The organism is Microbulbifer sp. (assembly GCF_036563125.1).
Taxonomy (GTDB): Bacteria; Pseudomonadota; Gammaproteobacteria; order Pseudomonadales; family Cellvibrionaceae; genus Microbulbifer.
In genome coordinates this window covers 1-49087 of sequence record NZ_DATCMV010000035.1, presented here as the reverse complement: position 1 = coordinate 49087, position 49087 = coordinate 1, and the positions used below count along the sequence as shown (strand labels likewise).

38 protein-coding genes and 3 tRNA genes are annotated in these 49087 nt (G+C 58.9%); 23 read left to right on the top strand and 18 right to left on the bottom strand.

All coding sequences use genetic code 11. The features are described 5' to 3' along the window. Positions 1–49: 49 nt before the first annotated feature. Entirely contained in the window at positions 50–718 is a 669-nt protein-coding gene (locus VIL80_RS02810) for an outer membrane beta-barrel protein (protein WP_332034638.1), read from the bottom strand. Between the two features lie 250 nt (positions 719–968). Here VIL80_RS02810 and sbcB point away from each other — a divergent pair, with 250 nt between their 5' ends. Beyond that, positions 969–2405: an exodeoxyribonuclease I gene (sbcB, locus tag VIL80_RS02805; RefSeq protein WP_332034637.1), complete on the top strand. Its 1437-nt coding sequence runs from the start codon at positions 969–971 to the stop codon at positions 2403–2405. A 111-nt stretch (positions 2406–2516) separates the two neighbouring features. Beyond that, complete coding sequence (locus VIL80_RS02800) at positions 2517–3533, top strand: aspartate carbamoyltransferase (RefSeq protein WP_332034636.1); 1017 nt, start codon at positions 2517–2519, stop codon at positions 3531–3533. A gap of 63 nt (positions 3534–3596) precedes the next feature. On the opposite strand, the gene VIL80_RS02795 is transcribed toward VIL80_RS02800, so the two are convergent. The 3 genes from VIL80_RS02795 to VIL80_RS02785 all read right to left on the bottom strand — a co-directional run bounded on the left by VIL80_RS02795 (position 3597) and on the right by VIL80_RS02785 (position 7380). Then, positions 3597–4871, bottom strand: coding sequence for an aspartate aminotransferase type Ic (locus VIL80_RS02795; protein ID WP_332034635.1), 1275 nt, complete (start codon positions 4869–4871; stop codon positions 3597–3599). A gap of 219 nt (positions 4872–5090) precedes the next feature. Continuing rightward, a complete protein-coding gene (locus VIL80_RS02790; protein ID WP_332034634.1) occupies positions 5091–5963 on the bottom strand; it encodes a DUF6279 family lipoprotein in 873 nt (290 codons plus the stop codon). Between the two features lie 58 nt (positions 5964–6021). Continuing rightward, positions 6022–7380, bottom strand: coding sequence for a substrate-binding domain-containing protein (locus VIL80_RS02785; protein WP_332034633.1), 1359 nt, complete (start codon positions 7378–7380; stop codon positions 6022–6024). Between the two features lie 449 nt (positions 7381–7829). On the opposite strand from VIL80_RS02785, the gene nagK reads away from it, so the two are divergent. The 4 genes from nagK (at position 7830) to VIL80_RS02765 (ending at position 12482) form a co-directional block, all read left to right on the top strand. Then, a complete protein-coding gene (gene nagK / locus VIL80_RS02780) occupies positions 7830–8780 on the top strand; it encodes an N-acetylglucosamine kinase (protein WP_332034632.1) in 951 nt (316 codons plus the stop codon). A gap of 122 nt (positions 8781–8902) precedes the next feature. Continuing rightward, positions 8903–9901 (top strand): glucosamine-6-phosphate deaminase NagB-II, encoded by a 999-nt coding sequence (nagB-II, locus tag VIL80_RS02775; protein WP_332034631.1) that lies wholly within the window; start codon positions 8903–8905, stop codon positions 9899–9901. A gap of 8 nt (positions 9902–9909) precedes the next feature. Further along, complete coding sequence (gene nagA / locus VIL80_RS02770) at positions 9910–11058, top strand: N-acetylglucosamine-6-phosphate deacetylase (RefSeq protein WP_332034630.1); 1149 nt, start codon at positions 9910–9912, stop codon at positions 11056–11058. Between the two features lie 92 nt (positions 11059–11150). Further along, positions 11151–12482 carry a sugar MFS transporter gene (locus VIL80_RS02765; RefSeq protein ID WP_332034629.1) on the top strand — a complete coding sequence of 444 codons (1332 nt, stop codon included), beginning with the start codon at positions 11151–11153 and terminating at the stop codon, positions 12480–12482. Between the two features lie 199 nt (positions 12483–12681). Here the strand turns inward: VIL80_RS02765 and VIL80_RS02760 are convergent, their stop codons facing one another. After that, positions 12682–13728, bottom strand: coding sequence for a LacI family DNA-binding transcriptional regulator (locus VIL80_RS02760; protein ID WP_332034628.1), 1047 nt, complete (start codon positions 13726–13728; stop codon positions 12682–12684). Positions 13729–14168: 440 nt separating this feature from the next. Here VIL80_RS02760 and pgi point away from each other — a divergent pair, with 440 nt between their 5' ends. From pgi to VIL80_RS02700, 12 genes are all read left to right on the top strand, one after another. Further along, a complete protein-coding gene (gene pgi / locus VIL80_RS02755) occupies positions 14169–15896 on the top strand; it encodes a glucose-6-phosphate isomerase (protein WP_332034627.1) in 1728 nt (575 codons plus the stop codon). A 56-nt stretch (positions 15897–15952) separates the two neighbouring features. Further along, entirely contained in the window at positions 15953–17785 is a 1833-nt protein-coding gene (gene edd / locus VIL80_RS02750) for a phosphogluconate dehydratase (protein ID WP_332034626.1), read from the top strand. 60 nt (positions 17786–17845) lie between these two features. Beyond that, positions 17846–19303 carry a glucose-6-phosphate dehydrogenase gene (gene zwf / locus VIL80_RS02745; protein ID WP_332034625.1) on the top strand — a complete coding sequence of 486 codons (1458 nt, stop codon included), beginning with the start codon at positions 17846–17848 and terminating at the stop codon, positions 19301–19303. A 46-nt stretch (positions 19304–19349) separates the two neighbouring features. Further along, on the top strand, positions 19350–20060 hold the full coding sequence (pgl, locus tag VIL80_RS02740) for a 6-phosphogluconolactonase (protein WP_332034624.1): 711 nt from the start codon (positions 19350–19352) through the stop codon (positions 20058–20060). A gap of 75 nt (positions 20061–20135) precedes the next feature. Further along, positions 20136–20765 (top strand): bifunctional 4-hydroxy-2-oxoglutarate aldolase/2-dehydro-3-deoxy-phosphogluconate aldolase, encoded by a 630-nt coding sequence (locus VIL80_RS02735; protein WP_332034623.1) that lies wholly within the window; start codon positions 20136–20138, stop codon positions 20763–20765. A 115-nt stretch (positions 20766–20880) separates the two neighbouring features. Continuing rightward, positions 20881–21894 (top strand): type I glyceraldehyde-3-phosphate dehydrogenase, encoded by a 1014-nt coding sequence (gene gap, locus VIL80_RS02730; protein WP_332034622.1) that lies wholly within the window; start codon positions 20881–20883, stop codon positions 21892–21894. Positions 21895–22043: 149 nt separating this feature from the next. Continuing rightward, positions 22044–23480, top strand: a complete 1437-nt coding sequence (gene pyk, locus VIL80_RS02725) for a pyruvate kinase (RefSeq protein WP_332034621.1) — start codon at positions 22044–22046, stop codon at positions 23478–23480. A 383-nt stretch (positions 23481–23863) separates the two neighbouring features. After that, complete coding sequence (locus VIL80_RS02720) at positions 23864–26407, top strand: TonB-dependent receptor (RefSeq protein WP_332034620.1); 2544 nt, start codon at positions 23864–23866, stop codon at positions 26405–26407. 117 nt (positions 26408–26524) lie between these two features. Beyond that, entirely contained in the window at positions 26525–27241 is a 717-nt protein-coding gene (locus tag VIL80_RS02715) for a SapC family protein (protein ID WP_332034619.1), read from the top strand. 22 nt (positions 27242–27263) lie between these two features. After that, complete coding sequence (locus tag VIL80_RS02710) at positions 27264–28829, top strand: tryptophan halogenase family protein (protein ID WP_332034618.1); 1566 nt, start codon at positions 27264–27266, stop codon at positions 28827–28829. 21 nt (positions 28830–28850) lie between these two features. Next, on the top strand, positions 28851–30362 hold the full coding sequence (locus tag VIL80_RS02705; protein ID WP_332034617.1) for a tryptophan halogenase family protein: 1512 nt from the start codon (positions 28851–28853) through the stop codon (positions 30360–30362). A gap of 9 nt (positions 30363–30371) precedes the next feature. Beyond that, positions 30372–31415: a sulfite exporter TauE/SafE family protein gene (locus VIL80_RS02700; protein WP_332034616.1), complete on the top strand. Its 1044-nt coding sequence runs from the start codon at positions 30372–30374 to the stop codon at positions 31413–31415. Positions 31416–31515: 100 nt separating this feature from the next. Here the strand turns inward: VIL80_RS02700 and VIL80_RS02695 are convergent. The 11 genes from VIL80_RS02695 to VIL80_RS02645 form a co-directional block, all read right to left on the bottom strand. Further along, positions 31516–31590: transfer RNA gene (locus VIL80_RS02695), tRNA-Gln, on the bottom strand. Positions 31591–31627: 37 nt separating this feature from the next. Next, positions 31628–31704, bottom strand: a tRNA-Met gene (locus tag VIL80_RS02690). Positions 31705–31821: 117 nt separating this feature from the next. Continuing rightward, a complete protein-coding gene (locus VIL80_RS02685; RefSeq protein WP_332034615.1) occupies positions 31822–32703 on the bottom strand; it encodes a DMT family transporter in 882 nt (293 codons plus the stop codon). Between the two features lie 168 nt (positions 32704–32871). After that, positions 32872–33963 (bottom strand): redox-regulated ATPase YchF, encoded by a 1092-nt coding sequence (gene ychF, locus VIL80_RS02680; protein ID WP_332034614.1) that lies wholly within the window; start codon positions 33961–33963, stop codon positions 32872–32874. Between the two features lie 63 nt (positions 33964–34026). Next, entirely contained in the window at positions 34027–34626 is a 600-nt protein-coding gene (gene pth, locus VIL80_RS02675; RefSeq protein WP_332034613.1) for an aminoacyl-tRNA hydrolase, read from the bottom strand. A 31-nt stretch (positions 34627–34657) separates the two neighbouring features. Continuing rightward, positions 34658–35281, bottom strand: a complete 624-nt coding sequence (locus tag VIL80_RS02670; protein ID WP_332034612.1) for a 50S ribosomal protein L25/general stress protein Ctc — start codon at positions 35279–35281, stop codon at positions 34658–34660. 192 nt (positions 35282–35473) lie between these two features. After that, positions 35474–36406, bottom strand: a complete 933-nt coding sequence (locus VIL80_RS02665) for a ribose-phosphate pyrophosphokinase (protein WP_332034639.1) — start codon at positions 36404–36406, stop codon at positions 35474–35476. Between the two features lie 309 nt (positions 36407–36715). Next, positions 36716–36790, bottom strand: a tRNA-Gln gene (locus tag VIL80_RS02660). 12 nt (positions 36791–36802) lie between these two features. Continuing rightward, entirely contained in the window at positions 36803–37714 is a 912-nt protein-coding gene (ispE, locus tag VIL80_RS02655) for a 4-(cytidine 5'-diphospho)-2-C-methyl-D-erythritol kinase (protein ID WP_332034611.1), read from the bottom strand. Positions 37715–37824: 110 nt separating this feature from the next. Then, the gene (gene lolB / locus VIL80_RS02650; protein WP_332034610.1) at positions 37825–38478 is read right to left on the bottom strand and encodes a lipoprotein insertase outer membrane protein LolB; all 654 of its coding nucleotides are present in this window, start codon (positions 38476–38478) and stop codon (positions 37825–37827) included. Next, on the bottom strand, positions 38462–40288 hold the full coding sequence (locus tag VIL80_RS02645) for a tetratricopeptide repeat protein (protein ID WP_332034609.1): 1827 nt from the start codon (positions 40286–40288) through the stop codon (positions 38462–38464). The genes lolB and VIL80_RS02645 overlap by 17 nt, the downstream gene beginning before the upstream one ends. A 631-nt stretch (positions 40289–40919) precedes the next feature. Here VIL80_RS02645 and hemA point away from each other — a divergent pair. From hemA to VIL80_RS02625, 4 genes are read left to right on the top strand one after another with little or no spacing between them, the layout of a single operon-like run. After that, complete coding sequence (gene hemA, locus VIL80_RS02640; RefSeq protein ID WP_332034608.1) at positions 40920–42224, top strand: glutamyl-tRNA reductase; 1305 nt, start codon at positions 40920–40922, stop codon at positions 42222–42224. Beyond that, complete coding sequence (prfA, locus tag VIL80_RS02635; RefSeq protein ID WP_332034607.1) at positions 42224–43309, top strand: peptide chain release factor 1; 1086 nt, start codon at positions 42224–42226, stop codon at positions 43307–43309. The genes hemA and prfA overlap by 1 nt, the downstream gene beginning before the upstream one ends. A 4-nt stretch (positions 43310–43313) precedes the next feature. Next, entirely contained in the window at positions 43314–44141 is an 828-nt protein-coding gene (prmC, locus tag VIL80_RS02630; protein ID WP_332034606.1) for a peptide chain release factor N(5)-glutamine methyltransferase, read from the top strand. 31 nt (positions 44142–44172) lie between these two features. Continuing rightward, positions 44173–45078: a cation diffusion facilitator family transporter gene (locus VIL80_RS02625; protein WP_332034605.1), complete on the top strand. Its 906-nt coding sequence runs from the start codon at positions 44173–44175 to the stop codon at positions 45076–45078. A gap of 35 nt (positions 45079–45113) precedes the next feature. Here VIL80_RS02625 and VIL80_RS02620 read toward each other — a convergent pair whose 3' ends face one another. Together VIL80_RS02620 and VIL80_RS02615 are read right to left on the bottom strand one after the other, a co-directional pair. Further along, positions 45114–46628 (bottom strand): succinylglutamate desuccinylase/aspartoacylase family protein, encoded by a 1515-nt coding sequence (locus VIL80_RS02620; RefSeq protein WP_332034604.1) that lies wholly within the window; start codon positions 46626–46628, stop codon positions 45114–45116. 154 nt (positions 46629–46782) lie between these two features. Beyond that, complete coding sequence (locus tag VIL80_RS02615) at positions 46783–48147, bottom strand: MATE family efflux transporter (protein WP_332034603.1); 1365 nt, start codon at positions 48145–48147, stop codon at positions 46783–46785. Between the two features lie 118 nt (positions 48148–48265). Between VIL80_RS02615 and VIL80_RS02610 the strand changes: the two genes are divergently transcribed. Continuing rightward, a complete protein-coding gene (locus VIL80_RS02610; protein WP_332034602.1) occupies positions 48266–48892 on the top strand; it encodes an HvfX family Cu-binding RiPP maturation protein in 627 nt (208 codons plus the stop codon). The last annotated feature ends 195 nt before the right edge of the window (positions 48893–49087 follow it).

The following is a 49087-nucleotide window of genomic DNA, read 5'->3' as shown; positions in this document are numbered from 1 at the left end:
TTTGCAACCGGCAGCACCCACCCTGACAGGTGGGGCCGCCGAATACAGGTCAGAAGCGCAGTCCGACAGAGAGGCTGCCGAGAGCCGGGGAGGTGTCCTCCATACGGTAGACGGTATAGTCGGCACTGAAGACCCAGTTGCTCGCACCGAAACCCAGGGTTACGCCATAGTAGGGGTCGTTGCCTTCGGTGCGGTAGCTGTATTCGCTGGTGTAGTCTTCAGAAATATACACTTCATAGGAACCTGAACTACTACTCATTTCATACTGGGTATATGTACCACTTTCGGAAATGTCAGTTTCCTCTTCCCACTTGTGATAGCCGAAGCGCAGCCCCGCGGAAAAACCCTGATAGACGTTGGTAGTCAACACCGCGCCAATGGCTTGTGTGCTCCAGGATCGGTTTAGATCAACCGATGCCGCCCGCTCTACTAAATAGTCATCCCAGCCTTGTTCCCCATAATTGGAAGAGTAGTCGTAGGACTTCGATAACTCCCCCAGATGTATATAACTGCTTTCCAGTGCCAGGAAGGGGCTGCTCTGGTATCCAAAGGTTATACCGTAGCCACTGGGCTGGTCAGTGTTATACCCATCCAGTTCCTGGATATCCGGGTCGACGCTACCGAAACTGAATTTCAGGTAGAGCGGGGACGAATACGGATCGTGGGCCGATGCAAACGGCGAAAGTGCCAGCAACATCGCGCATACAAGCTTTCTCAACGCGGGTACTCCATTGTTTTATGGGTGTTTTCCTCGGTTGCCCCGACCATGACCCAGCGATTAGCCAGTAGCGAAGCGGCGCGAAATGTATCCCAATTCACACGGGGAAACAAAAATGAGGTTGGGTGCGGCAGCGGCGGCGGTCTTGCCGGGCAGCCTACCGATCGGAAGTCCCCAACAGGATGGTGCTCACCGCCAGACAGAAGCAGCTGCAATTGGTTACCATGGGACAAAAATTACTGGAGGCACCATGGCGACCACGCTGTACTGGCACGACTATGAAACCTGGGGTACGGATCCAGGGGCAGATAAACCTTCTCAGTTTGCCGGTATTCGCACCGACGAGGCGCTCAATGTCATCGGCGATCCGCTGATGATCTACAGCAAGCCAGCCAGTGACTGCCTGCCGCAGCCGATGGCAGCGCTGGTGACCGGGCTCGCACCGCAGAAGGCGTTTGCCGAAGGGGTGCCGGAAATCGATTTTATCCGCCGTATTCTCGACGAACTTGGTGCGCCGGGTACCTGTGGCGTGGGGTACAACAGCCTGCGGTTCGACGACGAGGTCACCCGCCACACCCTGTACCGCAACCTGCTCGACCCCTACGAGCGCGAGTGGCGTTCCGGCAATAGCCGCTGGGACATCATCGATATGGTGCGGCTGACCTATGCCCTGCGCCCCGAGGGCATCGAGTGGCCGCTGCGGGAAACCGCCAGCGGCGAGCGTGTCCCGTCATTCCGCCTGGAAGAGCTGACGGCGGCCAATGGCATCAGTCATGTAGGTGCGCACGATGCGCTCTCCGACGTGCGTGCCACCATCGATATGGCGCGCCTGATCCGCGAGAAGCAGCCCAAGCTATACGACTACGTCTACAACCTGCGCCGCAAACAGGAAGTGGCGAAGCTGCTGAACCCGCGGGATCGCAAACCCCTGCTGCATGTATCCGGCAAGGTGCCTGCAACCCAGGGGCACCTCACCTATGTACTGCCGCTGGCGATGCACCCGGTGAATCGCAATGCGGTGATCTGTGCCAATCTGGCCATGGACCCACAGCCGATCCTGGACCTCGACGCGGATACCCTGCGCGAGCGTCTCTACACCGCCCGCGACAAGCTGGGCGAGGGCGAACTGCCCTCGGGCCTGAAACTTATCCACATGAACCGCTGCCCGGTGCTGGCGCCGGCGAACATGCTGTCTGACCAGCGCGCTGCGGAACTCGATATCGACAAGGCGGCCTGCGAGGCCAACTGGCGCGCGCTGCAGGGGCCGGATCTCACGGAAAAGCTGCACAAGGTATTTCTCGACGGCGAGTTTCCAGCGAAGGATGTGGAGGCGCGCCTGTACGACGGCTTTATGAACGACGCCGACCGCGACCTCTGCCGCCAGCTGCACACCGCGCTGGCAAGCCGCGGCCCGGAGGCACTGGCGGGGCAGTTCCCGTTTTCCGATTCGCGCCTGCCGGAACTACTCTTTCGCCTGCGCGCGCGCAATTTCCCCGAAACCCTGAGCGAAGAAGAGCAGGAGCGCTGGGAGGAGTGGCGCTACCAGCGCCTGACCGACCCGGCATTCGGGGCGAGTATTACCATGGAGCCGTACTTCGAGGAGATCGCGCAATTGCGCGAGTCCTTCCCCGAGCGCAGCGACCTGCTGGATCAGTTGGAAGCCTGGGGTGACACTTTGATGGGCTGAAGCCGTTAACCCCACTTAGTGTCTATTCCGGGGGCGGGCGCGCGCGTAGAATAGCCGCCCGCTAAAGCCGCCGGCGATCCCGGCGCAATCTGTGCACAAAGTGGAGCATCAATGGACTTTATCGGCGCCAACATCCTTTCCGTAAGCCAGTTCGAACGCGGTGACATCGACCGTATCTTTGCCGTGGCCGACACCATGGTCCCCTACGCCCGCCGGGAGAAAGTGACCCGGGTTCTCGAGGGCGCGATCCTAGGCAATATGTTTTTCGAGCCCAGCACCCGCACCCGGGTGAGCTTTGGCTGCGCGTTCAACCTGCTCGGCGGCACCGTGCGCGAGACGGTTGGGGTTTCGGCCAGCTCGCTGGCCAAGGGCGAATCCCTGTACGACACCGCGCGGGTACTTTCCGGTTACTCCGACGTGATCTGTATGCGCCACCCGCAGTCAGGTTCGGTGGCGGAGTTTGCCGCCGCGAGCCGGGTGCCGGTGGTGAACGGCGGTGACGGTGCCAATGAACACCCGACCCAGGCGCTGCTCGACCTGTACACCATCCGCAAGGAGCTGGAAGGCAAGGGCCGCTCGCTGGACAACTTCCGTATCGCCATGATCGGCGACCTCAAGCACGGCCGCACCGTGCACTCCCTGTGCAAGCTGCTGTGCCTGTTTGAAAAAGTCCAGCTGGTACTGGTGTCGCCGGGAGAGCTGGCAATGCCGGAAGTGGTGGTGGAGAAGCTGCGCGAGGCGGGGCACGAGGTGACCATTACCGATCAGCTGGAGCCGTCGATCAAGCATGTGGATATCGTCTACTCCACCCGCATCCAGGAAGAGCGCTTTGAATCCCAGGCCGAGGCCGACCGCTACCGTGGCCGCTTCCGCCTGAACCGCGACATCTTCACCCGCCACGCGGAGCCCAATACCGTCATCATGCACCCGCTGCCGCGGGATTCCCGCGCCGAGGCCAACGAGCTGGACTCGGACCTGAACGAGCACCCAGGGTTGGCGATCTTCCGCCAGACCGACAACGGTCTGCTGGTGCGGATGGCATTGTTTGCAATGTTGCTGGGGGTGGAAGATAAGGTGGCCCAGTACGCGCGCCCGATTACCTGGCAGACACGGCGCAACGAAATTTAATCCGTGTGAAATAAAAAACCCGGCCAATAGCCGGGTTTTTTCGTTCTGGCGCGGTGAAAAAAATCAGGCCGCTTCCAGCGCCTTGCGCACGGTTGCCAGTTTCACACACAGTACGAACACGGACATGGCGGTGTCCAGCTCCTCCAGTGGCGGGAAGCTGGGGGCGATGCGGATGTTGCTGTTTTCCGGGTCCTTGCCGTAGGGGAAGGTGGCGCCGGCGGGGGTGAGTTTTACCCCGGCTTCCGCAGACAGGCGGATCACTTCCTGGGCGCAGCCCGGGCGGGTGTTGAAGGAAACGAAGTAGCCGCCTTCCGGCTTTTCCCACTGACCCAGGTCGGAATCCGCGAAGTTCTTGTCCAGGTGCTCGAGCACACAGGCAAATTTCGGACGCAGGATTTCCGCGTGTTTTTGCATGTGATCTTTCAGCTGGCTCAGCTCCGGGAACAGGCGTACGTGACGCAGCTGGTTCACCTTGTCCGGGCCAATGGTCATGGCGGACATCTGCTTTTTCAGGGACGCCAGGTTGGCCGGGCTCGCGCTTACAAAGGCGACGCCGGAACCGGCGTGGGTGACCTTCGAGGTAGAGGCGAACTGCAGCACCGAATCGGCGGTGTCGTTGCCGAGGGCCGCCTCGCGGATATTCGGCAGTTTTACCTGATGGTCCAGGTCGTGAATCGCGTAGGCGTTGTCCCAGAAAATACGGAAGCCCGGGTTGGCGAACTTGGCCAGCTGCGCCAGGCGGTCAACGGTATCCGCGTCGTAGGTAACGCCGGTGGGGTTGGAGAATTTCGGTACGCACCACAGACCGATGATGTCGTTGTCTTCACGAATCTTCTGCTCCAGCACGTCCATGTCCGGACCGGTGGCGGTCATGGGCACGGTTTCCAGCGCAATACCCAGCTGTTCGCAGATGGCGAAGTGACGGTCATAGCCGGGCACCGGGCACAGGAATTTCGGCGCCTTCAGATCCTTCCACGGCTGGTTGCCGGCAAAGCCGAACAGGTAACCGGTGAGTACCGCGTGGTACATCATGGTCAGGGAGCTGCTGCCGCCGGCGAGCACTTCCTCGAACGGAACCTGAAGAATATCCGCACCCAGTTCGCGCGCGGCGGCGATGCCCTCGAGGCCGCCGTAGTTGCGGGTGTCGGTGCCATCCGGGGCGCGGTAATCGCCGTTGAGAATGCCGTCCAGGCTGTCGGACAGTGCCAGTTGATCCGCCGCCGGTTTACCGCGGGTCAGGTCCAGGCTCAGATTGTGCTGGCAAATGCGCTGGTATTGCTGCTCCAGCTCTTTTTCCCACTGTTGCAGCTGCTCGCGTTGGGCGGTCTCGATACGCACGGAAAATCCTCTTCTCTTTACGGGTAATTGGCGGTTGAACTTGCGGGGAGGGAGCTTATCAGCAGCCGGCGGATTGCGTCATGTTTTCTGTCGTTTTTTTGCAGGAAAACCCGATAAAAATAGGGATTTCCAACGGAAAATTTGTTGCAGGTGAAACTGACTTCAGCGGCGCATATACGCCCCCCTTTGCGGGCTTACCGTGAATAGGCGAAGACGGGATCAGGGACTCTGCGCGGCCAGGAAGCGAAAGTCGCTGGCGTACTCCCGCATCGTGGTTTTGAGGTGCTCGCGCTGCTCGGGGGTCGCATTTTGCAATACCTCGCTGCCGAGATTCCGGGCCTGGATACGCAGTTGCTCCTGCATCTGGCGGTAGTCCTCCGACCACAACGTCTGCGGGTCGATCAGCAGGTCCCGCAGGGTCTGCTCGTAACCGTCGGGTTTGTCTTTTAGCGTTTGGATAAAAACGTTGGTCCAGCGCTGGCGCTGCGCGTCACGGCGTTTGGGGTCGAAGGTGGTGCTTACCAGTTCACGCTCGACCATGGCGTCCTGCTCCTGAGTCAGGTCGCCGAGCCAGCGCTCAGCCTCTTTGCGGAACGCCTTTTCGCGCTTGTGCTGATCCTTCTGCCATTTCTTCAGGGATTTTTCCCGCTCTTTGCGGGCGTTGTCTGCAAGTTGCGAGATCTGTGCGTCGTCCAGCTGGAGCAGAATTGGCAGCAGCAGATCGCTCAGCATGGTAATGGAGCTATTCCAGAATTCATCCGTCTTTTTTTCGATCTCGGTCAGGCGAGCGGGGACGGTATCTGCAGGGGAGTCCACCTCGGCGGCAAGTTGGTCGAGGTAGTCCGCGTAGCGGGGCAGTTGGGTCTGGCGGTGCCAGCGGTGGAATTCGTCCACCCGCTGGGAAAGCAGGTCCTCCTGCGGGCCTTCAAGGTCCAGGTATTTATTGAGGGTGCGGTCCATCCACCAGTCGAGATAGCCGTAGGCCAGACGCAGGCTGGAACAGCCGCCAAGTAACAACAGGGCGAGCGCCAACAGAACCGTGGCTAGCCGGATGTTGGGCGGGATCTTCGGTGTGTGCGGCGCATTGCTCATGGCAGTAAATATAGCTGCTGCCTTCTTTATTTGTGGTTCAGCGCACCGCGCCTGGCAATCAGTTTATCCAGACTTCCACCCGGCTGTTTTTCACCGGCCCCTGCTCGCTGTCGGCAGTCAGCGGCGCGAATGCGCCGACGGCCATGATCTGGCTGTCACCCATCTGGTGGTCACGCAGCAGCGCGCCCTGCACCTTGAGGGCGCGGAAGCGGGATATCAGCTCGGAGATGTTGGCATTGGCCTTGCGATCGGAAAAGCCCACCAGTGTGAGGGAAAGGTTGCGGTTTTCCGCCTCCGCCATGAAATCCTGCAGCCGGTGCAGGTCCCGCAGGGCGCGGTTGTCGAGTTCGGTGCTGCCATCCGCAAAGCGGAACGAGATACTGAGGCGCGAGCCGCTTGCCATCAGTTTGCGATAGTTGTCTGGTGCATTCGCGTAGGGGGCCATCTTTACCGCGACCGGCGTGAGGTTGATGAAACCGGTGTCAGCGACAATCTGCTGGCCGCTCGTGGACTCCACAAAATGCAGGAAGCCGTCTACCTGCGGGTGGAAGCTGCCCGGATTGCGGTAGAGATACAGGCGGCGGGTGAGGGGGAAATCCTCGGTAGCGATGATGCCGCGGTCCGGCACTAACGCCGCCAGGTCGCCGGACTTGATGGCTACCTTGTGCAGTCCGTCGGCATCGGCGAAGGGCAGGTAGCCTATGGCTGCCAGATCCTGTTCCACCAGTGCGCGGGTCTCGTGGTTGCCGGATACCTGATGGGTAAACGGCGCGGCGGAACGGCTGCCGCCAAATACCTCCTCATCGAACGTGGCGCGGGTGCCGGACTCCATGTCCCGGTGCAGTGGGTGGATTGGCAGATCCGGGCCACCCAGTTGGCCCCAGTTGCGGATCTTGCCGCTATAGATATCGGCCAGTTGCGCCACGCTCAGCTGGGATACCGGGTTGTCCTTGTGCACGGTGATTACCAGCGCATCCAGACCGATTACATGTTCCGCCTGCGGCCCGGTAAAGTCTCCGAGTCGGGCGAGGGCGTGCACTTCGCTGGATTTGATCCTGCGCGATGCCATGGCGATGTCGGCGCTGCCGGTGTCGAGGGCCTTGAAGCCGGTGCTGGAACCCAGCGCAATAATCGGAACCACAATGGCCTCGCCCTGCAGGCGGGCACTGATCCAGTGCTTTTCACCTTCACTGCGCTGGCGGATGTCACTCGCCCCAATGGATTCGAGATAGTCCTTTACCAGGGCCGGCGCCAGGTCCGCGCCGATGGTGTTCGAACCGGTCAGGCGAAACAGGGTTTTGGCGGCGCCTTCACTGGCTCCTGCCAGGGTAGAGAACAGCAGTGCCACGGCGGTAACCATGGGCAGCAGTAACCTTGCAATATAGGTGGTATGTACCGAGTGCCTGCGAATACCCATTATTCCCCCTTTGCGTACGTCCTGTGTCTTTTCGGCAGCCGGCTTTGAGAGCGGGTGCTCATTGTCAGCAGGCGCGCGCTTTATCGCAGAAAACTGTGACCGAGTTATTGCAATAAGATTGAACTCGCCCGGTATGCGGCGTTCCAATCTCTGCGGAGGCGATAAGCACACCGGTGTTCGATTTTTAGTTGGACCCCGTATCGGCACACGGTAGGATTATCCGGTTGTCGGTTTTTTCACCACCTGTGGTGGCGTACTGACATATTCTTGAGAAACTCGTGGAGTTTTTTTTACAAAAGGGCATGACAACGCTGTCATTTGTCTTGTAGTATTTCTTCCATATTGGCACAGGCGTCACGAGCGCCGCGCCGGATCTCCCTGGGGCGCAGGAAATGCGATGGGGAATCCGGTGGGATACATAACAATAGAAATCTTAGGGGCCGGACCAGATGGTTGCTTTAAGAGACAGCAGGGACATTCTCTACGTTGGCGTTGATGGCGGTGGCAGTAAGTGCCGCGCTTCTGTATTTGATGCCGACAACCGCCTGCTGGGTACCGGTGTTTCCGGACCCGCGAATCCCCTTCATGGTTACGCGCAGACTATTGACTCTATCGTACGCTCCGCGGCACTGGCGGTAGCGGATGCCGGTCTGCCGGCGGAAACCCTGGGTGAGCTGGTGGCCGGTGTCGGCCTGGCCGGCGTCAACATGCCTCGCCTCTATAACGAAATGAGTGCCTGGGCACATCCGTTCAAACAAATGTTCCTCACCACCGACCAGCACTCCGCCTGTCTCGGCGCCCACCGCGGCGGCGACGGCGCAGTCATTATCGCCGGCACTGGCTCCGTGGGTTACTCCTGGGTCAAGGGTCGCAGCGAGATTGTTGGTGGTCACGGTTTCCCCCACGGCGACAAGGGCAGTGGTGCCTGGCTGGGGATGGAAGCGGTCAAATACCTGCTGATGGCGATGGAAGGCCTGGCCCAGGACTCCATGCTGAAGCAGGAGCTGCAGCAGGCACTCGGTACCAGTGATCCCTACGATGTGATCGAAATGATGGCGGGCAAGCCCTCCAGTCAATACGCCAAACTGGCGGTGCCCGTCGTGGAATGTGCGGAAGCGAACTGCCCGGTCGCGGCGTCGATCATGCGCGATGGTGCGGCATATATCAGCGATCTTGCCGACAAGTTGATGGAGTGCAAGCCGCCGCGCCTGTCCATGATTGGCGGTCTCGCGCCCCGGCTCAAACCCTGGCTCAAGCCCCATGTGGCGGAGAGGGTGTCCGACCCGCTGGATCCACCGGAACTGGGTTGCGTGTACTTCGCGCAGCACTCCCTTGCCGCGTTGGGCGACGGCAGTGCCCCCTCGGCAGAAGAGGTCGATGCCAAGGCGCTCTTCGGATAAAGCAGCCCCAAGGTAGAAACGCGCCCTTTGGATAAGCGGGCACATTAGCTAGAACACACAGGTTACATGGACTTTTTATGAGCACAGTGAACTCCACTGAAGCCAGCAAGGCGGGTGCATCTATGACGATGACAGTAATGGAAACCGAGGCCCGAGAGGCCCCGAGCCGGATTGCCGAACAGCTGCAGAACAATGCGCCGATCATGGCGGAACTGGGTGAACGCCTGCGCAACAAGCCGCCGCGCTTCGTGATGATCGTGGGCCGCGGTTCCTCCGACCACGCCGGTGTGTTCGCCAAATACCTGATTGAAATCGAAACCGGCACGCCAACTTTCGCCGCCGCGCCCTCCGTTTCCAGTGTGTACGGTAAAAAACTGAAGCTTGAAGACGCGCTGGTCATCGTGATTTCCCAGTCTGGCCGCAGCCCGGACATCCTCGCCCAGGCGCAGATGGCCAAAGACGCCGGTGCCTATACCATTGCGCTGGTGAACGACGAAACCGCGCCGATCAAGGACATTGTTGATCAGGTAGTGCCGCTGAAAGCGGGCCCGGAGCTGGCGGTCGCCGCTACCAAAAGTTACCTGTGCACCCTGTCTGCGGTACTGCAACTGGTGGCCAACTGGACCCAGGACGCCGAGCTGAAAGCCGGCGTGGAGATGCTGCCCAAGGCGCTGACCGAAGCTATCGAATCCGAGATACAGCTGCGCCCGGAAGACCTGGCGGCGGTGAAGAACCTGGTCGTACTGGGGCGGGGCCCCGGTTACGGCATCACCCGCGAGCTGGCACTGAAACTGAAAGAGGTGTGCAACATTCACGCGGAGTCCTTCTCCAGCGCGGAATTCCTGCACGGCCCCGTGACCCTGGTTGAGCAGAAGCTCACCGTGGTGAACGTGCCCATTGAAGATGAGTCTTTCAAAGCGCACAGCGAACAGATTGCCGACATCGTCCGTCGCGGCGGCACCCTGATCAATCTGCATGTGCCGAGCAAGGGCGTGCATCCGCGTGTAGCGCCGCTGGCGTTGCTGCAGCGTTTCTATCTCGACGTTGCCCATGTGGCGGTCAGCCGTGGTATCAACCCGGATGAGCCGGCAGGTCTGAAAAAAGTTACCCAGACCATCTGATTGGACCAGTGGCGGCATCCGGGAGCGAGCAAGTGGTACAGGCATTTATTGCAGAACAGTTATTCGACGGCGAACAGCTGCACCGCGAGGTTGCTCTGACCGTGGATGGCGGCAAGGTAGTCTCCGTCGGCGGTGCGCCGACGGCGGATGCGGTACGTCTGCAGGGCCTGCTGGCGCCCGGCCTGATCGATGTGCAAGTAAATGGTGGTGGTGGGGCGCTGTTCAACAACGACACCAGCGTGAGCGCGCTGGGCAAGATGTCCGCGGCCCACGCCCGTTTTGGTACCACCGGCTTTATGCCCACCCTGATCACCGATCAGGTGGATGTGATGCAGAAGGCCGCTGACGCTGTGAGTGCGGCGTTGAACGAAGGCGTGCCGGGCGTGCTGGGGGTGCATTTCGAAGGGCCGCACCTGAGCACGCCGAAGAAGGGCACCCACGAGGAAAAGTTCATTCGCCCGCTCAGCGAAGAGGAGCTGGCGATTTACGCGCGGGATGACCTCGGCCTGAAAATGGTCACCCTGGCGCCGGAAAATGTGTCTCCCGAGGATATCGCCAAACTGGTGTCCCTCGGGGTAAGAGTCTGTCTCGGTCACTCCAATGCCGATGGCAAAACCGTGGCTGCTGCGGTCGCTGCGGGTGCGACGGGGTTTACCCATCTGTACAACGCGATGTCTCCGCTGCACTCCCGCGATCCCGGTATGGTTGGTACTGCACTGATCAGCGATGGCTGCTGGTGCGGATTGATTGCCGACGGCCATCATGTGAGCCCGGAGGCCATGACGCTGGCGTTGAAAGCCAAGCCCCGTGGCAAGGTTATGCTGGTGACCGATGCCATGTCCTTGGTGGGCAGTGATGAAATGAGCTTTCCGCTGTTCGAGCGCATCGTCACCCGCGACGGTGACAAGCTGACATCGACTACCGGTGAACTGGCCGGCTCGCACCTGGATATGATCGGCGCTGTGCGCAATATCCGCGACTGGTGCGGGGTGGAATTGACTGAGGCGCTGCGTATGGCCGGTCTGTATCCGGCCGAGTATCTCGGCACCAGGGGCGGGCGCATCGTGGCGGGTGCGCCGGCGGATATGATTCTTTTGAGTGAAGAACTGAAAGTCCAGAAAACCTGGATAAATGGCCGGGAAGTTTTTTCGGCCTGAGAAATATCGGCACTGCCATGTAGTGCCAGAAAATTTTTTGACGAGTAAGACCCAGAAAACCGATAACCCAGATAACGATAAATGGTGAAGCAATGAATACCGCAGTCATAGCCCAGCGCGAATCGCGCAGCAGCATTCTGCCCATGGCCATCATCGGCCTGCTGTTCTTTATATTTGGTTTTGTTACCTGGCTGAACGGTGCGTTGATTCCGTTTTTGCAGACCATTTGTGAGCTGAGTGCGTTTCAGGCGATGCTGGTTGCCTCCGCCTTCTATATCGCCTACACCGTGATGGCATTGCCGATGGCTGCGATCATCGAGCGCACCGGCTACAAAACCGGGATGGCACTCGGTCTGGCGCTGGTGGCCATCGGTGCACTTATTTTTATTCCCGCTGCCTACAGCCGGATGTTCGGAATTTTCTTGTTGGCGCAGTTTGTGGTCGGCTCCGGTCTTACCATTCTGCAGACCGCCTCCAACCCCTATGTGGTAAAAGTCGGCGCGCCCGAAACGGCCGCGGTACGCATCTGTATCATGGGGCTGCTGAACAAGGGGGCGGGTATTGTTGCTCCTCTGGTATTCACCGCGCTGGTACTGTCCGGTATTTCCGGCGTCAGCGATGCCGAGCTGTCAGCCCTGAATGCCGCCGCGAAAGACGCCAAGCTGGATGAGCTGGCCGGTCAGTTGGTTACGCCTTACATCGGCATGGCCATTCTCGGTCTGGTGCTGGCCGTCGCTATGATGTTCGCGCCGCTGCCGGATATTGAAGACGAGGCGGTGGAAGGGCAGGAAGAAGCCGCGGTTACCCTGATGGGTCTGAAAAAATTCCCGCAGCTGGTGCTCGGTGCCATCGCCCTGTTTTTCTACGTGGGTGTGGAAGTGATCGCCGGTGACGCTATCGGTCTGCTGGGCAAACAAGCGGGTCTGGATACCGCCGTTGCCTCGGTACTTACCTCGTACACCATGGTGTTCATGGTGCTGGGTTATATCTACGGCACCATCGCCATTCCGCGCTTTATCAGCCAGCAGACTGCGCTGCTGATCTCCGCGGTGCTGGGTATTGTGTTTACCTTCGCGGTTATGAGCGGTTCCCTGAAAAGTACCGCCATGTCGGCGGTGACCCTGGCGCACTTCGGCCTGCCCGAGATTCCGAATGCGGTGTACTTCGTTGCGCTGCTGGGTTTTGCCAACGCCATGTGCTGGCCGGCGATCTGGCCGCTGGCGCTGGAAGGCCTGGGTAAATTCACCTCCAAGGGTGCCGCGCTGTTGATCATGGGTATTTCCGGTGGCGCCATCCTGCCGCCGATGTACGGACATTTCGCCGATACCGGTGACGGCCAGGCGGCCTACATCATCGCGATTCCGGCTTACCTGTTCATCCTGTTTTACGCGCTGAAAGGCCACAAGATGCGCAGCTGGAAATAATCCGGCTGGCAGGTAACCGGGATGGTTACCTGCAGCATTGAATCTGTCAGATTGCTTGTTTTTTGGAAGTTGTGCTTAAAAGGATTTAGTTGTTTGAACTTCTTTATGAAGTTTCTCTCTTTGGTTCTCGTCATCTTTGCCCTCCTAGTGAGGGCCTTTTTTTGCCTGCGATTTCACGCAGAACCCTGTGGGAAGGGCGTCAAGCCGGTGCATTACCGGTCGAGTCGCGCACCAGTAATTCCGGGATAAATTTTTTGGTGATGCCGGCATCCTTGTTGGCGGCGGCGGTTTCCGAGGCACCTTTGCTGCGGGCCTTGTTGAGTACCAGTGCTGCTGCGCAACGGGCAATTTCGTTGTTCGGCTGGTGGGCGGTAGTGAGCTTCGGCCAGGTTTGGCGTGAGAAGGGGCTGTCTTCGAAGCCGACAATGGAAAGCTGCTCGGGAATTTCAATGTGCATCAGGCGCGCCGCAAACAGCGCGCCCGCGGCCATTTCATCGTTGCTGGCAAAAATGGCGGTGGGCGGATTTTCAATGCTGAGCAGCGCCTTCGCGCCCTCGACGCCGGAGTCGAAGGAGTACTCGCCCGGGATGATAAGTGCCGGGTCAACGGCAATGCCGGCTTGCTGCAGTGCGTCCTTGTAACCGTCGAGACGGCCGTGGGTAGAGACGTGCTCCTCGCCACCACACAGGAAACCAATACGTTTGTGGCCGTGCTCGATCAGGTGTTTGGTAATGTCGTAGGACGCGGCGGCGTCATCCACCTGGATGCAGTTGTCTTCATCGCCCTTTGCGGCCCCGCTGGACACAATGCGCACATAGTCGAGGCCAAGTTTTTTGACTTCGTCGATCACTGACTGGGTTTCGGAGAAGGGTGGTGTCAGCACTACGCCCGCCACTTTGGAGTGTTCCACCAGCGCGCGCAGCTCGTCATTAACCTTGTCGGAGCGGGAGTTACTGGGGTGAATCAGCAGTTCGTAGCCGCGCGCCTTGCAGGTTTCGAGAATGCCATTTTGCATGTCGATCACGTAGTAGGCGTTGGGGTTGTCGTAGATCAGCGCAATGGTATAGCTGCGGGTACCCGCCAGGTTGCGCGCCGCCAGATTGGGCTGATAGTGGAGTTCCTCCACAGCATCCATCACCTTCTTGCGTGTGGCCGGCCGCACGGAGGGCTCATTGTTGATAACCCGTGAAACGGTCTTGATCGACACCCCGGCTCGTGCGGCCACGTCGTTGATGGTGCTTTTCATGATCGGCTTTGTTCCTTTAATAGGAGTTCCGTTAGCGGAATTGATCCCTGACTTGCCAAGCCCGACAGTTTACCCGGTTAGAGGCTGCGGGACGATGGCTTTGTGGTCACTGGCCGCGCACCCCGTCCGAAATGGCTGCTTTCGCGGTGATTGACCGCCAATTTTAGGCTGTTCGCCCCAGTTTCACTGCATTTAATCCATGTTTCGCCGCACTCAATCCCTATGCCGGCTCCGGTAACTGCATTTTGGAGGAAAACTACAAACTGGATTGACAGTCTCGGGCATCTGTGTGACGCTGGTGCCAATTTGACAGCGTTGTCATTTGCGGTTGGGGTGTCCTGCGACGGGCATTGGGGGCTGCGAATGTACGCACCAAAATACTAAACAAGAATAACTGGCGCCTGCCAGGCCACGGCCGGCGCCCATTTCGGGGGCTCATCATGCAAGACACTCCATTTCACTCTTCCATTTCACAATCCGCCATCTGGAAACAGCTCGAGACGCGCGCGCTGGAGATGAAAAAACGCCGGCTCGCGGACTTGTTTGTGGACGATCCAGCGAGAGCTGGCGATTTTTCGCTGGAATTACCGGAGTTTTTGCTCGACTACTCCAAAAACCAACTCGATCGACACGTGTTTGCGGATCTCCTACATCTCGCCCGCGAGACCGACCTTGAGCGGTGGCGCGAGGACTTGTTTGCCGGCAAGCCGATCAACGCGACCGAGGGGCGGCCGGTGCTGCATCCCGCGCTGCGCGGTGGATTGGCGGCGGATGTCGAGATAGGCGGTGTATCCGTCACAAGCCTGGTAAGCGCCGAGCTGGAGCGCTTGAAAGAGTTTGTAGTTTTACTACATAATGGCGACCTGACTGGCTACAGCGGTAAACGGATCACCGATGTGGTCAATCTCGGCGTCGGTGGTTCCCATCTGGGGCCGCAGACTGCCATCGAAGCGCTGCGTGCCTACCGGAAGGGCGATGTCGCAGTGCATTTTGTATCCAATGTGGATGGAGCCCAGCTCACGGACGTGCTGGCCGGCCTGGATGCCGAATCGACTTTATTCATCGTTTCGTCGAAGACATTTACCACCAGCGAGACGATGACCAATGCCCGTAGCGCCCTCAACTGGTTGCAACGGGCGGCACCCGGAGCTTCCGCAGAGACACTATTGGGCAAGCAGTTTGTCGCGGTGACAGCAAGGCCGGAGGCGGCGCAAAAATTCGGCGTGTTGCCGGAGCGGGTATTTCGCTTCTGGGATTGGGTGGGGGGACGCTTTTCCCTCTGGTCCAGTATCGGCCTGCCCATCGCCATCGCCTGCGGATTCGAGAATTTCCGCGCACTGCTGGATGGTGCGGCGGGTATGGATACGCACTTCCGCGAGGCACCGCTGGACGCTAACGCGCCGGTGATCATGGCGTTGCTGAGTGTGTGGTACTGCACCTTTATGGGTTACCCGGCCCACGCGGTACTGCCCTACGAGCAGGCGCTGCACATGCTGCCCGCATACCTGCAGCAGGCAGACATGGAGAGCAACGGCAAATCTACCTCCCGCGCCGGACTGGAGGTGGGGTATGCCACCGGGCCCCTGATCTGGGGGCAGACGGGCATCAACGGGCAGCATGCGTTTTACCAGTATCTGCACCAGAGCCCGCAAGTGGTACCCGCCGATTTTATCGGCAGTGTGATGCCGGGCCACGAACTCGATGGTCACCATGAGATTCTGCTGGCGAACATGTTTGCCCAGAGTCAGGCACTGATGAACGGAGTGGATGCCGAGTCCGTTACCCGTGAGTTGTCGGCCAAGGGGCTGTCGCAGGAAGAAATAACAAGGCTCACCCCATTCAAGGTACACAGGGGTGGAAAGCCAAGTAACACAATACTCTTGAAGGAGTTGAGCCCCCGGTCACTGGGAGCGCTGATCGCACTCTACGAGCACAAGATTTTCGCCCAGGGTGTGGTTCTACAGATTTATTCCTTTGATCAGTGGGGTGTGGAGCTGGGGAAAGGTCTGGCCAACAAGCTGGAGCCAAAACTGGCTTCCGGGGCGTTGGACGGAGAAGACGGCTCGACGGTCCAACTGATCGAATACTACCGCCGGATAACCGGCACGGTTACGTACGCGGAGCTGCCTGAAGTCGAGGCGGCTGAGCCTGCTGGAGAACGGGCTTAACTGCATTATTAATAGCAGCGCGGGGCGAGCCGATAAAAAAACGAAGAGTTAGGCAAATGGCAAACAGAGCAGTGGTAAACAGTCAGATACAGGCGGTTACCGACAGGATTATCCGTCGCAGTGAAGAGACACGGGCCAGTTACCTGGCCCAGGTTGAGCGCGCGCAGAGCAAGGGGCGTGCGCGTCACAAACTGGCCTGCGGCAACCTGGCGCACGCCATGGCGGCCTCCAGCGATCATGACAAAAATCTGATCGCCTCTGGCCAGGGGCCAAACCTCGCCATTATCAATTCCTACAACGACATGCTGTCGGCGCACCAGCCCTACGGTGTCTATCCGGAAATGCTCAAGGCGGAAGCACTCCGCAATGGCGCCACTGCTCAGGTAGCCGGTGGTGTGCCGGCCATGTGTGACGGTGTCACCCAGGGGCAGCCGGGTATGGAGTTGTCGCTGTTTTCCCGCGATGTGATTGCGATGGCCACCGCCATCTCCCTGTCGCACGATATGTTTGACGGCGGTATGTACCTCGGTATCTGCGACAAGATCGTGCCCGGGCTGGTGATCGGTGCGCTGTCGTTCGGCCATCTTCCAGCAGTATTTATTCCAGCAGGCCCCATGCCAACCGGCCTCGCCAATGCGGAAAAAGTGCGTGTTCGCCAGCTTTTCGCCGAGGGCAAGGTAGGGCGCAAGGAGCTGCTGGAAGCGGAGAGCGCCTCCTACCACAGCGCCGGCACCTGCACCTTTTACGGCACCGCCAACAGCAACCAGATGCTGGTGGAAATCATGGGCCTGCAGCTGCCGGGAAGTTCTTTCGTAAATCCGGGCACCGACTTGCGCGATGCGCTGAACAAGGCCGCGGTAAAACAGCTGGTGCAGATCAGCGAGCCCAGCAACTACACCCCGATTGCAAAAATTCTCACCGAAAAAGCCTTCGTTAACGGCATTGTCGGCCTGCACGCCACTGGCGGCTCCACCAATCACACCATGCACCTGATTGCCATGGCGCGTGCCGCCGGTATCCAGATCACTTGGCAGGACATGGCGGAACTGTCCGAGGTTGTACCGCTGCTGTGCCACGTGTATCCGAACGGCACCGCGGACATCAACCACTTCGCCGCAGCCGGCGGTATGCAGTTCCTGATCCGCGAACTGCTGGGGGCAGGGCTGCTGCACGGTGATGTAAATACGGTGCTCGGTAATTCCGGCCTCGAGCCCTACACCTACGATCCGTTCCTGAACGAAGACAAAGACGGTCTGGTGTGGCGCCCCACTGCGGAAGAGTCCGGCAATCCGGATGTGATCCGCCCGGCCAGCGATCCTTTCTCAAGCCACGGTGGCCTGCAGTTGCTTACCGGCAATCTGGGCAACAGTGTGATCAAGGTGTCCGCACTGAAAACCCCGCAGCTGAAAGTGACAGCCCCGGCGGTGGTGTTCAACAGTCAGGACGACATGCTCGCCGCCTTTAAGGCCGGTGAGCTGGAAAAAGATTTTGTTGCGGTGGTGCGTTTCCAGGGCCCTCAGGCCAATGGGATGCCGGAACTGCACAAGCTGACACCGTCGCTCGGCGTGTTGCAGGACCGCGGTTTCAAGGTGGCGCTGGTCACCGACGGCCGTATGTCCGGCGCATCCGGCAAGGTGCCGGCGGCAATTCACCTGTCTCCCGAAGCGCTCGAGGGCGGAGTGATTGCCAAAATCCAGAATGGCGACCTCATCGAACTGGATGCGGAAGCCGGCGTTCTCAAAGTCCATGTAAGTGATGAAGAACTGGCGGCGCGGCCGCTGGCAGAATGCGATTTGTCTGGCAATGCCATTGGTATGGGCCGGGATCTGTTCACCAATATGCGCAAGCTCGCGAGCGGCGCGGAAACCGGTGCAAGCATTCTTTTTTAACTGAACTCCGCGGGCCATGATCGAAGCATGGGTCCGCGCAATAGTTTGAGAGCAATCACGATGGCTAATGCATTTGACATGGTACTGTTCGGTGGCGGTGGAGATCTGTCACTGCGCAAATTGATTCCGGCACTGTACCGCGCCTTTATCGAAGGTGGCCTGAACAAAGATACGCGTATCTTCCCGGTTGTGCGTCGTCAGGAAGAAGCAGATTCCTATATCAAAACTGCCCAGCAAGCGCTGAAGACCCATCTGCGCGATGGTGAATACAATGAAAAAAGCTGGAAAGAATTCAACACTATGCTGCGCGCAGTGGCACTGGATATTTCCAAACCCGATGATCAGTGGAATTTGCTGATCGATCTGCTTGGCGATGACACCTCGCGCACGCGGCTGTTTTACCTGGCTATTCCGCCCGCGGTATTTGGTCCCTGTTGTGAAAACCTTTCCATCAAGGGCTTGATCCACGAAAACTCCCGCGTGGTGGTGGAAAAACCGCTGGGTTACAACGCCAAGACCTCGGATGAAATCAACAGCAAAATTGCCGAGTATTTCCCGGAAGAGAGCATTTTCCGTATCGACCACTATCTGGGTAAGGAAACCGTCCAGAACCTGCTGGCCCTGCGCTTCAGCAATGTGCTGTTCGAGCGTCTGTGGGATGCGAAGACCATTGACCATATCCAGATCAGTATTTCTGAAACGGTCGGCCTCGAAGGTCGTGCCGGCTTCTACGACGACACCGGTGCAATGCGGGATATGGTGCAGAACCACCTGTTGCAGCTGCTGTGCCTGATCACAATGGAGTCGCCCAACAGCATGTCCGCGCGCAATATCCGCTCGGAAAAAATCAAGGTGCTGGAAGCACTGCGTCCGCTGGTGGGCAAAGATGTCGACAAAAATATCGTGCGCGGCCAGTACGTTGCTGGCGGTCTGGGCAAGGAGCTGGTTCCGGGCTACCTGGAAGAGTTGAAAGCGCCCAATAGTACCACCGAAACGTTTGTTGCCATTCGCGCACATATCGACAACTGGCGCTGGACCGGCGTGCCTTTCTATCTGCGCACCGGCAAACGCATGGAAAAGCGCTGCGCAGAAATCGTGATCCAGTACCAGAAGGTTTCCCACAGCGTGTACCAGCCGGAAGCCGGTGACGTACTGCCGAACCGCCTGGTGATTCGCCTGCAGCCGGAAGAGAGCATCAAGCTGGTGCTGATGGCGAAGAAAATGGACAGTCTCACCATGGAGCTGCAACCGGTGGAATTGAACCTGACTCTGTCCGACACCTATGACAGTTTCAAAAGTGACGCCTACAAACGGCTGATGCTGGATGCCGCCGCGAATAATTCCGCGCTGTTCATTCACCGCGAGGAAGTGGCCGCTGCCTGGGCCTGGGTTGACCCGATCATCGACCACTGGCGCGACACCAACAACCTGCCGCAGCTGTATCGCGCGGGCACCTGGGGGCCGCAGGCTTCCAACCAGCTGCTGGCGGAAAACGGGCACCACTGGTTTAACCCCTGACCAAGTGTCAGAAAATTTGGTTACGAGTAACAAACGGTTTCTAGACATGGTCGAAGAAAAATTTTTTGCAGACAGGGAAAAGTTGACGCTTGCGCTGGCGAACGAATGCGCCGCGGCATTGCACGCGGGTATCAAGGCCAACGGGCATGCGACTTTTCTGGTCAGCGGTGGCAGCTCCCCGGAGCCGGTGTACCGCGAGCTATCCCGGCGTCCACTGCCCTGGCAGCAGGTCAATGTGGCGCTGGTGGATGAGCGCTGGGTAGAGAAAGATGAGGCGGGGAGCAACCTCGCGTTCATCGCCAACAGTCTGCTGCAAAATGAAGCCGCCAAGGCGCCGTGTCTGGGCATGAAAAATGCCGCGGCGACACCGGCAGAAGGCGAGGCGGATTGCGAGCGCGCCTATCAAGAACTGCCGCGCCCGTTTGATGTGTGTGTGCTGGGAATGGGCAACGACGGCCACACAGCTTCGTTTTTCCCGCATGCGGACGGTCTCGCAGAGGCGCTGGATCCGAAGTCGGAAAAACTGTGCAAGGCCATCACCGCCAAACAGAGCTCGGTGACCGGTGTGCATACAGAGCGCATGACACTCACGCTTGCAGCCATATTGCAGGCGAAGGAAATCAAGCTGCTGATTACCGGTGAAGAAAAGCTCAAGGTCTATCGCGAAGCACTGCTGGGCGATGACGAGAGCGAAATGCCGGTACGCAGCATCCTCAAGCAGAGGCTGAAGCCGGTCACTGTTTATTGGGCTCCCTGATTATTTGGAGCTCAGAGGGATCTGGGCGAAGTGGCCAGTGAAAAATTTGGATATTTAGAGTTTTAGGAATTTGCGATGCAAGAGTCTCTCGTACCCGTTTTGGAACAAGCCGGCGTAGTCCCGGTACTGGTGATCGACAATGTCAGCGAGGCGCTGCCACTGGCGCAGGCGCTGGTTGAAGGTGGTCTCAACGTCCTCGAAGTCACCCTGCGTACCGAAGCAGCGTTGGCAGCCGTGGAAGAAATCGCCAAGCACCTGCCGGATGCCCATGTCGGTACCGGAACGGTGCTGAGCGCAGCAGATATTCGCCGCTCGGTGGATGCGGGTGCGACCTTCATGGTGAGCCCGGGTGCCACCGAGGCTCTGCTGGATGCAGCCGCTGACGTATCCGTGCCGCTGCTACCGGGTGCGGCAAACCCGTCCGAAGTGATGCGACTGCTGGAGCGCGGCTATCGCTACCAGAAGTTTTTCCCCGCGGAAGCCGCCGGTGGCGTACCCATGCTGAAGTCCATCGGTGGTCCGCTGGCGCAGGTGAAGTTTTGTCCCACCGGCGGGGTCAGCCCGAGCAACGCCAAAGACTACCTATCACTTTCCAATGTGGTTTGTGTAGGCGGCTCCTGGATGGCGGCGCCGAAATTGGTAGCAGATAAAAACTGGGCGGAGATTACCCGTCTGGCAAGAGAGGCATCCCTGCTTAAGGGGTAATGCCTTCCGGCAACCGATTTATTTGAGAAGTCAGAGCGACAGCGTACCGGGGGGGATTACACCCGACGCTGCAAACAAAAATTCATAATTTTCAAGACACATAGGGTGTAGCGATATGAAGCTCAGAATTGCTATCAACGGATATGGACGCATCGGCCGCAACGTAACCCGCGCGATTTATGAATCCGGATACAACGACCGCATCCAGCTGGTTGCTATTAACGATCTGGCGCCGGTGGAAGCCAATGCGCACCTGACCCGCTTCGACACCGTTCATGGTCGCTTCAATACCGAAGTTTCTGTCGATGGGGAAAATCTGGTTATCGGCGGCGATATCATCAAGGTTTGCCAGGAACGCAACCCGGCAAATCTGCCATGGGGCGAACTGAATGTGGATCTGGTGCTGGAGTGTACCGGTCTGTTCACCGATAAAGCCGCAGCTTCCCAGCACATGCAGGCCGGTGCCAAAGCGGTACTGATTTCCGCGCCGTCCAAAGACGCTGACCTGACTGTGGTCTACGGTGTGAATGACAACAAACTCACCGCGGAACACAAAGTGGTATCCAACGCGTCCTGTACCACCAACTGCCTGGCACCGGTTGCCAAGGTATTAAACGATGCGATCGGTATTGAGCGTGGTTTCATGACTACCGTGCACGCTTACACCAACGATCAAAACACCCAGGATGCGGTACACAAGGATATCTACCGTGCGCGCGCCGCCGCCGACAACATGATCCCCACCAAGACTGGCGCTGCAGCCGCGGTAGGTCTGGTGTTGCCGGAACTGCAAGGCAAGCTGGACGGCATGGCAGTTCGTGTACCGGTGAACAATGTTTCTCTGGTGGATTGCCAGTTTATCGCCGGCCGCGATACCACCGCGGAAGAAATCAACGCGATCATGGCCGATGCGGCGGGTACCATCAAAGGCGGTGTACTGTCTTTCTGTGACCAGCCACTGGTGTCCGTGGACTTCAACCACACCACCGCGTCCAGTCACTTTGATGCCAACCACACCCGTGTGAATGGCAATCTGGTCAAAGTAATGGCCTGGTACGATAACGAGTGGGGCTTCTCTCACCGTATGCTCGACACCAGCCTGGCAATGGCGAAAGCCCAGGGTCTGTAATGTAAATTGATGGCAGAAATGCCATTCCGTCGGAGCGGGCGCAATGCTCGCTCCGATTTATGAATTTGGTACTTTGCTAGAGCAGTCAGTGCCGACTGCCATAAGAACAAATCCGTCTCACATCCAATCCAACAACGAATACCGCAGACATGATTCGCCATACAAAAATTGTTGCCACACTCGGTCCGGGTACCGACAAGCCGCGTGTTATTGACGAGATTATCCGCGCCGGCGTGAACGTCGTACGCCTTAATTTTTCCCACGGCAGTGCCGACGATCACCGCAAGCGTGTATCCGAAGTGCGCCGCGCCTCTGCCGAGCAGAACAGGCTGGTGGCCATTCTCGGCGACCTGCAGGGCCCGAAAATCCGCATCGCCCGTTTCGCCGCAGGCAGTATTTTTCTCGAGAACAACGCCGAGTTCACCCTCGACGCGGATTGCCCGAAAGAGGGTGGTAACCAGCAGCGCGTGGGTGTCGACTACCCGTCACTGATCGCAGACTGTAAGCCGGGTAATGTCCTGCTGCTGGACGATGGCAAGATTCGCCTGGAAGTGACCGGCGGTACCAACAGCAAACTGTTCTGTCGCGTGCTGCAGGGCGGCAAGCTTTCCAATAATAAGGGCATCAATCTGCTGGGCGGTGGCCTGTCTGCACCGGCCCTGACGGAAAAAGATTACGAAGATATCAAACTCGCGGCCGAGCTGGATGTCGATTTTCTGGCGGTAAGCTTCCCGCGCAGTGGTGAGGACCTCGAAATTGCCCGCAAGGCGATGCGTGAAGCCGGTAGCAATGCCGCCATCGTCGCCAAAGTCGAGCGCGCTGAAGCGGTAGAAAATGACGAGCAGATGGACGATATCATTCTCGCGTCTGATGTCATCATGGTTGCCCGCGGTGATCTGGGCGTGGAGATCGGTGATTCCGCGCTGGTGGGTGTGCAGAAAAAGCTGATCAATCGTGCCAACGCATTGAATCGCGGTGTGATCACCGCGACCCAGATGATGGAGTCGATGATCACCAACCCGACGCCGACCCGCGCGGAAGTCATGGATGTGGCCAACGCCGTGCTGGACGGCACGGATGCGGTGATGTTGTCCGCCGAAACCGCTGCCGGCGATTTCCCGGTTGCTGCGGTGGAGTCGATGGCGCAGATCGTCGTGGGTGCCGAGCAGTACCTGGGCTCCACCACGCGTGTTGCTCCGGTGCGCACCGGTTCCGAGAGCATCGACACCGTGATCGCCCAGGCGGCGATCGAATCTGCCGCGCGTGTGGAGAATCTGTGTGCAGTAGCCGCTCTGACCGAGTCCGGCCGTACACCGCGCATCATGTCCCGTGCTACCACCCAGCTGCCGATCTACGCACTGACCCGGCATCCCCAGGTGGCGCGCCAGCTGGTACTGCTGCGCGGTGTCGACCCCATCGAGTTCGATCCGGCCTCTGTACCCCTGGGTCACCTGACCGATGCCATCATCGAAGTGCTCGGTTCCCGCATCGAGCTGCAGAAGGGGCAGCGAATCCTGATCACTCAGGGGGAGCGCCTGAATATGGGCGGCGGTACCAGTTCCATGCGGATTAAGGAAATCGAGTAATCTCTGTTTCCTGAATAGTGAACAACACTCCCGGCCATGGCCGGGAGTGTTGTTCTGGGGGCAGGCGCTGCCTGTATAAGAAAAGTTTGCGAATCTTGTCACTCATAAAGGTTGTACATTTTTTATCCTGTCCGGCGTCAAAAGCCCGGATCTTTCCTCTTCGATCTGTCACTTAAGACAGGTTCTGGCTGTAAAAACCTGCAAAATACCCAGATATTTTCCCTTTCGCGTTGTAGCTTTTTCCTCCCATTGTGTGTATTGTCGATCGTGAGAATGACAGCGCTATCATAAAATCGAATGACAGCGCTATCATTTGGCGGTACAAGGTGAATAAAAAGTTTCTAACCAAACCTTTATATCTATAAAAAAGGAAGGGGAAATCGATGCTTAAGCGCAACAAACTCGCTCTCTCGATCAGCGCAGCTGTACTGGGTGGTAGCCTCGTGGCTCCGCTGGCAGTTGCTCAGGAAGCAGCCCTGGAAGAGATTACCGTTACCGGTATTCGTGGTTCCTTGCAGGACGCTCTCAGTACCAAGCGTGACTCATATTCTATTGTCGACGCGATCTCTTCAGAGGATATCGGCAAATTCCCGGACAAAAACGTTGCAGAATCGCTGCAGCGCGTACCCGGTGTGACCATCCAGCGCCAATTTGGCGAAGGTGCAGCCGTTTCTATCCGCGGTGCTGGTAACGACCTGACTCTTACCACCCTGAATGGCCAGAATGTTGCGTCTACCGGCTGGTTCGTTCTGGAACCTGCCAAGCGCAGCTTCAACTATGAACTGCTGCCATCCGAACTGGTCGGTAACATCGAAGTGTACAAGGCCTCTCAGGCTGACCTCGCCGAAGGTGGTGTAGGTGGTACCGTTGTTATCAACACCCGCAAGCCGCTGGAACTGGACGCCCTGACTGTGCGCGCTTCCGTTGAAGCCTCACAGCAGTCTGATTCCGATTCCACCGACCCGCAATTCTCAGGTCTGGCGAGCTGGAAAAATGACTCTGAAACCTTCGGTGTTCTGGTTTCCGCGGTATCTCAAGAGCGTCTGTTGCAGCGTCAGGGTAATGAAGCATTTTGGGAGTGGGGCGCGGGCCCTGTAGCGTTCGAGCAGGAGCGTAAGCGCTCTGCTATCAACGCCACCTTCCAGTACCAGCCGACTGAAAACCTCGATATCGTCCTGAACGCTATCGACATGCAAATGGAAGCGGATAACACCAACTACGCGCTGTGGCTGACGCAGGGCAACTGTGGATGGTGTGGCGTTGACGTTGATCCGGAAGACCAGATCAATGGAACCACTGCACGTGGCCCGCTCAATGTAGCTTACCTGCAGGCTCGTCCGCGCGAAGCGACCATGAACTCCGACGTCTACGACCTGTCTGTAACTTACTCTGGTGAAGGCTACGAGTTGAGTGTCCAGGCTGGCTCGACTTCCTCGACCGGTGGCACCGACTTTGAAATGGTTGTCGACGATGGTTCCGGCGGCTTTGCACTCGATGGTGCCTCTTACGACTTCATGAGCGGCGGCCAGACCTGGGACCTGAATGGTTTCGACCTCGGTAGCTACGACCCAGGCTCTCTGGCAATGGGTACCGGTGCGAACTTCAATGCGACACCCAAGACCGACGAGGAGGCTTACTTCCAGGCAGATCTTGAATTTGATGTTGAGCTCGGTGCTGTCAACTCCATCAAGACTGGTATCAAAACAGCTGACCACAATTCGACCAGTCGTCGCTTTGTATTCACTCAGGCAGATGATTTCAACCCGGTAATCTCTACCGATGGTATCCTGAGCGGCACCATTGAAGCCGGCGCTGGAAGCTACGAAATCCCGAAATTGGACGACGATGCCCTGAAGGCTTGGGCCAAGGCATCCATTACCGGAAAAGTAGAGGATCTGGGTTCCTACAGCGAGATCGACGAGACCAACTCCTCTATCTACGTAATGGCGACCTACGAACTCGGTAATGCGCGCGGTAACTTCGGTGTCCGTTATGTGACTACCGATGCGACCTCTACTTACTACATCGACGGCGTAAGAACCGAAACTGACGCTGATTACTCTGTTGCCTTGCCCAGCTTCAACCTGGCGTACAGCCTGAGTGATGATGTTGTTTTGCGCGCGGCTGCTGCGAAGGTAATGGCCCGTCCGCAGTATGTGGATATGTATGTAAACCCGAGCCCCATTGGCGCAAACGATGAGATCGATAACAACCAGTATTGGGTTGTTGGTAATGTTGGCCTGGAACCGTTCCTCGCCAATCAATTCGATCTTGGTGTTGAATACTACTTCGCTGAAGGTTCTCTGGTTTCCGCTGGTGTTTTCTACAAAGATGTTAGCAACTTTGTAACTATCAGCGAGTACAGTGCAGCCGCCAGTGAGGTTCCGTTTGAGTTGCCGGAGAGCGAAGCAGCGTTCGGTTGGCTTGTTCAGGAAAAAGACAACGGCGAAAGCGCGGAAATTACCGGTATTGAACTGGGTTACCAGCAAGACTTCGGTAACGGCTTTGGTGCAATTGTGAACTACACCTGGACCGACACCGACACTGCCAAGGCAACCTTCACCGATGGTAATCCGTTCCTGAGCGATAGCTCCGAGAATGTGTACAACTTGACCGGTTACTATGAGAACGACATGTTCTCCGCCCGTATCGCCTACAACTGGCGTAGTGAGTACATGATCCGCGAGTCAGGCTCTTACGGTAACCGCCTGCACGACGACTTCGGTAGTCTGGATCTGAGTGCGGTTTGGTATGCAACCGAAAACCTGGATGTTAAGCTCGACGTGAATAACCTGCTGGCGGAAGAGTCTGTTCAGATTGGTAACAACGCTGAACCGGCACCCGGAACTGGTTTTACCTCCGGCTTCCCGCTGTATGAGTACGAAACTGCGCGTCGCATCAACATTGGAGCTTCTTACAAGTTCTGATAGCGAAATGATTGCGTGATGTACCGGAAAAAGGGAAGTTTTTGCTTCCCTTTTTTCGTATGAAAAATATACTAGGCGGGTTTCTCTAGAATAACTTCAAATTAAATAAGGTGTTGTATGGCCACAGTAGAAGCCCCAAAAATCGTTCCGTTGCGCAGTGATGTTCACGGCAAACTGAAAGTTCGTGAGCTGGGGACCTTTGAGCACGTCAAAAACGCACACATGCTGCCCGTTACTGCGCATGAATTCGCCCGCCTCGGTGCAGAATACCCGATCGTTTTTGTCAAGAATTCTGAAACTGGTCAGTTCCAATCTGTTGCACTGCTGGGCCTGAAAGTAGGCGAAAACCTGTTCGTCGACGGTGAAAAGTGGAAAGGTGTTTTCGTTCCGGGCGCCGTACGTAATCATCCCTTTGTTCTGGCGCCCGCGGGTGAGAGCAAGGACCGCCTGATGGTGGGCCTGATAGAGAATAGCCCTGTTGTGGGTGAGGAAGAGGGTAATGCCCTGTTCACTGACTCCGGCGAAGAAACCGAGTACCTGAAGGCCAAGAAAGAGGCGCTGGTTGGTTACCTGGAAAGCGACCAGATGACCAAGGCGTTCATCACTATTCTGGCTGAGAAAGATCTCCTCACTACCCAGAACGTTGCTATCAATGCCGGGGAAGAGAAGATCAACCTGGGCGGTATCTACATGGTGGATGAGAAGAAACTGGGTGAAATGAGCGAAGAAGACTTCGCGGATTTCCGTAAGCGTGGTTTCCTTGCTCCGCTGTACGCGCAGCTGGGCTCCATGCATCAGTTTTCCCGTCTGGCCAAAATGCAGGCTGGTGCCTGATCGTTGAATTCTGTCCGTTATTATGACTATCGATTGCGGTGATCAAATCAAGCGTGTTTTGGTAGTCGGGGGTGGCACAGCTGGCTGGTTGTCAGCATGCCACCTTGCCAAAAAACTTGGCTCGTCTTCGTCTGCTGGTGTTCAGGTAACACTGGTGGAGTCTGAAAATATCCCCACTATTGGTGTCGGTGAAGGCACTGTCCCTGCGATTAGAGAGTCACTCCGTTACCTCGGAATCAGTGAAACCGAGTTTGTGCGCGAGTGTGATGTTACGTTCAAGCAGGGCATCAAGTTTGCGCACTGGGTTCGCCCTTCTGGATCGCCAGGTCCAGAGTTTTATCATCATGTTTTTGACTATCCTGATTGCGGCGTGGGCGATCTGACCTCGCGTTGGCTGCAAATGGATGGTGATCGCAGTTACGTTGATGCCGTGTCTGTGCAAGGCGTGATCTGCGATAGGGGGCTTGGCCCGAAAGATATGACGGTGCCGGAATACGACGGTATCGTGAGCTATGCCTATCACTTAGACGCTGCGAAGTTCGCCAGGCTGTTAACCCGTCATGGAGTGGAAAAGCTTGGTGTGCGACATGTGCTTGCGGACGTACAGCAAGTCAGTCGTGATGATTCTGGCGATATCGTTTCTGTCTCTACTGCAGCCGGGGAAACGATAGAGGCGGATCTGTTTGTAGACTGTACTGGGTTCGCCTCATTGCTGCTTGGTGAGTCCATGGGTGTACGGTTTGTCGACAAACGACACATTCTCTTTGCGGATCACGCATTGGCGGCTCAACTGCCGTATGCCGAAAAAGATGCGCCTATCCCGAGTTTTACTATCTCGACGGCTCAGGAAAGCGGCTGGACTTGGGATATTGGTCTGTCGGAAAGACGCGGTACTGGATATGTGTATTCCAGTGCGCATACGGGCCACGATCGTGCTGAAACCGTATTTCGCCAGTATCTGGGGGATGATGCCGGAAAGTTAAACGTCCGGAAAATCCCCATGCGCGTTGGGCACAGGGAAACCTACTGGAAAAACAACTGCGTGGCTATTGGTCTGTCCCAGGGCTTTGTAGAGCCATTAGAGGCGACGGGGATATTGGTATACGACGCAACCGCGCGAATGCTGGCAGACACTTTTCCTGCCTGTCGCTCGGTGATGCCTATTGTTGCCCGGCAATTTAATCGATCGGTGCAGTACGCTTGGGATCGGGTAATTGATTTTATCAAGTTGCATTACTGTATAAGCCAGCGCAGGGATCATCCCTTTTGGGTTGACAATTGTCTGGAGTCCTCCATTCCCGATTCGCTGCAAGAAAAACTCCAGCTGTGGAAGTGTCAGCCCCCCAGCGCGTATGAGTTTCCGAGTAAATTGGAAATCTTCAATCTGGCAAATTTCCAGTACGTTCTCTACGGTATGGAATTTAAAACAGATATCAATGCCATGGTTTCCGGGCGCCAACCGACAATGCCGGATGCCTTGGGTCGAATAAAAGACATTGCGAACTTTTCCGATCAGTTGCTCGGCAGGTTGCCGGGCCATCGTGCCTTGATCGATAAAATCAAAAAGTACGGTTTGCAAAAAATTTAGAGCTTTATGCAGTCTCACGCCATGAAAGTATTGAATATTGTAGGTGGGGGTAGCGCCGGTTGGATGACGGCAATCTACTTGAATCGCTATTTCAATCGAGAGGCAAAGAACTTTCATATTAATGTCATCGAGAGTCCTGATATAGGGATCATTGGTGTTGGCGAGGCAACCGTCCACAGTATTCGTTTTTTCTTTGGGGCAATGGGGCTCGATGAAACTGAACTGATGGCTGAGACCAATGCGACCATAAAGTCTGGAATCATGTTCCGTAATTGGATGAAGGCTGTCGACGGTGAAGTTCATGAATATTTTCATCCATTTGACCAGCAGCAGCCTGGTGGATCCGTAGATATTTCCAGCGCGTGGTTTGTCGGGGAGCGTCAGGCAAGAGAGCGTTATGATGAGGGGGTGAGTCTTAACTCCCACTTGATCAAGTGGGGGCGTTGTCCAAAGAATATTTCCTCGCCTCAATATCAGGCTGTGGCTCCTTATGGATACCACCTGGATGCAACGCTGTTGGCGCGGTTTCTGCGGCGGAAAGCGGTTGAACAGGGAGTTCGACATATCGAAGCCACCGTTACTGATGTGGAAGTCGTGTCCGGGAAAATTCAATCCGTGGGTACGGACCAGGGGCGCATTGCCGGTGATTTTTTTATTGATTGCACCGGGTTTCGGGGGCTTTTGATAGAAAAGTTACAGAAGGATAACTGGGTATCTTTCCGGGATGTTCTTCCGTGTGATAAGGCTGTGGCTATTCAGCGAGATCTGCCTGCGGGCGAAAAGCCTCGCCCATATACGGTTGCTACGGCCCTTTCCAGTGGCTGGGCTTGGCAAATTGATCTGGTGAACCGGCAGGGAAGTGGATACGTCTATGACAGCGAGCGACTTTCGCCCGAAGAGGCGGAAAGCGAGCTGAGGGCATTCCTGGGGGCTGAGTCCAGCGTAATCAAATGCTCACATCTGGATATGAACGTCGGTTGTCGACAGAGTGCCTGGGTTGGAAATTGCGTGGCGATAGGCTTGTCGGGGGGGTTTATTGAACCTCTGGAATCCACGGGCCTGCATATGATTCACCTTGGGGTTGGTCTACTGGCGACGCATTTGGCTGGGGACGATGGCAGCGAAGAGTTGCGTGATTCCTACAATGAGAAAATGCGTGGGTTTTATCAGGATCTCAAACAATTCATAGTGCTGCATTACTGCCTATCCAATCGAGACGACAGTGACTTTTGGCGGGCGGCACCTGCTTCGCTGGATGGGTGTGCTTGGCTGAAGTCCAAGCTCCCACTTTGGGAGCGTAAAATCTGTGAATATCAGGATTTTGCCGGCAGTTATGCGAGTATCTTTACAGATACCAATTATCGCTACGTCCTGTATGGGATGCAGCATTATCCGTCACCGCGTTTTGCAATGTCGGAAAATGAGGTAGACGCGATTTTCTCGCGTTTTTCCCTGCTTCTGAGCCGGGCAAAATCCGGAACTATGGATCACGAGGAATTTCTTCGGACCGTACACGCCAAAGCTAGAGGCTAAGTGGTTTCCATGAGGCACTTGATTGCGCGTTATGCGCTCTGGCTGATCTGGTTGTGTGGCTTTTACGGCTTTTGGGCGTTGTATGTGGTGGGCGAGGGCTTATGGCCCGTCGTGGTTGAGAATTGGCCCATGGCGGCTTCCATGGCGTTTGGCAGTTACGCCGCTGGTTCCACTCCAATGGGTGGTGGTACGGTCGGTTTTCCTATTCTCGTTCTTCTTTTTGATATGCCGGCAAGTCTTGGCCGGGATTTCAGTTTTGCGGTGCAGTCCATTGGTATGGTCAGTGCCAGCATCTTTATTTTCTGTCGGCGACAACTTCTGGCGTGGGCCATGCTTCGCGGTGCTTTGCTCGGCAGCCTGTTTGCGACGCCTCTGGGTATCCTGTTTTTTGCACCGCTGGTGCCCGAACTGTGGGTAAAGCTGGTGTTTGCCGTGATCTGGGGGAGTTTCGGAGTTTTACACCTGTACCGACTGCGGGAGATTACCTCCCATGATCACGGGGGAGACCCGCGCTGCCCGAAAGATTTTCGTGTGGGGTTGATGCTGGGGGCTGTGGCCGGTTTTGCGGTGGTGTCGGTGACCGGGGTCGGCATCGATATGCTGGTCTATGCCGCGCTGGTGCTGTTGAGTCGGGTGGACCTGAAGGTGGCAATCCCCACGTCGGTTGTGATCATGGCGTTTTCCTCTGTGGTGGGCGTGGTTGTTAAAACACTCGCGGGTGACTGGCAGCCGGGGGTGTTCGGTAACTGGTTGGCTGCGGCGCCGGTAGTCGCGCTGGGAGCGCCCTTGGGTGTGTTCGTGGTTGCGCTGGTCGGGCGCACACCCACCCTGCTTGTCGTGGCCCTGCTGTGCATTGTGCAGTTTGTGTGGACCTGCGCCTCCGAGCGAGAGTTATTGGGTATGACAGGTACCGTATTGGCGTTGCTCGCGGTGCTCTTTTGTCTTGGTGGTTTCGAGTTGCTGCGTGCGCTGGGGTTGCGCAGGGCGCGTGTGCGCACTGGCGACGCAGGGATGCATGGCGCGCCCACATATGCAGGGGATCAAATGGTGTAGAAATTCCAGGGGAATCTTGGGAAGGGTGAATCTTTTGCGATTGGGCGAATGGGGTGGAAATAAAAAAGGCGATCCCGTAAAGGATCGCCTTTTTTATATATGGCAGGGGCGGAAGGATTCGAACCTTCGCATGACGGGATCAAAACCCGCTGCCTTACCGCTTGGCTACGCCCCTGTAAAGGTGCTGTGAGAGCTGTCTCACAGGCGGAAAGTGGTAGCAAGAGCGAGACTTGAACTCGCGACCTCAGCATTATGAGTGCTGCGCTCTAACCAGCTGAGCTATCTTGCCACAACCAAACTCGGCTAACCGAGGCCGCGAATAATAGGGAGATGAATTGGGTGTGTCAACACTATTTTTACTAAATTAATCAGTGGCTTAGCGCGCGCTGGGTATTTTGGGCGCCAATCAGCGGCCGCGACCGATAGCGGCCAGTAATGAGCCCAGGACCACGGTTAAGGCACCCAGCCAGCTGATCCAGTTCATCGGTTCTACCTCTATGTAATCGGGCCACAGGGCGCTGATAACGCTGCTGAGGGCCAGTGTCATCAGGGGAATCAGGGCCAGGGTGGCGCTGACCCGGGAGGCCTCCCAGGAGGCCATCGCCTTGGCGAAGGCGCCGTACGCTATCAGGGTGTTGGCCGTAAGGAACAGCAGTAGCGCCCAGCCCAGAGCGTCCAGCTGCAGGGCCAGGGCGGGCTTGGCGACCGGCAGGAAGCACAGGGTCCCGGCCATATAGATCAGTGTGAGGAGGTTGTGGGGGCGGGACTGTGCCACGATCTTTTTCTGGAACAGGCCGTACACCGCCCAGGTCAGTGCGGCAAAAACCACCAGCCCGACACCGTACAGGTACTGTCGATCCTCACCGCTGACCAGCTCCTGGATCCGCAGGTTGAAGAACAGGGCAAAGCCTACGCAGACCAGAATTACGCCCAGCCACTGTCGCGGTGAGAATCGCTCTCCCAGCCAGATTACGCTGAATACCAGCAGCAGCAGTGGTGCAAGCTGAATCAGGACCTGCAGAGCTCCGGCGGTGATGTAGTTGAGGCCGGTGGCATAGGCGATGTAGTTGGCGAGAAGACCGCCCACCGCAAGCAGGGTATAAGGCAGCATTTTGCCGCGAAAAAGTTGCCCGAGCTCCAGCTCCTGCTTCCAGCCGTAATAGGCGCCGGCGAACAGCGCCGCGCCAAAAAAGCGATACCAGGTGATAGTGGTGGAGTCCATGTCGGCGATCAGGCCTTTCATGGCGATGGGCAGCAGAGCCCACATAAATGCGGTGGTCAGCGCCAAGGGCAGGCCGACTCTCCAGTTGGATGGGTACATGGCAACCTGTGGTGTTGTTGTGGAGGCTCAGTTGCGAAATGGGCTGGCGGAAGAAGCCACCTGGGCTTTCGCGGGGCTCTTGTGGAGCCCCGTGAAGCGGGCCCGGGGTCGGGCCGAAGGGGAGGGAGCAGGGGATCAGACGTTAAAGCGGAAGTGCACCACGTCGCCGTCGACCACCACGTACTCTTTGCCTTCCAGGCGCCATTTGCCGGCCTCTTTGGCACCGGCTTCGCCTTTGTGGGCGACAAAATCGTTGTAGCTGATGACTTCCGCGCGGATGAAGCCTTTTTCAAAATCCGTGTGGATCTTGCCGGCCGCTTGCGGCGCGGTGGCTCCCTGGGGGATGGTCCAGGCGCGCACTTCCTTCACACCGGCGGTGAAGTAGGTGTGCAGGCCGAGCAACTGGTAGCCTGCGCGGATCACGCGGTTCAGGCCAGGCTCTTCCATGCCCAAGCCTTCGAGGAATTCCAGTTTTTCATCGTCGTCCAGTTCGGCGATTTCGGATTCCAGTTTGTTGCAGATGGGCACGAGTACAGCATTCTCTTCCGCGGCAATGGCGGCCACTGCATCCAGGTGAGGATTATTCTCGAAGCCGTCTTCATCCACGTTGGCGATATACATGGTGGGCTTGACAGTGAGCAGGCTCAGCTCGCGCAGATCGGCCAGCTCTTCACTGCCGAGGCCGAAAGAGCGCAGCGGCTTGGCTTCATTCAGGTGCGGCTGGATCTTTTCCAGCAGCGCCTTCATGCGGATGGCGTGCTTGTCCTGGCCCTTGGCGGCGCGGCTGTAACGCTGCAGTGCCTTCTCTACGGTATCCAGGTCGGCCAGCGCCAGCTCGGTGTTGATCACCTCGATATCCGCCAACGGGTGTACGCGGTTGGCCACGTGGATCACGTTGTCGTTTTCGAAGCAGCGCACGACGTGGGCGATGGCGTCGGTCTCGCGGATGTTGGCGAGGAACTTGTTGCCGAGGCCTTCACCCTTGGAAGCACCGGCTACGAGACCGGCAATGTCGGTGAATTCCATGGTGGTGGGGATCACTTTCTGCGGCTTGACGATCTCCGCCAGCTTGTCGAGGCGCGGGTCCGGTACCGGCACGATGCCAGCATTCGGCTCGATGGTGCAGAAGGGGAAGTTCTCCGCGTCAATGCCCGCTTTGGTCAGGGCATTGAACAGGGTGGATTTGCCCACGTTGGGCAGGCCGACGATGCCGCAAGTAAAACCCATGGTCTGAATCCTGTGGTGGTCTGGGGTGCCGGAGGTGCACCGCCAATTAAAAAGGGAAAGCTGTTATTTGGCGCTGGTATGCAGTGTTTTCATTGCCCCGTTCCAGTCGCCACTGGCTGCGGTGGGCATGACATCCACCGCGCGGTCGATGGCCTCGGCCAGTTGATCCTGTTCGGTGCGGGGCGCGCGCTGCAAAACATAATTGGCCACATCGCGGGCGCTGCCCGGGTGGTCGATGCCGAGGCGCAGGCGCATGAAATCGCGATTGTTGCCGAGCGCAGAAATAATGTCGCGCAGGCCGTTGTGCCCCCCATGGCCGCCGCCACTTTTCAGGCGCGCGGTACCGCAGGGCAGGTCCAGCTCATCGTGAGCGACCAGAATAGCCTCGGCGGGGATCTTGAAGAAATTCGCCAGCGGGCCCACTGCCTGGCCGCTGCGATTCATATAGGTGGTTGGAATCAGCAGGCGGATTTCCTGGCCGCCGATCCGTACACGGCCGGAGATGCCGTGATATTTGCTGTCTGGCGCGAGCTGGGCACCGTGGATACGGGCCAGCTCGGCGACAAAGTCGGCCCCGGCATTGTGCCGCGTCCGGTCGTATTCGGGGCCTGGGTTACCCAGGCCCACGATTAACTGGATAGGCGTGTCCGGAGCCTTGCTCAAGGTACTGTTACCTTAAAAGTTGCCGACGGAATTACTCGCCGGACTCTTCGCCTTCCGCTGCAGCAGCTTCGATAGCGCCACGCGGTTTGTGCACGGAGGCAACTACCAGGTCGTGGTCAGCACCGTGGGACAGGTCTACAGACTCAACGCCAGCCGGCAGTTTGATGTCGGAGATGTGGATGTTGCCGTCCATTTCCAGGTTGGCCAGGTCCACTTCGATGAACTCGGGCAGCTTGGCAGCCGGGGCAGAAACTTCCAGCTCGGTCAGGGTGTGGGAAACGATGCCGCCGGCTTTAACGCCTTTGCACTTGTCTTCGTTCAGGAAGTGAACAGGCACTTTCACGTGAACTTTGGTGTCAGCGGAAACGCGCTGGAAGTCAATGTGCAGCAGGATGGCTTTGGCCGGGTGACGCTGCAGGTCGCGCAGGATCACGGTCTCTTCCTTGCCGTCTACGTTCAGGGTCAGAACGGAGGAGAAAACAGCTTCGTTTTCCAGAGCCTTGAACATGTCTTTCTGCAGCAGGGCGATGTTTTGCGGCTCGGCGTTGCCACCGTAAACGATGGCCGGAACTTTGGATTCCTCACGACGCAGGCGGCGGCTCGCACCTTTCCCTTCGTCGTTGCGGACGTTGGCGTTCAATTTGAATTCAGACATGGGGTAAACCTCGGGTTGTCTGTCCAGAAGGACCTGCGACCGGAACCTTCTGGGATTGCTATAAGATGGGCGAAATCTATTGATAGGCCCAATAGTAAACGCCCGGCAGTGCCGGGCGGGCGCGTATTCTAAGGGGAAGCGCTGGGGATTGCCAGCGCTAAAGGCGGCTGCCTGGGTCGTGGGGACTCAATATTAGGAGCGGAACATCGCGGACAGGGACTCTTCATTGCTGATGCGGCGCATGGATTCGGCCAGCATGGCAGACAGGGTCAGCTGGCGAATTTTCGGCGCCTGTTCCATCTTGTTGCCCAGCGGAATGGAGTCGGTGACTACCAGCTCGTCGAGAACGGAGTTGTTCAGGTTTTCGATTGCCTTGCCGGAGAGTACGGGGTGGGTACAGTAAGCCACGACTTTCATGGCACCGTGCTCTTTCAGGGCGTTGGCCGCATTGCACAGAGTGCCGGCGGTATCCACCATGTCGTCCACCAGCAGGCAGGTGCGGCCATTGATCTCACCGATGATGTTCATCACTTCGGCCACATTGGCCGCCGGGCGGCGCTTATCGATGATCGCCAGGTCGCAATCCAGGCTCTTCGCCACCGCGCGCGCGCGCACCACGCCGCCGATATCCGGGGATACCACTACCAGGTTTTCATACTTCTGGCGCTCGATATCGTCGAGCAGTACGGAGGAGCCGTAGACGTTGTCCACAGGTACATCAAAGAAGCCCTGAATCTGCTCTGCGTGCAGGTCAACGGTCAGAACGCGGTCGATACCCACGCTCACCATCATGTCGGCAACCACCTTGGCGGAAATCGGTACCCGCTGAGAGCGCACGCGGCGATCCTGGCGGGCGTAGCCGAAGTAGGGCACCACGGCGGTGATGCGGCCGGCGGAGGCGCGGCGCAGAGCGTCAACCAGCAGGATCAGCTCCATCAGGTTGCGGTTGGTGGGCTGGCAGGTGGACTGCACCACGAACACATCGCGGCCGCGCACGTTGTCGGTGATCTCAACTGCGATCTCGCCGTCGGAGAAGCGCTTGACCACCGCTTCTCCCAGCGGTATCGCCATATGGTCAACAATCTTTTGTGCCAGTTCCGGGTTTGCGTTGCCGGTGAAGACCATTAAGTCAGCCACTGCGAGTACCTTTTTCGTTGGTAGTAGAAGATAGTAGTGAAATTCAGGTGAGTTGCGGAGCGAGAACTGCTTGCAGGATAGTGTGATGCCGTTTCATTGGGCGACCATTGGATGCAAGTGTGTGGTGAGGGCTTACGCCTGAAGTTATCTCGGAAGGTGCCGAGCGCTCCGATAGCGGGCCAGGGAGGGGCCCGCCCGCAAATCAGCTTGCTGATTTGTCGGGGGCTTAACGCGGACATGCGCCGCGGTAAGCGTCTTTTCAGCAATTCAGGGATGAATTGTTGAAAACTTAAAGAGTGGCAGGGGCGGAAGGATTCGAACCTTCGCATGACGGGATCAAAACCCGCTGCCTTACCGCTTGGCTACGCCCCTGCAATGCTGCAGTTAATCCGTCTGGATCGATACTGCAAATTTCGCGAGTTGCCGGTATGTGGGTGAGATGTTCACTCCCTCGGCAACAAAGCCTCTCAGGCCCGCGGGCCGCTCGGCAAACACTTTTTGTGCTGCTGCTTCCGATTCGAAACCGGCAAATACACAGGCGCCGGTCCCCGTCAGAAATGCTCGCCCGTGCTGTGCAAGCCACTCTCTGGCAAGGCACACCTCCGGGTAGAGGCTCTCGACCAGTGGCTGAAAATCGTTGCCCGAATATTCATCGAGCCATTGTGCGTCCAGCCGCCTGTCGCGAAGGGCCGCTAATGTAATTGCGGCGGAATCTCTTGTCAAACGCGGATCGGAAAATAATTTTGCGGTGCTCACGTGGCAGTCGGGAACCAGTACCAGATACCAGCGGGGCTCGATGGAAACGGGGGTCAGGTGCTCGCCAACGCCTTCGGCAAACGCGGAGTGGCCGCGTACGAACACCGGCACATCGGCACCCAGTTGCCGGCCGAGCTCGGCGAGGGCATCGGTGTCTAACCCGCACTGCCAGAGAGCATTCAATCCGAGCAGGGTCGTCGCTGCGTCGCTGCTGCCACCACCCACGCCACCGCCCGCGGGTAGAATTTTATTGACAGAAATTCTTGCGCCCAGGGTTTCGTTGCCACAGGTCTGTTTGATCAGCTGTGCCGCGCGGTAAATAAGGTTGTGCTGCGGGGCGACATCCACACCGGGACAGTCCAGTTCGATGGTGTCGCTGTCCGTGGTGATAAAGGTCAGGGTATCGCCGTAGTCCAGCAGCTGAAATACCGTCTGCAGCTCGTGATATCCGTCGGTCCGGCGGCCGAGGATTCGCAACATCAGGTTGAGTTTGGCGGGAGCGGTGAGGGTTAGAGTTGCGGCTGGGGCGAGGGCGTTCATGGTATCGGTGGCGGGCGTCGGGCTGCGAAAACGGGCGGCTATAGTAGCAGCCGCCCGAGTTGGCGAATACCGAAGCGGGCGTCCGGCAGGGTGCTAAATCGAGACGTGCCTTATTTGGGCTCCCACTCCTTGATGACCATGGTGACGCTCACCGGTCCCGCCGCCTGGTTAGTGGCCGCCTTGATACGGGTGGGTAGCTGGTATGCCCCCACCGCCTGGTAGCCGCTGAACTCCAGCTGCCATCCGGCCTGTTGCAATCTCTGCAATTGCCCCTGGGCATTTCTCTGTTCGCCGCTTACCGCGCCAGGGGCAACAAGTCCGCGCACCCAGTAGAACATTTCCGATACCGGCAGCGGCCAGCCCATGATCTCTTCCGTCAATTGCGCGGGGTTGGAGGCGATTACCGCGGGATCGCTACCGCGCTGCAGGCTGACCCCACTGGGTGAACCACTGATCATTGTGGCTCCGGCGCCCAATGGGCCACTGAGATGGATGCGGTAGTTGCCACTGGCCTGCTGCCAAGTGAGATTGGCGCTGCCGTTTTCCTTCGGAGAGCGGACACCGAGTTTGCCTCTGACTTCCCACCGCTGTAGTGCGGCGGCGGACTGCGCCTGTGAAGTTTGTGCCGGCGGTTGCTGTGGTTGTGGTTTCTGGGAGCTGCAGGCCGCGACTGTCAGCAACAGCAGTGCGGCCAGAAATTTTTGTGTGAAATGATGCAGTGATGACAATCGGGGCAGAGAGAGAACTTCAGCTTTCCGTAACATGCTGTTCCAGTCTTTGTTGATCCTGCAGCCGTTGCATGGCCTCTGGAATGAGTTTGCTTTCCGGGTTCAATTGCAATCCCTGCTCCCAAACCTGCATCGCTTGCTGGCGCTCGCCCAGTGCCCACAGGGCTTCACCCAGGTGTGCGGCGATCTCATGATCCTGTAGCAGCGTCAGCGCCCGTTGCAGGTATTTCACCGCTTCACTGTGATTGCCGAGGCGGTGGTGGGCCCAGCCCATACTGTCGATGATGGCGGGATCGTCTGGTTTCAGATCCAGCGCCTTGGTGATCAGTACCATCGCTTCGTTGAGGCGGTCGTCGTAGGACAGCAGCTTGTAACCCAACGTATTCAGCAGGTTCGCATTATCCGGGTCGCGGGACAACAGTTTGCGCAAACTCAGTTCAAAGTTTGCGATATCGCCCAGTTGCTCGCTGGTCATGGCATGGGCGTATATCAGGCGGTTGCTGTCGTCGTTGGTTTTAATGGCGTTTGCCAGCAGGGATTGCGCCTCTTTGAGGTGTCCGTGTTTGCTCAGGAGTTCTGTCTGCAGCAGATAAAACTGCTCCTGTTGTCCGGGATGGCGCTGGCGCAATTCTTCAAACCACTGTTGGGTTTCTGCGAGATTGCCGTTGGCGGTGAGTAATTCCGTACCGTGGGTGATTGCCTGCACGTAGTCACTGCCCGGGCGCACCATGCGGTAGTGAGTGACCGCCTGTTTTATATCACCGCCCTGTTCGGCAATGCCGGCCAGATAAAAGTGCGCGGCGGATTCGTGTTCCTCCATCGCCAGCAGTTTTTCCAGCAGTGGCTTGGCCTTGTCGAATTGTTTGGTTTCGTACTGGATCAGCGCTAGAGACAGCAGCAGGTTGCCGTCGTTGGGGCGCTGTTTTACCAGTTCGATAAATTGCTGTTGTGCGAGTTCCAGGTCATCGCGAATCAGCAGGCGCGCATACTGCAGGCGCAGGCGGCTCTCTTTCGGATACAGGCTGACGAGATTTTCCAGCAGCTTGCGCGCTTCATTTTCGCGCCCCATGTCGATCAGGATATGGGATTCCAGCAGTGGGGCATCCAGCAGTGCCGGGTCCTGCTCCTGCACCACGCGAGTGATGCGCAGGGCTTCTTCTGGCTTTTTGTTGGCGCGCAGCACCATGGCGAGCGCCAGGGATACTTCCTGATTGTCAGGGAATTTCTGTGACAGGCGCTGGAACTCGGGTAGCACCTTGGCCGCCAGCTCCTCGTTGTCGACCACAGTGGCGGCGACGGACTGCAGCGGTGCATCACCGCCGAGCTCCAGCGCCCGCTCCGCATGGTGCATGGCGCTGTCCAGCTCGCCCGCCAGGGTCAGCTCGGCGGTGGCGGCGAGCTGCGCTTCCGCATTGTCCGGTTCCAGTTCTACCCACAGCTGAGCGGAGCGCAGTGCGGCGCGGCGGGCGTTCAGAAAGCGGGCGATGCGGGTGGCGCGGGCGGCGACGCCGGCGTCCTTGGTACGCTCTGCCTGAAAGTAGTAATTGGCCAGCGCCAGATCATACTGCTCGCGGTTCCCGGCCATTTCCGCCACCAGCAGGGTGTAAAAGGTTTCGATGGGGAAGGGTTTGAGCTTTTCCTTTTTATCGGGCGGTGCCTCTGCAGGGGGTGCGTTTACCACGCTTCCACTTTGCTCTTGGTCTGTGCTCTCACCATCACCGGGATTGGCGCCGCCCTGATCGTCACTACTCTGGTTGGCATTGCCCTCGTAGCCCGCAGGGGCGGCGATCGGACCCTGCGCGCCCGGTTGCTGGGGCTGCTGACTGCAGGCACACAACACCGCCACCGAGATCGCCGCCGCCAGTAACTGGCTGCGCCGCTGTAGTGGTTGCGATCGTGCAGGCCAGATCGACCGGGCAGTCCCGTTGTTAGTGACGGGAACTCTCGCGGTGGATGAGGGGGCAAGCCGGGGGGCGAAGAGAGACGCAAAGAAAAGCTGCATAGAAACGTGTCCGTACGTTCGCGCCGACCATCTGCCAACCATGGCTTAGTTAACCGCGGCGGGGCAGTGCCGCGGGGCGAGGGCAAGACAGCGCTGCTGCCTGCACATCCGGGTGATGGGGCGTCTGTTGGCGTATTTTTCCGGGTTATCGCCGTATAATTCTAGTTCTCAATTTGGTACCCGTTGGCCGCCAATGGGCCCCAGCGGCAAAGTAAGCACCTATTTAAACCCCGCCAATCCCCGGGAATCCGCGGAGTGGGGCGCGATTTTCACTCTGGACCGCTGCGGTACCGGCTGCAATGCCCGGTACACCCGGCGGAGCTGGCTATCAGGGGGATAGGGGGATACCGCTTGCACAGGGCCCGGCAGGCCCGGACAATATGCGGCCATTTCAGCCAGCGGCGGGGCAGTTGTCCGCCGCAGAGGGGTCGCCCTAGGGTGTCCCAGGAACGACGAGAACCCGCAAAGAGAGCCTATGCCAATTATTGCCCTGGGAATAAATCACGACAGCGCGCCGGTCGCCGTGCGCGAGCGGGTGGCGTTCGCCCCTGAAGTGATGCCCAGTGCCCTGGCGGAGGCCCGCACCGCCCTTGAGTGCCGCGAGCTGGCCATCCTCTCCACCTGCAACCGCACTGAGATTTACGGTGAAGTGGCGCCGGAGCTGTTGCTGGCGTGGATCTCCGACTACCACGGTGTGCCGCTGGATCAGCTGTCCGGTTGCCACTACCAATTTTCCGACGAACAGGCGATCCGCCACATGATGCGGGTGGCCTGTGGGCTCGACTCGCTGGTTCTCGGTGAACCGCAGATTCTCGGGCAGATGAAATCCGCCTATGCGGTGGCACGGGAGTCCGGCAGTGTCGGCTCCACCCTGCACAACGTTTTCCAGCAGGTGTTCTCGGTGGCGAAAAAGGTGCGCACCGAAACCGCCATCGGCGAAAACCCGGTGTCCGTAGCCTATGCCGCAGTGTCGCTGGCGTCGCGGATCTTTACCGATCTCGGCCAGCAGACTGCACTGCTGATCGGCGCCGGGGAAACCATCGAACTGGTGGCCCGGCATCTGCTGGACAAGGGCGTCAAGAAACTGATTGTCGCCAACCGCACCCTGAGCCGCGCCCAGTCGCTGGCGGAAAACTTTGGCGCCGAGGCGATCCTGCTGGCAGATATTCCCGAGTACCTGCCGCGGGCGGACATTGTCATCAGCTCCACCGCCAGCCAGTTGCCAATCCTCGGCAAGGGCGCGGTGGAAACCGCGCTCAAGCAGCGCCGTCACCGTCCCATGTTTATGGTGGACATCGCAGTACCGCGGGATATCGAGGCGCAGGTGGCCCAGCTCGACGACGTGTACCTCTATACGGTCGACGATCTGCGCGGCGTGATCGACGAGGGGCGGCGGCTGCGTGAGCAGGCCGCCGAGGCCGCACACCATATCGTCGATGCCGCGGCACAGACATTTATGCGCGAGCAGCGCAGCCTGCAGGCGGTGGACTCCATCCGCAGCTATCGCCAGCAGGCGCAGGCGGTGAGCAAGGACGAACTTGAAAAAGCGCTGATCCAGCTGCGCGCCGGCGGCGATCCGGAACAGTTGCTGGAGCAGATGGCGCGCACCCTCACCAACAAACTGATCCACGCGCCCACCGTGGCCCTGCGCCAGGCCACCGCCGATGGCGACTTGGAGCGGCTGCGTATCGCGCGGGAAATCATCGGTCTGCAGCCGCAAGACACCGGCCAGGACGTGCACAATTCGGCCACAGCGCCGGAGAAGAAGAATCTCAAGTAATGAAAGCTTCGGTACAACAGAAACTCGACCACCTCGTTGAACGCCACGAGGAGGTCTCCGCCCTGTTGGGGGATGCGGAAACCATCAGCGACCAGGACAAATTCCGCGACCTGTCGCGGGAGTACGCCGAGCTCGAGGAGGTGGTGAAGTGCTACCAGCGCTTCAAAACCCTGCAGGACGACATGGCCGCTGCGCGGGAAATGCTCGACGATAGTGACGCAGAATTGCGCCAGATGGCCCAGGAGGAACTGCGCGAAGCGGAAGCCCAGCTGGAGCCGCTGGAAAAGGAGCTGCAGACCCTGCTGCTGCCGCGCGACCCCAACGACCGCAAGAACGTCTATCTGGAAATCCGCGCCGGCACCGGCGGCGACGAAGCCGCGATTTTCTCGGGTGACCTGTTCCGCATGTACTCGCGCTACGGCGAGAAGCAGGGCTGGCGCATCGAAGTGATCAGCGAAAATCCCGGCGAGCACGGCGGCTACAAGGAAATCATCACCCGCGTGGTGGGCGAGGATGTTTACGCGCGCCTCAAATTCGAATCCGGCGCGCACCGTGTGCAGCGGGTACCTGAGACCGAGTCCCAGGGGCGTATCCATACCTCAGCGTGTACCGTGGCGGTCATGCCCGAGCCGGATGAGCGCGACGCTATCGAGATCAGCAAGGCAGATCTGCGGGTCGATACCTACCGCGCCTCCGGCGCTGGTGGTCAGCACGTGAACAAGACCGATTCCGCGGTGCGCCTCACTCATATTCCCACCGGCATTGTGGTGGAATGCCAGGACGAGCGCTCCCAGCACAAGAACCGCGCCAAAGCCATGGCACTGCTGCAGGCCAAGCTGAACAGTGCCCAGGAATCCGCCGCCGCCCAGGAGATTTCCGACGCGCGCCGCAACCTGGTGGGCAGCGGCGACCGCTCCGAGCGCATCCGCACTTACAATTTCCCCCAGGGGCGTCTTACCGATCACCGTATCGGTCTCACCCTGTACAAGCTGGATGAGGTGATGCAGGGCTCACTGGACGAGGTTATCGGCGCACTCCGCACCGAGTACCAGGCGGACCAGCTGGCAGCACTGGGGCAGCACTGAACTCATGGCCACGGTTAAGGAAAACCTGTTGCGGGCAGTGGAACTGACGGAAAGCGACAGCCCGCGGCTGGACCTGGAGGTGTTGCTCTGCCACCTTCTGGGCAAGTCCCGCGCCTGGCTCTACACTTGGCCCGAACACCCGCTCGATGAATCCCAGCAGGCGAGCTTCGAGCGCCTGCTGCAACGCCGTATCGCCGGCGAACCCGTGGCCCACCTCACCGGTAGCCGGGAGTTCTGGTCACTGCCGCTCAAGGTCAATCGCTCAACCCTGATCCCGCGCCCGGACACCGAAGTGCTCGTAGAGAGCGTGCTGGCACTGTGCCCGCAGGAGCAATTGCGGGCGCTGGATCTCGGCACCGGCACCGGCGCCATTGCCCTGGCGCTCGCCAGTGAAAAGCCGCACTGGCAGATCGTCGCCGTCGACCGTATGCCGGCGGCGGTGGCACTGGCAGAGGAGAATCGCCAGCGCCTGGGTTTCACCAATGTGGAAATTCTGCAAAGCGACTGGTTTGATGCCCTGGACGGGCGCAACTTCGACGTGATTGTCAGCAATCCCCCGTATATCGACCCCAAGGATCCGCACCTGCGCGAAGGCGACGTGCGCTTCGAGCCGCTGTCAGCCCTGGTCGCGGACGAGGCCGGACTTGCGGACATCCGCCAGATCGCAGGCGCGGCGTGCGCGCACCTGGCGGATGGTGGCCTGCTGGTGGTGGAGCACGGCTGGGATCAGGGTAAGGCGGTGCGGCGGATTTTCTCCGAATGCGGCTATAGCGACATAGAGACCCGCCTTGACTATGCCGGGCGGGAACGTATCACCCTCGGGCGACATTAAAATCCCAGCACTCTGGTCGGGGAAGGAATCCATGCACGAGCACGCGCACCACCACCACGGTAGCAATCACCTGAAACCCCTGGTCTGGGGGCTCGTCATCACCTTCGCCTTTGCCCTGGTGGAAGCCGTCGGCGGCTGGATATCCGGCTCCCTTGCCCTGCTCGGCGATGCCGGGCATATGGTCACCGATTCCTTTTCCCTCGCCCTCGGTGCGGTGGCAGCGGCGCTGGCGCAGCGGCCGGCGAACCGCGAGCTGTCGTTTGGCTGGGGGCGGGCGGAAGTACTGGCGGCCGTGGTCAACGCGGTGCTGATGCTGCTGATCGTGATCGGTATCGGGATCGCCGCATTTCAGCGCCTGCGGGAGCCGCAGCCGGTGCAGGGTGGCATGGTGATGCTGATTGCCTTTATCGGCCTGCTGGTGAACGTCGCTGTGGCCTGGGTGCTGCATCGCGGCGAGCAGACCCTGAACATACGCGGCGCACTGCTGCACGTGATGGGGGATCTGCTGGGATCCGTGGCGGCACTCATAGCGGGCGCAGTGATCTATTTCACCGGCTGGACGCCCATAGATCCACTGCTGTCCGTGCTGATCTGCGTGCTGATCCTGTTTTCCAGCCTGAGGCTATTGCGGGATGCGGTGGACGTGTTGATGGAGCGTGTACCGCGGGAGTTGAGCCTGCCGGTGGTGGGCGAGACCATGGCGGCAGTGGATGGTGTGGAGTCCGTGCACGATCTGCATATCTGGCGTCTCGACAGCCGCAGTATTTCCCTGTCCGCGCACATTGTGGTGGATGATCTCATCGCCTGGCCGAAAGTGTTGGAGCGCCTGCGCGAGACCCTGCATCAGCGCTTCGACATCGACCACATCACCCTGCAGCCTGAACCGCTGCACTTCGATCCCACGCCGATTATTGACCGGGTGTCACCGCCCAAGTAGGCAGTGACGTAATCCGAACTTGGTGGGAGCGGCCGTTAGTCCTCGTCCCTTCCTTCATCGTTATCCAGCTTCTGCTGCGACTGCTCCGCAGGCTGTGCCGGTGGCGCCGGCGCGGGCTCCAGGATCGGTGCTGCCTCGGGCGCCTGTTCTGACACGACATCAGGTACGGGTTCCGCGGTCACTTCTTCCGGTGGGCTGATCTGCTCCTGGGGTGCCTGGATGCCGATGTGGTAGGCGGCGAAGCCCGGCTGTACCACCTGGTCCATCGCCATGCCCAGGATGCGCCCGTTGTACTGGGAGCGGATTTCCTTGCGCACATTGGTGATCGGGTTAGTGACGGTACCCAGCAGATCGCCCTTGCTCACCGTTTGCCCCAGCTGCACCTTGCTGAAAATGATGCCGCCGTTGGTGGCGCGCTGCCAGGTGGAGTTGTAATACACCGGTTCCGGCTCGCCCCACAGGCGGAACTTGTTCACCATGCCCAGCTGGTTCAGCAGGGTGCGGATGCCTTTCACGCTGTGGCTCACGGAGGGCTCGTCCAGCACCATCGGCGCGCCGGCCTCCAGGGTTACGGTGGGAATGCCCGCTTCCACCGCCTCGCGCCGCAGGGTGCCTTTGGCGCCCTTGCTATGCAGCACCACAGTGGAGCCAAAGCCCTTGGTCAGCTTTACCACCTTGGGGTCGGTGAGGTCGCCGCGCAGCTGTGGCAGGTTGGTGCGGTAGAAGGAACCGGTGTGCAGGTCGACGATGGCATTGCAGTGCACCACCACCTCGTTAAAAAACGAGCGCGCGATACGCGAGGCCGAGGAGCCGCGCTTGTCGCCGGGGAAGTGGCGGTTCAGATCGCGGCGATCGGTGAGATAGCGGGAGCCGCGGTGGAATCCCTGCAGATTCACGATCGGCACGCCGATCACCGCGCCTTTCAGGGTTTTCGGGTCCAGGTTGTACATCACCCGGCGCACGGTCTCGATACCGTTCAACTCGTCGCCGTGCAGTGCCGCGGTGAGGCACAGGGTGGGGCCGGGCTCGGCACCGTTGACCACCAGCACCGGGGTCGCGCTGTAGACCCCCTCGAAATGCTGGCTCGGCGACCAGGCCAGACGGGTAGAGGTGGCTGGCGGCACCTCAGCGCCGAGCAGCTGCAGCGGGCGGCCAACCGGGGCGGCGGGCTCGGTTGCCGCTGCCTCCGGCGCTGCGTCCTGGGCGGTTTCTGCGCTGGTTTGCGGGGCGGGCTCTGCCGCCGGCGCGCTCTCGGCCGCAGGTTCCGTGGTCGGGGGCGCCGCTATCTCCTGCTCGCTGACAGGCTTGTCCAGCTCGATACTTTTCGCCTGGGGCATGGCCGGCTTCTTGTCTTGCTCGGCCTTATCCTCGCCCTGGGCCACGTTGGCATCGGTGCTCAACTGCGCGGCGGAAACAGGCTCGTCGGCCGCGGCAGGCTCCGCTATCGCTTCCAATGCTGTGGATTCTTCTGCGCTCACGGCAGCGGAGTACATCGTGGAAAGGCTGGCGAGGGAAACAAACAGGGAGAGGCTCAGAGAGCGGCGGCGCATGAAATACTCCAGTGCGAGAAATTCAGTAGATTCTGGTGTCAGGGAATGAGAGCGCGAGTATAGCCAAAGGGTTCCGGGAGAATTGCGCGAAATTTGGCGAATCCAGCATTCTGTGACCGATCACCGGGCCTGCGCGGCAGGCCGGTGACCATGCTCACCCGGCTGCGGGGTGCTTGTCCAGTTGCCGCCCGCAGGTGCGCCACAGTCGCAACAGCAGGAGCAGCGCGGCGGTGCCGAGACCGATACAGATACCGACCCAGTAGCCATACACCCCCCAGAAGTGCTCGCCAATCCACCAGGCGCTGGCGAGCCCCACTACCCAGTAGGAAAACAGCTGCAGATACATTGGCACCCGGGTGTCGCGGTAGCCGCGCAGTGCACCGGCGGCCATTGCCTGGGTCACATCCACCAGCTGGAAGGCCGCAGCGAGCAACAGCAGGTTTCGCGCCACCGCTATGATGTCGGGGTTGCTGGTGTAAGCGAGTACCAACAGATCCCGCAGGCTGATCAGTACGACACCGGTGAACAGCGCGTACACCAGGCCGCTGCCGATACCCACGGTACTGACAAAGCGCGCGCGCTTGGGGCGATTCTGCCCCAGGACCTGTGCGGTACGGATACTCACCGCTTGCGCCAGCGCCAGCGCCACAAGGTAGAAAATGGAACCGATACTGAGGCCGATCTGGTGCGCGGCAACGATGGTGGCGCCGTAGGCTGCCAGCAGCAGGGTAAGACTGGCAAAGAAGGTGACCTCACTGGCCGCGCCAATGCAGATCGGCATGCCCACTGCCAGCAGGTGCTTCAGGGTCGGCCAGTGCGGGCGCGGTGGCAGCAGTTTAAGGTCGAGTGCCCGATAGGCTCTATCCTGGCCCGCGTGCCAGTAAAGCGCGATGGCGATGCACCAGCACACGATACTGGTGGCGAATCCGCAGCCGGCACCGCCCATGGCGGGAATGGGGCCCCAGCCGAACACAAACAGGATATCCAGCGGGATGTTGAGCACCGCGGCGGCGAGATAAATCCGCATCACCGGGCGCACCTGGGCCATGCCCTCGCAGTAACCACGCAGCGCACTGCCGAACGCAAACGGCAGGGTACCGATGGCCAGCGCCTGCAGGTACTGCACCATCACCCGGCGCACCGGCTCCTCGGTCTGGATCCACTGGCTCCACAGGGGCGCGGCCAGCAGCGCGGCCGCCACCAGCAGCCCGCCAACCAGGGCAATCCACACCGACTGGCGCATCTGCTGCGCGCAGCCCGCTTCATCCCGCGCGCCGCGCAAATTCGCCACCACGGGGGAGACTGCCGCCAACATGCCGATCAGGGTTACCGCGCACACCGCCCAGATACTGGAGCCGAGTGCGAGTCCGGCGAGGTTCACCTCCCCGGACTGGCCGGCGACGATGGTATCGGTAACCCCCATGCTCACCACTGCCAGGTTGCTGACCACCAGCGGCCCGCCGAGTTTGGTGAGATGTCGCAGCTCGGTGGCTGTGGCGCGTTTGTAGAGCTTTGGCATTGAGGGTCTATACAGCTGGCTAAACTGGTCTGGAGCGGGGCCGGCTAGGTTGCAGGCTTCGATTCCGGGTCAGTCGGATGGCGGGGGCAGCGGGTGCGTGCATTCTTGGGAGCGGATTATGGAGGGCACAGACAGCGGGTTCAATCGCATTTACCGGAGTTTCCTGCGGATTCTGCGGCCGTTCGACGGGCTGGGGCTGCTGGGCTTGCGGTTGTTCCTGGGGCCAATTTTTATCCTCTCCGGGCTGCACAAGCTCGAGGGTATCGAGCAGGTGGCGACGTGGTTTGGCAACCCGGACTGGGGGCTCGGACTGCCGGCGCCGCACCTGCTGGCGTGGCTCGCGGCACTGACGGAATTTCTCGGCGGTATCGCACTGGTGCTGGGACTGGGGGTGCGGCTAGCGGCCATTCCGCTGCTCGTCACCATGGCGGTGGCGGCAGTGACAGCGCACTGGCAGTACGGCTGGCACGCTCTGCCCGAGCAGACCCTGACCATGCCGTGGGAGTGGCGCCGGGACCTGATTGCAGCGGCGATCGAGCGCCGCGACAAGGCGGTGGAAATCCTCAGGGCGCACGGCGATTATCCCTGGCTCACTGAGGCTGGCCATTACACCATACTCAAGAACGGTATCGAGTTTGCGGCTACTTACTTCATCATGCTGCTGGCGCTGCTATTTGGTGGTGGCGGGCGCTACGTGAGCCTGGATTACTGGATTGCCCGCCGGCGTGGTATCGGGCTGGATTGAGCGCCAAAGACGCCGCTACCTCTCTTTCGGCATATAGATGATATACTCGCCGATTATTTAACCCATGCTGGCCGGGGAGCGCTTCTGGCCCCGCCGGCACGCAGGTCCGCACCCGGTGGACCTGCGCACACTTGAGCGAGCAATCCGTTGATAGGTAAGTTTTTCCGTCGTTCCACAGACAAGTCTCAACCAGCG

Bases quoted from the DNA above. Each gene is read 5' to 3' on its own strand.
- VIL80_RS02625 (WP_332034605.1), top strand. From the start codon at position 44,173: ATGCACGAGCACGCGCACCACCACCACGGTAGCAATCACCTGAAACCC.
- VIL80_RS02790 (WP_332034634.1), bottom strand. From the start codon at position 5,963: ATGAGCAATGCGCCGCACACACCGAAGATCCCGCCCAACATCCGGCTA.
- VIL80_RS02705 (WP_332034617.1), top strand. From the start codon at position 28,851: ATGAAAGTATTGAATATTGTAGGTGGGGGTAGCGCCGGTTGGATGACG.
- VIL80_RS02710 (WP_332034618.1), top strand. From the start codon at position 27,264: ATGACTATCGATTGCGGTGATCAAATCAAGCGTGTTTTGGTAGTCGGG.
- VIL80_RS02670 (WP_332034612.1), bottom strand. From the start codon at position 35,281: ATGTCTGAATTCAAATTGAACGCCAACGTCCGCAACGACGAAGGGAAA.
- pgi (WP_332034627.1), top strand. From the start codon at position 14,169: ATGCAAGACACTCCATTTCACTCTTCCATTTCACAATCCGCCATCTGG.
- ychF (WP_332034614.1), bottom strand. From the start codon at position 33,963: ATGGGTTTTACTTGCGGCATCGTCGGCCTGCCCAACGTGGGCAAATCC.
- VIL80_RS02800 (WP_332034636.1), top strand. From the start codon at position 2,517: ATGGACTTTATCGGCGCCAACATCCTTTCCGTAAGCCAGTTCGAACGC.
- prfA (WP_332034607.1), top strand. From the start codon at position 42,224: ATGAAAGCTTCGGTACAACAGAAACTCGACCACCTCGTTGAACGCCAC.
- edd (WP_332034626.1), top strand. From the start codon at position 15,953: ATGGCAAACAGAGCAGTGGTAAACAGTCAGATACAGGCGGTTACCGAC.
- VIL80_RS02715 (WP_332034619.1), top strand. From the start codon at position 26,525: ATGGCCACAGTAGAAGCCCCAAAAATCGTTCCGTTGCGCAGTGATGTT.
- VIL80_RS02785 (WP_332034633.1), bottom strand. From the start codon at position 7,380: ATGGGTATTCGCAGGCACTCGGTACATACCACCTATATTGCAAGGTTA.
- VIL80_RS02760 (WP_332034628.1), bottom strand. From the start codon at position 13,728: ATGAAAAGCACCATCAACGACGTGGCCGCACGAGCCGGGGTGTCGATC.
- sbcB (WP_332034637.1), top strand. From the start codon at position 969: ATGGCGACCACGCTGTACTGGCACGACTATGAAACCTGGGGTACGGAT.
- VIL80_RS02665 (WP_332034639.1), bottom strand. From the start codon at position 36,406: ATGGTCTTCACCGGCAACGCAAACCCGGAACTGGCACAAAAGATTGTT.
- VIL80_RS02610 (WP_332034602.1), top strand. From the start codon at position 48,266: ATGGAGGGCACAGACAGCGGGTTCAATCGCATTTACCGGAGTTTCCTG.
- zwf (WP_332034625.1), top strand. From the start codon at position 17,846: ATGGCTAATGCATTTGACATGGTACTGTTCGGTGGCGGTGGAGATCTG.
- ispE (WP_332034611.1), bottom strand. From the start codon at position 37,714: ATGAACGCCCTCGCCCCAGCCGCAACTCTAACCCTCACCGCTCCCGCC.
- gap (WP_332034622.1), top strand. From the start codon at position 20,881: ATGAAGCTCAGAATTGCTATCAACGGATATGGACGCATCGGCCGCAAC.
- pgl (WP_332034624.1), top strand. From the start codon at position 19,350: ATGGTCGAAGAAAAATTTTTTGCAGACAGGGAAAAGTTGACGCTTGCG.
- nagK (WP_332034632.1), top strand. From the start codon at position 7,830: ATGGTTGCTTTAAGAGACAGCAGGGACATTCTCTACGTTGGCGTTGAT.
- VIL80_RS02735 (WP_332034623.1), top strand. From the start codon at position 20,136: ATGCAAGAGTCTCTCGTACCCGTTTTGGAACAAGCCGGCGTAGTCCCG.
- hemA (WP_332034608.1), top strand. From the start codon at position 40,920: ATGCCAATTATTGCCCTGGGAATAAATCACGACAGCGCGCCGGTCGCC.
- nagB-II (WP_332034631.1), top strand. From the start codon at position 8,903: ATGACGATGACAGTAATGGAAACCGAGGCCCGAGAGGCCCCGAGCCGG.
- lolB (WP_332034610.1), bottom strand. From the start codon at position 38,478: ATGTTACGGAAAGCTGAAGTTCTCTCTCTGCCCCGATTGTCATCACTG.
- VIL80_RS02615 (WP_332034603.1), bottom strand. From the start codon at position 48,147: ATGCCAAAGCTCTACAAACGCGCCACAGCCACCGAGCTGCGACATCTC.
- VIL80_RS02720 (WP_332034620.1), top strand. From the start codon at position 23,864: ATGCTTAAGCGCAACAAACTCGCTCTCTCGATCAGCGCAGCTGTACTG.
- prmC (WP_332034606.1), top strand. From the start codon at position 43,314: ATGGCCACGGTTAAGGAAAACCTGTTGCGGGCAGTGGAACTGACGGAA.
- VIL80_RS02765 (WP_332034629.1), top strand. From the start codon at position 11,151: ATGAATACCGCAGTCATAGCCCAGCGCGAATCGCGCAGCAGCATTCTG.
- VIL80_RS02620 (WP_332034604.1), bottom strand. From the start codon at position 46,628: ATGCGCCGCCGCTCTCTGAGCCTCTCCCTGTTTGTTTCCCTCGCCAGC.
- VIL80_RS02700 (WP_332034616.1), top strand. From the start codon at position 30,372: ATGAGGCACTTGATTGCGCGTTATGCGCTCTGGCTGATCTGGTTGTGT.
- pyk (WP_332034621.1), top strand. From the start codon at position 22,044: ATGATTCGCCATACAAAAATTGTTGCCACACTCGGTCCGGGTACCGAC.